The 56,663-nt window shown below is 71.6% G+C and carries 55 protein-coding genes (2 of these 55 cut by a window edge); 39 read left to right on the top strand and 16 right to left on the bottom strand.

Annotated elements, in window-relative coordinates:
- The 16 genes from rpsP to ACY34K_RS21135 form a co-directional block, all read left to right on the top strand.
- Window positions 1–45, top strand: the final stretch of a protein-coding gene (gene rpsP / locus ACY34K_RS21060) for a 30S ribosomal protein S16 (RefSeq protein ID WP_462749280.1). Its footprint begins 399 nt before the window's first position; only the last 45 of its 444 coding nucleotides appear in the window; the start codon falls outside the window, past its left edge; it ends in the stop codon at window positions 43–45.
- 2 nt (window positions 46–47) lie between these two features.
- Window positions 48–287 (top strand): RNA-binding protein, encoded by a 240-nt coding sequence (locus tag ACY34K_RS21065; protein ID WP_005311361.1) that lies wholly within the window; start codon window positions 48–50, stop codon window positions 285–287.
- 81 nt (window positions 288–368) lie between these two features.
- Window positions 369–983, top strand: coding sequence for a ribosome maturation factor RimM (rimM, locus tag ACY34K_RS21070; protein WP_462749283.1), 615 nt, complete (start codon window positions 369–371; stop codon window positions 981–983).
- Complete coding sequence (gene trmD, locus ACY34K_RS21075; protein WP_462749285.1) at window positions 983–1,804, top strand: tRNA (guanosine(37)-N1)-methyltransferase TrmD; 822 nt, start codon at window positions 983–985, stop codon at window positions 1,802–1,804. Before rimM ends, trmD begins: the two co-directional genes overlap by 1 nt.
- Window positions 1,805–1,934: 130 nt before the next feature.
- Complete coding sequence (rplS, locus tag ACY34K_RS21080) at window positions 1,935–2,285, top strand: 50S ribosomal protein L19 (RefSeq protein WP_462749288.1); 351 nt, start codon at window positions 1,935–1,937, stop codon at window positions 2,283–2,285.
- A 71-nt stretch (window positions 2,286–2,356) separates the two neighbouring features.
- Entirely contained in the window at window positions 2,357–3,127 is a 771-nt protein-coding gene (gene lepB, locus ACY34K_RS21085; RefSeq protein ID WP_462749290.1) for a signal peptidase I, read from the top strand.
- The gene (gene lepB, locus ACY34K_RS21090) at window positions 3,120–4,205 is read left to right on the top strand and encodes a signal peptidase I (protein WP_462749292.1); all 1,086 of its coding nucleotides are present in this window, start codon (window positions 3,120–3,122) and stop codon (window positions 4,203–4,205) included. Before lepB (ACY34K_RS21085) ends, lepB (ACY34K_RS21090) begins: the two co-directional genes overlap by 8 nt.
- Entirely contained in the window at window positions 4,096–5,007 is a 912-nt protein-coding gene (lepB, locus tag ACY34K_RS21095) for a signal peptidase I (RefSeq protein ID WP_462749396.1), read from the top strand. Before lepB (ACY34K_RS21090) ends, lepB (ACY34K_RS21095) begins: the two co-directional genes overlap by 110 nt.
- A 181-nt stretch (window positions 5,008–5,188) precedes the next feature.
- Window positions 5,189–5,959 (top strand): signal peptidase I, encoded by a 771-nt coding sequence (gene lepB / locus ACY34K_RS21100; protein WP_462749293.1) that lies wholly within the window; start codon window positions 5,189–5,191, stop codon window positions 5,957–5,959.
- 187 nt (window positions 5,960–6,146) lie between these two features.
- The gene (locus ACY34K_RS21105; RefSeq protein WP_462749397.1) at window positions 6,147–6,680 is read left to right on the top strand and encodes an NUDIX hydrolase; all 534 of its coding nucleotides are present in this window, start codon (window positions 6,147–6,149) and stop codon (window positions 6,678–6,680) included.
- A 55-nt stretch (window positions 6,681–6,735) separates the two neighbouring features.
- Entirely contained in the window at window positions 6,736–7,044 is a 309-nt protein-coding gene (locus tag ACY34K_RS21110) for a DUF2469 domain-containing protein (RefSeq protein ID WP_008737534.1), read from the top strand.
- A 407-nt stretch (window positions 7,045–7,451) separates the two neighbouring features.
- On the top strand, window positions 7,452–7,814 hold the full coding sequence (locus tag ACY34K_RS21115) for a YraN family protein (RefSeq protein ID WP_462749297.1): 363 nt from the start codon (window positions 7,452–7,454) through the stop codon (window positions 7,812–7,814).
- Window positions 7,814–9,427: a YifB family Mg chelatase-like AAA ATPase gene (locus tag ACY34K_RS21120; RefSeq protein WP_462749299.1), complete on the top strand. Its 1,614-nt coding sequence runs from the start codon at window positions 7,814–7,816 to the stop codon at window positions 9,425–9,427. The genes ACY34K_RS21115 and ACY34K_RS21120 overlap by 1 nt, the downstream gene beginning before the upstream one ends.
- 89 nt (window positions 9,428–9,516) lie before the next feature.
- Entirely contained in the window at window positions 9,517–10,686 is a 1,170-nt protein-coding gene (gene dprA, locus ACY34K_RS21125) for a DNA-processing protein DprA (protein ID WP_462749399.1), read from the top strand.
- A gap of 256 nt (window positions 10,687–10,942) precedes the next feature.
- A complete protein-coding gene (gene whiG, locus ACY34K_RS21130) occupies window positions 10,943–11,779 on the top strand; it encodes an RNA polymerase sigma factor WhiG (RefSeq protein ID WP_462749301.1) in 837 nt (278 codons plus the stop codon).
- 53 nt (window positions 11,780–11,832) lie between these two features.
- A complete protein-coding gene (locus ACY34K_RS21135; RefSeq protein WP_462749401.1) occupies window positions 11,833–12,402 on the top strand; it encodes a TetR/AcrR family transcriptional regulator in 570 nt (189 codons plus the stop codon).
- A 109-nt stretch (window positions 12,403–12,511) separates the two neighbouring features.
- On the opposite strand, the gene ACY34K_RS21140 is transcribed toward ACY34K_RS21135, so the two are convergent.
- A complete protein-coding gene (locus tag ACY34K_RS21140; RefSeq protein WP_462749303.1) occupies window positions 12,512–13,042 on the bottom strand; it encodes a murein hydrolase activator EnvC family protein in 531 nt (176 codons plus the stop codon).
- A gap of 211 nt (window positions 13,043–13,253) precedes the next feature.
- Between ACY34K_RS21140 and rpsB the strand changes: the two genes are divergently transcribed.
- The 9 genes from rpsB (at window position 13,254) to ACY34K_RS21185 (ending at window position 23,167) form a co-directional block, all read left to right on the top strand.
- Entirely contained in the window at window positions 13,254–14,135 is an 882-nt protein-coding gene (gene rpsB / locus ACY34K_RS21145) for a 30S ribosomal protein S2 (protein WP_462749306.1), read from the top strand.
- Window positions 14,136–14,279: 144 nt separating this feature from the next.
- Window positions 14,280–15,116: a translation elongation factor Ts gene (gene tsf, locus ACY34K_RS21150; RefSeq protein WP_462749307.1), complete on the top strand. Its 837-nt coding sequence runs from the start codon at window positions 14,280–14,282 to the stop codon at window positions 15,114–15,116.
- Between the two features lie 160 nt (window positions 15,117–15,276).
- Window positions 15,277–16,041: a UMP kinase gene (gene pyrH / locus ACY34K_RS21155; RefSeq protein ID WP_462749308.1), complete on the top strand. Its 765-nt coding sequence runs from the start codon at window positions 15,277–15,279 to the stop codon at window positions 16,039–16,041.
- Between the two features lie 134 nt (window positions 16,042–16,175).
- Window positions 16,176–16,733, top strand: coding sequence for a ribosome recycling factor (gene frr, locus ACY34K_RS21160; protein ID WP_462749309.1), 558 nt, complete (start codon window positions 16,176–16,178; stop codon window positions 16,731–16,733).
- Window positions 16,733–17,905: a phosphatidate cytidylyltransferase gene (locus ACY34K_RS21165; protein WP_462749310.1), complete on the top strand. Its 1,173-nt coding sequence runs from the start codon at window positions 16,733–16,735 to the stop codon at window positions 17,903–17,905. Before frr ends, ACY34K_RS21165 begins: the two co-directional genes overlap by 1 nt.
- Before the next feature lie 92 nt (window positions 17,906–17,997).
- Complete coding sequence (gene rlmN / locus ACY34K_RS21170; RefSeq protein ID WP_462749313.1) at window positions 17,998–19,128, top strand: dual-specificity RNA methyltransferase RlmN; 1,131 nt, start codon at window positions 17,998–18,000, stop codon at window positions 19,126–19,128.
- Between the two features lie 233 nt (window positions 19,129–19,361).
- Entirely contained in the window at window positions 19,362–20,450 is a 1,089-nt protein-coding gene (locus ACY34K_RS21175) for a thiamine ABC transporter substrate-binding protein (RefSeq protein WP_462749315.1), read from the top strand.
- 86 nt (window positions 20,451–20,536) lie between these two features.
- The gene (locus ACY34K_RS21180; RefSeq protein WP_462749403.1) at window positions 20,537–22,150 is read left to right on the top strand and encodes an ABC transporter permease; all 1,614 of its coding nucleotides are present in this window, start codon (window positions 20,537–20,539) and stop codon (window positions 22,148–22,150) included.
- On the top strand, window positions 22,151–23,167 hold the full coding sequence (locus ACY34K_RS21185; protein WP_462749317.1) for an ABC transporter ATP-binding protein: 1,017 nt from the start codon (window positions 22,151–22,153) through the stop codon (window positions 23,165–23,167).
- A gap of 13 nt (window positions 23,168–23,180) precedes the next feature.
- Here the strand turns inward: ACY34K_RS21185 and ACY34K_RS21190 are convergent, their stop codons facing one another.
- The 6 genes from ACY34K_RS21190 to ACY34K_RS21215 form a co-directional block, all read right to left on the bottom strand.
- On the bottom strand, window positions 23,181–24,551 hold the full coding sequence (locus ACY34K_RS21190) for a sensor histidine kinase (protein ID WP_462749318.1): 1,371 nt from the start codon (window positions 24,549–24,551) through the stop codon (window positions 23,181–23,183).
- A 42-nt stretch (window positions 24,552–24,593) separates the two neighbouring features.
- Window positions 24,594–25,508 carry a DMT family protein gene (locus ACY34K_RS21195; RefSeq protein ID WP_462749320.1) on the bottom strand — a complete coding sequence of 305 codons (915 nt, stop codon included), beginning with the start codon at window positions 25,506–25,508 and terminating at the stop codon, window positions 24,594–24,596.
- 246 nt (window positions 25,509–25,754) lie between these two features.
- Window positions 25,755–26,930 carry a hypothetical protein gene (locus ACY34K_RS21200; RefSeq protein ID WP_462749322.1) on the bottom strand — a complete coding sequence of 392 codons (1,176 nt, stop codon included), beginning with the start codon at window positions 26,928–26,930 and terminating at the stop codon, window positions 25,755–25,757.
- A complete protein-coding gene (locus ACY34K_RS21205; RefSeq protein WP_462749324.1) occupies window positions 26,912–27,640 on the bottom strand; it encodes an ABC transporter ATP-binding protein in 729 nt (242 codons plus the stop codon). Before ACY34K_RS21205 ends, ACY34K_RS21200 begins: the two co-directional genes overlap by 19 nt.
- A gap of 196 nt (window positions 27,641–27,836) precedes the next feature.
- Window positions 27,837–29,216, bottom strand: coding sequence for an aspartate aminotransferase family protein (locus ACY34K_RS21210; protein WP_462749325.1), 1,380 nt, complete (start codon window positions 29,214–29,216; stop codon window positions 27,837–27,839).
- Window positions 29,201–29,707 (bottom strand): Lrp/AsnC family transcriptional regulator, encoded by a 507-nt coding sequence (locus ACY34K_RS21215; protein ID WP_462749326.1) that lies wholly within the window; start codon window positions 29,705–29,707, stop codon window positions 29,201–29,203. The genes ACY34K_RS21210 and ACY34K_RS21215 overlap by 16 nt, the downstream gene beginning before the upstream one ends.
- A gap of 186 nt (window positions 29,708–29,893) precedes the next feature.
- On the opposite strand from ACY34K_RS21215, the gene ACY34K_RS21220 reads away from it, so the two are divergent.
- Together ACY34K_RS21220 and ACY34K_RS21225 are read left to right on the top strand one after the other, a co-directional pair.
- Entirely contained in the window at window positions 29,894–31,330 is a 1,437-nt protein-coding gene (locus ACY34K_RS21220; protein ID WP_462749329.1) for a gamma-aminobutyraldehyde dehydrogenase, read from the top strand.
- A 413-nt stretch (window positions 31,331–31,743) separates the two neighbouring features.
- Window positions 31,744–32,628, top strand: a complete 885-nt coding sequence (locus tag ACY34K_RS21225) for an SDR family oxidoreductase (protein WP_462749331.1) — start codon at window positions 31,744–31,746, stop codon at window positions 32,626–32,628.
- Window positions 32,629–32,664: 36 nt separating this feature from the next.
- On the opposite strand, the gene ACY34K_RS21230 is transcribed toward ACY34K_RS21225, so the two are convergent.
- The gene (locus ACY34K_RS21230; protein WP_462749333.1) at window positions 32,665–34,572 is read right to left on the bottom strand and encodes a serine/threonine protein kinase; all 1,908 of its coding nucleotides are present in this window, start codon (window positions 34,570–34,572) and stop codon (window positions 32,665–32,667) included.
- Between the two features lie 105 nt (window positions 34,573–34,677).
- On the opposite strand from ACY34K_RS21230, the gene ACY34K_RS21235 reads away from it, so the two are divergent.
- A complete protein-coding gene (locus ACY34K_RS21235; RefSeq protein ID WP_462749334.1) occupies window positions 34,678–35,208 on the top strand; it encodes a hypothetical protein in 531 nt (176 codons plus the stop codon).
- Here ACY34K_RS21235 and ACY34K_RS21240 read toward each other — a convergent pair.
- The 5 genes from ACY34K_RS21240 to ACY34K_RS21260 all read right to left on the bottom strand — a co-directional run bounded on the left by ACY34K_RS21240 (window position 35,171) and on the right by ACY34K_RS21260 (window position 40,079).
- Window positions 35,171–36,361: a serine hydrolase domain-containing protein gene (locus tag ACY34K_RS21240; protein WP_462749335.1), complete on the bottom strand. Its 1,191-nt coding sequence runs from the start codon at window positions 36,359–36,361 to the stop codon at window positions 35,171–35,173. The two genes, ACY34K_RS21235 and ACY34K_RS21240, sit on opposite strands and share 38 nt — an antisense overlap.
- Window positions 36,362–36,363: 2 nt before the next feature.
- On the bottom strand, window positions 36,364–37,128 hold the full coding sequence (locus tag ACY34K_RS21245) for a response regulator (protein WP_462749337.1): 765 nt from the start codon (window positions 37,126–37,128) through the stop codon (window positions 36,364–36,366).
- Window positions 37,125–38,243, bottom strand: coding sequence for a sensor histidine kinase (locus ACY34K_RS21250; protein WP_462749339.1), 1,119 nt, complete (start codon window positions 38,241–38,243; stop codon window positions 37,125–37,127). Before ACY34K_RS21250 ends, ACY34K_RS21245 begins: the two co-directional genes overlap by 4 nt.
- Before the next feature lie 103 nt (window positions 38,244–38,346).
- Window positions 38,347–39,054 (bottom strand): glycerophosphodiester phosphodiesterase, encoded by a 708-nt coding sequence (locus ACY34K_RS21255; protein WP_462749341.1) that lies wholly within the window; start codon window positions 39,052–39,054, stop codon window positions 38,347–38,349.
- Entirely contained in the window at window positions 39,054–40,079 is a 1,026-nt protein-coding gene (locus ACY34K_RS21260; protein ID WP_462749343.1) for an adenosine deaminase, read from the bottom strand. Before ACY34K_RS21260 ends, ACY34K_RS21255 begins: the two co-directional genes overlap by 1 nt.
- Before the next feature lie 107 nt (window positions 40,080–40,186).
- Between ACY34K_RS21260 and ACY34K_RS21265 the strand changes: the two genes are divergently transcribed.
- Complete coding sequence (locus ACY34K_RS21265; protein ID WP_462749345.1) at window positions 40,187–40,882, top strand: DUF4190 domain-containing protein; 696 nt, start codon at window positions 40,187–40,189, stop codon at window positions 40,880–40,882.
- A 63-nt stretch (window positions 40,883–40,945) separates the two neighbouring features.
- Here ACY34K_RS21265 and ACY34K_RS21270 read toward each other — a convergent pair whose 3' ends face one another.
- A complete protein-coding gene (locus ACY34K_RS21270) occupies window positions 40,946–41,494 on the bottom strand; it encodes an NADAR family protein (RefSeq protein ID WP_462749347.1) in 549 nt (182 codons plus the stop codon).
- A 174-nt stretch (window positions 41,495–41,668) separates the two neighbouring features.
- Between ACY34K_RS21270 and ACY34K_RS21275 the strand changes: the two genes are divergently transcribed.
- The 8 genes from ACY34K_RS21275 (at window position 41,669) to ACY34K_RS21310 (ending at window position 51,395) form a co-directional block, all read left to right on the top strand.
- Complete coding sequence (locus ACY34K_RS21275) at window positions 41,669–43,177, top strand: gamma-aminobutyraldehyde dehydrogenase (protein WP_462749350.1); 1,509 nt, start codon at window positions 41,669–41,671, stop codon at window positions 43,175–43,177.
- Between the two features lie 75 nt (window positions 43,178–43,252).
- Window positions 43,253–44,500 (top strand): polyamine ABC transporter substrate-binding protein, encoded by a 1,248-nt coding sequence (locus ACY34K_RS21280; RefSeq protein ID WP_462749351.1) that lies wholly within the window; start codon window positions 43,253–43,255, stop codon window positions 44,498–44,500.
- A gap of 37 nt (window positions 44,501–44,537) precedes the next feature.
- Window positions 44,538–45,686, top strand: coding sequence for an ABC transporter ATP-binding protein (locus tag ACY34K_RS21285; RefSeq protein ID WP_462749353.1), 1,149 nt, complete (start codon window positions 44,538–44,540; stop codon window positions 45,684–45,686).
- Window positions 45,683–46,597, top strand: coding sequence for an ABC transporter permease (locus tag ACY34K_RS21290; protein ID WP_462749356.1), 915 nt, complete (start codon window positions 45,683–45,685; stop codon window positions 46,595–46,597). Before ACY34K_RS21285 ends, ACY34K_RS21290 begins: the two co-directional genes overlap by 4 nt.
- Entirely contained in the window at window positions 46,597–47,391 is a 795-nt protein-coding gene (locus ACY34K_RS21295; protein WP_462749358.1) for an ABC transporter permease, read from the top strand. Before ACY34K_RS21290 ends, ACY34K_RS21295 begins: the two co-directional genes overlap by 1 nt.
- A gap of 22 nt (window positions 47,392–47,413) precedes the next feature.
- A complete protein-coding gene (locus ACY34K_RS21300) occupies window positions 47,414–48,832 on the top strand; it encodes an NAD(P)/FAD-dependent oxidoreductase (protein ID WP_462749360.1) in 1,419 nt (472 codons plus the stop codon).
- A gap of 171 nt (window positions 48,833–49,003) precedes the next feature.
- Window positions 49,004–49,504: a hypothetical protein gene (locus ACY34K_RS21305; RefSeq protein WP_462749362.1), complete on the top strand. Its 501-nt coding sequence runs from the start codon at window positions 49,004–49,006 to the stop codon at window positions 49,502–49,504.
- Window positions 49,505–49,571: 67 nt separating this feature from the next.
- Window positions 49,572–51,395, top strand: coding sequence for a chitinase (locus ACY34K_RS21310; protein ID WP_462749364.1), 1,824 nt, complete (start codon window positions 49,572–49,574; stop codon window positions 51,393–51,395).
- Here ACY34K_RS21310 and ACY34K_RS21315 read toward each other — a convergent pair.
- Together ACY34K_RS21315 and gabT are read right to left on the bottom strand one after the other, a co-directional pair.
- On the bottom strand, window positions 51,346–52,134 hold the full coding sequence (locus ACY34K_RS21315; RefSeq protein WP_462749366.1) for a phosphatase PAP2 family protein: 789 nt from the start codon (window positions 52,132–52,134) through the stop codon (window positions 51,346–51,348). The genes ACY34K_RS21310 and ACY34K_RS21315 overlap by 50 nt on opposite strands.
- Window positions 52,135–52,242: 108 nt before the next feature.
- Window positions 52,243–53,586 carry a 4-aminobutyrate--2-oxoglutarate transaminase gene (gene gabT, locus ACY34K_RS21320; RefSeq protein WP_462749369.1) on the bottom strand — a complete coding sequence of 448 codons (1,344 nt, stop codon included), beginning with the start codon at window positions 53,584–53,586 and terminating at the stop codon, window positions 52,243–52,245.
- Between the two features lie 932 nt (window positions 53,587–54,518).
- On the opposite strand from gabT, the gene ACY34K_RS21325 reads away from it, so the two are divergent.
- Window positions 54,519–56,258, top strand: coding sequence for a type IV secretory system conjugative DNA transfer family protein (locus ACY34K_RS21325; RefSeq protein WP_462749371.1), 1,740 nt, complete (start codon window positions 54,519–54,521; stop codon window positions 56,256–56,258).
- 86 nt (window positions 56,259–56,344) lie between these two features.
- Window positions 56,345–56,663: the beginning of a PucR family transcriptional regulator gene (locus ACY34K_RS21330; RefSeq protein ID WP_462749373.1), read on the top strand. The gene runs 1,241 nt beyond the window's last position; only the first 319 of its 1,560 coding nucleotides appear in the window; its start codon is at window positions 56,345–56,347; its stop codon lies off the right edge, out of view.

A 56,663-nucleotide genomic window follows, 5' to 3' on the forward strand; every position in this document is an offset into this window, starting at 1 on the left:
GCGGACGAGGCCGAGGCCGCGTCCACCGAGTCGACCGAGGCCTGAGCATGCTCGAGGAGGCTCTCGAGCACCTCGTGAAGGGCATCGTCGACAACCCCGACGATGTGCAGGTCGCCTCGCGCAACCTGCGCCGGGGACGCGTGCTCGAGGTCCGGGTCCACCCGGACGACCTCGGCAAGGTGATCGGCCGCAACGGCCGTACCGCGCGCGCCCTGCGTACCGTCGTGGGCGCCATCGGCGGCCGTGGCATCCGCGTCGACCTCGTCGACGTGGACCAGGTTCGCTGATAAAGGTTGAGCACCGGCACGGGCCGGGGAGGGCTTCTGGCCCGCCCCGGCCCGTAGTCGTCCGACAGGAGAGTTGAACAAGTGCAGCTGGTAGTCGCACGGATCGGCCGTGCCCATGGCATCAAGGGCGAGGTCACCGTCGAGGTGCGTACGGACGAGCCCGAGCAGCGGCTCGCGCCCGGCGCCGTACTGGCCACGGACCCGGCCTCCGCCGGCCCGCTGACCATCGAGACCGGCCGGGTGCACAGCGGCCGGCTCCTGCTGCGCTTCGAAGGCGTGCGGGACCGCAACGCCGCCGAGGCACTGCGCAACACCCTGCTCATCGCCGACGTCGACCCGGACGAGCGTCCGGAGGAGCCCGACGAGTACTACGACCACCAGCTGATGGATCTGGACGTCGTGCTCCAGGACGGCACCGAGGTCGGCCGGATCACCGAGATCTCCCACCTGCCCTCACAAGACCTGTTCGTGGTGGAGCGACCCGACGGCAGCGAGGTCATGATCCCGTTCGTCGAGGAGATCGTCACCAACATCGACCTCGACGAGCAGAAGGCGATCATCGCACCGCCGCCGGGGCTGATCGACGACCGTGCCGAGATCGCCTCCTCGCGCGACGCCGAGTCGCCGAAGGGCGTCGAGGCGCCGGGGGACGTCGAGTCGCCGAAGGACGTCGAATCGCCGAAGGGCGAGAGCTGATGCGGCTCGACGTCGTCACGATCTTCCCCGAGTACCTGGAACCGCTGAACGTCTCGCTCGTCGGCAAGGCACGCGCACGCGGCCGGCTGGACGTCCACGTCCACGACCTGCGCCACTGGACCTACGACCGGCACAACACGGTCGACGACACCCCGTACGGCGGCGGCCCCGGCATGGTCATGAAGACCGAGCCCTGGGGCGACGCCCTCGACGACGCCCTCGCCTCCGGGTACGAGGCCGGCGCCCACGAGCCCGTGCTCGTCGTCCCCACCCCCAGCGGGCGGCCCTTCACCCAGGAACTCGCTGTCGAGCTCTCCGAACGGCCCTGGCTGATCTTCACCCCGGCCCGTTACGAAGGCATCGACCGCCGGGTCATGGACGAGTACGCCACCCGGATGCCGGTCTACGAGGTCTCCATCGGCGACTACGTCCTGGCCGGCGGCGAGGCCGCGGTCCTCGTGATCACCGAGGCCGTGGCCCGGCTGCTGCCCGGGGTCCTCGGCAACGCCGAGTCCCACCGGGACGACTCCTTCGCCCCCGGAGCCATGGCCAACCTCCTGGAAGGCCCTGTCTACACCAAGCCGCCCGAGTGGCGCGGGCGTGGCATCCCGGACGTGCTCATCAGCGGGCACCACGGCAAGATCGCCCGGTGGCGCCGGGACGAGGCACTGCGCCGCACCGCCCGCAACCGGCCCGATCTGCTCGAACGCTGCGACCCCGCCGCGTTCGACAAGAAAGACCGCGAAACCCTCTCGATCATGGGCTGGGCGCCGGACCCCAGCGGCCGATTTTGGCGCAGGCCCACCGCCGTGGAAGAATAGGGCGCTGCTGTACGTCCGGCTTGCGCCCCTGCCACAGGGGGACACGACGCCCGCCCGACGCGGTCAGCGACTCGAACCTCATCACTATTGCCGTCGATGACCTGTGGCATCGGCGAGGAAGCAGACACACATGTCTCACGTGCTCGACGCCGTCAACGCCGCGTCCCTGCGCACCGACGTCCCGGCGTTCCGCCCCGGCGACACCGTGAACGTCCACGTTCGCGTCATCGAGGGCAACCGCTCCCGTATCCAGCAGTTCAAGGGCGTTGTCATCCGCCGTCAGGGCTCGGGCGTCTCCGAGACCTTCACGGTCCGCAAGGTCTCCTTCTCCGTCGGCGTCGAGCGCACCTTCCCGGTGCACTCCCCGATCTTCGAGAAGATCGAGCTCGTGACCCGCGGTGACGTCCGTCGCGCCAAGCTGTACTACCTGCGTGACCTGCGCGGCAAGGCCGCGAAGATCAAGGAGAAGCGCGAGAACTGAGCCTGCGCTCACCCTCGCGCCGAGGCTTTGGATCAACCGTTCACAGGGCGGCCGGATACCATCGGGCCGCGATGGACACCGAAGCACAGCACACCGAGCGCGACCGCCCCTCCGACCCGGAGGAGCGGTCGCGCTCCGTGCTTTCCGGCCGCATGTCCGGCCTCACGTGGCGGCGGACCGGGTTCATCGGCCTCGCCTGCGCCGTCCTCCTGCTGCTCCTGAGCCACTTCGTGGTGCAGCCCTTCCAGATCCCCAGCCGCTCGATGGAACCCACGCTGCAGGTGGGGGACCGGGTGCTGGTCAACAAGTTGGCGTACCGTTTCGGTTCCGAGCCCGCGCGGGGAGACGTCATCGTCTTCGACGGCACGGGATCCTTCCTCCGCGAGGCGCCGGAGGAGAACCCGGTCTCCGGACTGGTGCGCGGGGCGGGTGCGGCCCTCGGTCTCGCCGAGCCCGCCGACGCCGACTTCGTGAAACGCGTGGTCGGCGTGGGCGGCGACCGGGTGAAGTGCTGCGACAAGGGGGGAAGGGTCCAGGTGAACGGCGTACCCGTCGACGAGAGATACCTGTACTTCGGGGACTCCCCGTCCCAGGTCGGCTTCGACGTCGTCGTGCCCCACGGCACCCTCTGGGTGATGGGCGACCACCGCAGCCAGTCCCGGGACTCCCGCGACCACCTGGGCGAACCGGGCGGCGGCATGGTCCCGGTGGAGAACGTGATCGGGCGGGCCGACTGGATCGGCTGGCCGCTCGGCCGCTGGTCCACCGTGGCGCCGGCCGACGCGTTCGACGGCGTACCCGACGCTCCCGCGTCCCGGACGGCGGGCGGGGGCCATGGGTAACCGCGGCAGGCGTGCCAGCCACCGGGCGGACACGCGCCTGCCCACCGGTTCACGGCCGACCGACGGCGCCCGGCCGCTGCCCGGCCGCGCGGAACGGCGGAAACTCGCCAAGAAGGTGAAGCGCCGCAGACAGCGTTCCGCCGTGAAGGAGATACCCCTCCTCATAACCGTCGCCCTGCTCATCGCGCTCGTCCTGAAGACCTTCCTGGTGCAGGCTTTCGTGATCCCGTCGGGCTCCATGGAGCAGACGATCCAGATCGACGACCGGGTGCTGGTCGACAAGCTCACCCCCTGGTTCGGCGGCAAGCCGGAGCGCGGCGACGTCGTCGTCTTCAAGGACCCGGGCGGCTGGCTCCAGGAGGAGAACACACCGACGAGGGACGACCCCGTCGGTGTGAAGCAGATCAAGCAGGCCCTGACCTTCATCGGCCTCCTGCCGTCCGACGATGAACAGGACCTGATCAAGCGGGTCGTCGCGGTCGGCGGGGACACTGTCAAGTGCTGTGACCAGGGCGGCCGGGTCACCGTCAACGGCATACCGATCAACGAGCCCTACCTGAACCCCGGCGACGTGCCCTCGACGATCAAGTTCGACGTACGGGTGCCCGCCGGCCGGATCTTCGTGATGGGCGACCACCGCTCCAATTCGGCGGACTCGCGCTTCCACCTCGACGAGGCGTTCCAGGGAACGGTCTCGGAGGAGGAGGTCGTCGGGCGGGCCGTCGTCATCGCTTGGCCGTTCGACCACTGGCAAGGGCTGGAGCGGCGGAACACGTTCGCATCCGTGCCGGACTCGCGGGCCGGAACTGCGACCGCGCTCGGCTCGTCGCATAGTGTGTCCTCTCGGAATCTGAACGGATTGACCCGGCTCCCGAGCCCTGCGGAACTCCCGCTCGTTATGGGAGTGGTGGGCCTGCCCCTGTGGTGGGGCGGGTGGTCGCACGGAGTGAGGAGTGGATGTGGGGGATTTGGCGGTCGGCGCACGATCCGGACACGACGAGCCCGAGAAGAGGCACGAGCGGTTCGGCGAGCCATCGTCCGCCGCCGAAGAGCCTGCTTCCCCGAGCGACGAGAATGAGGGCACGGGGGGCGACCCCGGGCAGGACGGCGGCGACGACGAGGGCAGGAAACCGCGCTCCTTCTGGAAGGAACTGCCGCTCCTGATCGGCATCGCGCTCCTGCTCGCGCTGCTGATCAAGACGTTCCTGGTACAGGCGTTCTCGATTCCCTCCGACTCGATGATGAACACGCTGCAGCGCGGCGACCGGGTGCTGGTCGACAAGCTGACCCCCTGGTTCGGCTCCGAGCCGGAGCGCGGCGAGGTCGTCGTCTTCCACGACCCGGGCGGCTGGCTGGAGGGCGAGCCGACGCCCGAGCCCAATGTGGTCCAGAGGTTCCTCAGCTTCATCGGCCTCATGCCGTCCGCGGAGGAGAAGGACCTGATCAAGCGGGTCATCGCGGTCGGCGGCGACACGGTCAGCTGCAAGAAGGGCGGCAAGGTCGTCGTCAACGGCAAGCCGCTGGACGAGACCTCGTACATCGCCCCCGGCTCCACGCCCTGCGACGACGAGCCGTTCGGGCCGATCAAGGTGCCCGAGGGCCGTATCTGGGTCATGGGCGACAACCGGCAGAACTCGCTGGACTCGCGCTACCACCAGGAGCTCCCCGGCAACGGCACCGTCGCCAATGACAAGGTCGTCGGCCGTGCGGTCGTCGTCGCGTGGCCGCTGGGCCGCTGGTCCACGCTGCCCGTGCCGGACACCTTCGACCAGCCCGGGCTGAGCGCCGCCGCGGCGGCGGCCGCCGGACCCGGCGCCCTGGGGCTCGCCGGCGCCCTGCCGCTCGTGCTGTGGCGCAGGAAGCGGCTCGCGGCCCGCTGAGGCCTCGGCGGTCCCCTCCGGCCGTGCCCAGACGGCCATTGGCCGGCGGCGCGGCGGCGCGGCCGCCGTTCGTCGGCGGTGAGGCGTAAGTCGTACCGTCGAGTAGGTGACCGCGGGTAAGGTGCCGTCCCAGATCGTCGACCTCCGACGTGTCGTCTTGCCGACGGTGGGGAGCGCTGGGATGAGCGGAACAGAACGTACGGACGGCGGCCGCGGTCGCCTCGGCAGCGTGCTGTCGGGGCTGATCGTGGCCGCCGGCTGTGTGCTCCTCCTCGGCGGCTTCGTCTGGGGCGCCGTCCTGTACCAGCCCTACACCGTCCCCACCGACTCGATGACGCCCACCGTCAACGCCGGCGACCGTGTGCTGGCCCAGCGCATCGACGGCGCGGACGTCCGGCGCGGCGACGTCGTGATCTTCAAGGACTCCGTCTGGGGAGATCTGCCCATGGTCAAGCGGGTCGTCGGCGTGGGCGGCGACAAGATTGTCTGCTGTGACACCGACGGCCGGATCACCATCAACGGCAAGGCGGTCGAGGAACCGTATCTGCGCTCCAAGGGGCCCGCCTCGCCGACCGGCTTCACGGCGACCGTCCCCGAGGGGCAGCTGTTCCTGCTCGGTGACGAGCGCTCCACCTCCCTGGACTCCCGTGTCCACCTGCAGGACCCCGGGCAGGGGTCGGTGCCCCGCGGGGCCGTCAACGGGCGCGTGGATGCCGTGGCATGGCCGCTGGGCGGCATGGTCGAGCGGCCCGCGAGCTTCGCCGGTCTGCCCGGCGGAATCTCCCAGGCCGGGCCGGTGAAACTGGTGGTGGGTTCGGTGGTGGCCGGAGCCGCGCTGATCCTGATCGGCGCTGCGTACGGGCCGGTCGCCAAGCTGCTGTCCCGGCCCCGGCGACGGGCAGGCGCGGACGCGGGGGCCGCGGCGCGCGGGAAGGCCGCCGCCGATGCCTGAGGAGCCGCAGGCGGGGGAGCCGCTGTCCGAGCGGCCCGACCCCGGGCGGTCGGCGTCCGAGCGGCGCGACGCCGGGCGGTCGGCGTCCGAGGGGCCGCCGCCCGGGGAGCCGGAGGCCGGGGAGCCGGAAGCCGGGGGGTCGCAGGCCGGGCAGCCGGTGTCCGAGGGGCCGGCGTCCGGGGAGCCGGTGTCCGAGGAGACGCAGGCCGAGGAGACGCAGGCCGGGGAGGCGCCGCCCGCGGAGCTGCGGCGGGTCGCCCGGGTCGTCCTGCTCGACCCGGAGGACCGCATCCTGCTGCTGCACGGCTACGAGCCGGACGACCCCTCCGAGACGTGGTGGTTCACCCCCGGCGGCGGTGTCGAGGGCGACGAGACCCGAGAGGAGGCGGCGCTGCGCGAACTCGCCGAGGAGACCGGGCTCACCGACGTGGAGCTCGGGCCGGTCCTGTGGCGGCGTGTCTGCTCGTTCCCCTTCGCCGGGCGCCGCTGGGACCAGGACGAGTGGTACTACCTGGCGCGGACGTCCACGACGGAGGTGGCCCTGGGCGCCCTGACCGAGCTCGAGAGCCGCAGCGTCCGGGGCCTGAGGTGGTGGACTTCCGCCGAACTGTCGGCGGCGCGTGAGACGGTGTACCCGACACGACTCGCCGAGCTGCTGCGCACGCTGCTCGCCGAGGGCCCTCCGACCACTCCGGTCGTCCTGGCCCCGGAAATCGCCTAGGGGCACAGGTGGCTGGAGCACAATGGGGGCACGCACGGCTGAAGGGGAACATGCCATGAGCGCCGAGGACCTCGAGAAGTACGAGACCGAGATGGAGCTGAAGCTCTACCGGGAGTACCGCGACGTCGTCGGGCTCTTCAAATATGTGATCGAGACCGAGCGTCGCTTCTACCTCACCAATGACTACGAGATGCAGGTGCACTCGGTCCAGGGTGAGGTCTTCTTCGAGGTGTCGATGGCGGACGCGTGGGTCTGGGACATGTACCGGCCCGCGAGGTTCGTCAAGCAGGTGCGCGTGCTCACGTTCAAGGACGTGAACATCGAGGAGCTCAACAAGACCGACCTGGAGCTCCCCGGCAGCTGAGCGGCCCCACCTGACCTGGACCTCCCGGGGCCGGCCGAACAGCCCCCCGGGGCCGGGTCCGCGTGCGGCTCACGCCGCCGGCTGACCGGCCCCCGGTCCGTGCGAAGCTCGCCGACAGCCGACCGGCCCCGGGTCCGGTGCGGAGCCGGTGGGCAGCGATGGCCCAGCAGCCGACCGGCCCCGGCCCGCGAGAGCCTCCCAGGCACCCGACCGGCCCCGGCCCGCGAGAGCCTCCCGGCGGCCGACCGGCCGCCGTCCGCATGGAGCTCCGGTGGCCGACCGGCCTTGCAGGCGTTATGAGCCCCACTCGTGTGGGTGACTGCGTTGTCCACAACCGGCCGGTTGTCCACCAAGATCCAACAGGGCGGCCCCGGCACGACACAGTCGGTCCCGGAGGTGGTGCCGGGATGAACGCGACAAGCGCATTGGGACGGTACGGCGAGAAGCTGGCGGTACGCCGGCTGGACCAGGCCGGGATGGCCGTCCTCGCACGGAACTGGCGGTGCGGGCGGGCCGGGGAGATCGACATCGTCGCCCGGGACGGCGACATGGTGGTCGTCTGCGAGGTCAAGACCCGCAGAGGGGGCTCCTTCCAGCATCCGATGGCCGCCGTCACGCCCGCCAAGGCCGACCGGCTCAGACGCCTCGCCGCCTGCTGGCTGGAGCGACACGGCGGCCCACCACCCGGCGGGGTCCGCATCGACCTCGTAGGGGTGGTGCTGCCCCGGCGCGGAGCCCCCGTCGTCGAGCACGTCCGAGGGGTGGCGTGATGGGCTTCGCACGGACATGTTCGGTCGCCCTGGTCGGCGTCGAGGGCGTGGTGGTCGAGGTCCAGGCGGACCTGGAGCCGGGCGTCGCCGCCTTCACCCTCGTCGGACTCCCCGACAAGAGCCTCTCGGAGAGCAGGGACCGCGTGCGGGCGGCCGTCGTCAACTCGGCCGCCGAATGGCCGCAGAAGAAACTCACCGTCGGGCTGAGCCCCGCCTCCGTCCCGAAGGGAGGTTCGGGATTCGACCTGGCCGTCGCATGCGCCGTCCTCGGGGCGGCCGAGCGCATCGACCCCCGCGCCATCGCCGACCTGGTCCTCATCGGAGAGCTCGGACTCGACGGCCGGGTCCGGCCGGTCCGCGGCGTCCTGCCCGCCGTGCTCGCCGCGGCCGAGGCGGGCTACGAACAAGTCGTCGTGCCCGAACAGACCGCGGGCGAAGCCGCCCTCGTACCGGGCATCTCGGTCCTCGGCGTACGCACACTGCGGCAGCTCATCGCCGTCCTCACCGACGAACCAGTGCCCCACGAGGACCCCGACGACGAAGGCCGCCCCGACGCCATACTGGCCGGACTGCTCGTCCCCGGCGCCGGCGTCGGCACCGGACTGGCCGCCGACCCGACGGACAGCCCGGACCTGGCCGACGTCGCCGGACAGCGCGGCGCCCGCCTCGCCCTGGAAGTCGCGGCAGCGGGCGGCCACCACCTCCTGCTGTCGGGCCCGCCCGGCGCCGGCAAAACCATGCTGGCCGAACGGCTGCCGACGGTGCTGCCACCGCTCACCCGCCAGGAATCCCTGGAGGTCACCGCCGTCCACTCCGTCGCCGGCATCCTCCCGCCCGGCAAACCCCTGGTCCACCGGCCCCCCTACTGCGCCCCCCACCACTCGGCGACCATGCAGTCCCTCGTCGGCGGCGGCAACGGCCTGCCCAGACCCGGCGCCGTGTCCCTCGCCCACCGAGGAGTCCTCTTCCTCGACGAGGCCCCCGAATTCTCCGGAAAGGCCCTGGACGCGCTGCGCCAGCCATTGGAGTCCGGCCACGTGGTCGTCGCACGCAGCGCGGGCGTGGTCCGGCTGCCCGCCAGGTTCCTGATGGTGCTGGCCGCCAACCCCTGCCCCTGCGGACGGCACACCCTGCACGGCGCGGGCTGCGAGTGCCCCGCCTCCCTCATCCGCCGGTACCAGGCCCGGCTCTCAGGACCGCTGCTCGACCGCGTCGACCTCAGAGTGGAGGTGGAGCCCGTGGGCAGAGCCGACCTCCTGGGCCGCGGCAGCCGAGGCGAACCCACCGCCGTCGTCGCCGCCCGGGTCCTGGAAGCCAGGGCCCGCGCCGCCCACCGGCTGGACGGCACCCCCTGGACCATCAACTCCGAAGTGCCCGGACACGAACTGCGGACCCGCTGGCAGGTCGCCCCAGGCGCACTGGCCCCCGCCGAACGCGACATGGAACGCGGCATGCTCACCGCACGCGGCCTCGACCGGGTGCTCCGAGTCGCCTGGACCCTCGCCGACCTCGCCGGCCACGACCGGCCCGACACCCGCGACATCCACCTCGCCCTCGAACTCCGTACCGGCATCGCCCGGGGCGTGCCCCTCATGGCGGGGGAGACGGCGTGAAACAGCCCGACAACACCACCACGGAACACCCCGGCCACCCGAGCGACGAGCCGCATCCGCCCGCGCCCCCGGCAAACGCGGAACAACCGATCACCGGCCCCGTGACGGACGACGAGCGACGGGCCCGCGCCGCCCTGACCCGCATCGTCGAACCGGGGGACCCACACAGCGGCCGCTGGCTGCGCGAACACGGCCCCGTAGAACTCCTCCACCGGCTGACCGCCCCCTCCCTCCCCGCAGGGGCACTCACCGGCGCGACCGGACGCCGCATCGAGGGACTCCGGCTACGGGCGGCACAGGCCGACCCCGACCGGGACCTCGCGGCCGCCCACACGGCCGGCGGACGGTTCATCGTGCCGGGCGACCGCGAATGGCCCAGCCAGCTCGACGACCTCCAAGACACCCGGCCCGTCGGACTCTGGGTGCGCGGCCGGGCAGACCTCCGCCGCTGGGCCCTGCGCTCCGTCGCCGTCGTCGGCGCCCGAGCCTGCACGGCATACGGCGCGCACACCGCGGCCGGCCTCGGCTCGGGACTCGCCGAACGCGGCTGGGTCGTCGTCTCCGGCGCCGCCTACGGCATCGACGGCGCCGCCCACCGGGGCACCCTCGCCGCAGGCGGCGCCACCGTCGCCGTGCTCGCCTCCGGAGTCGACAAGGTCTACCCCCGCGGCCACGCCGAACTCATCGCCCGCATCGCGGAACAGGGCCTCCTCGTCGGAGAGTTGCCACCCGGCGCCCACCCGACACCGAGCCGGTTCATCCTCCGCAACCGGGTGATCGCCGCACTCACCCGCGGCACCGTGGTCGTGGAGGCCGAGTACCGCAGCGGCTCCCTGGTCACCGCCCGGGCCGCCCAGCAGCTCGGCCGGCTCACCATGGGCATCCCCGGGCCCGTCACCAGCGGACTCTCCGCGGGCGTGCACGAACTACTGCGCGGCGAGGCCGTCCTGGTCACCGATGCCGCCGAAGTCGCCGAACTCGTCGGTGACATCGGCGACCTGGCCCCCGCCCGGCGCGGCCCCGTGCTGCCACGCGACGTCCTCGACCCGCTCAGCGCACGGGTGCTCGAAGCCCTGCCCGCCCGCGGAACGAAAGCCACCACGCCCGCCGTCGCGCGTGACGCCGGAACCGCCGTTGACGAGGCACTCGGCAGGCTGTACGAACTCCACTCCCTCGGATTCGTCGAACGCGACGGCGACACCTGGCAGTTGACGACCACCGCCGCGCGCCGCCCGAACACCCGGCGAGGCGGTACTTGACCTCGGGCATTCGGGTGAAAAGGTGATCCCGATGACCTTCGCAGCAGTGCCGGTGGCACCCGAGGAGCCGACGCGCACGCCGTCGGCCCCATTCGAAGATGCGGCCGACGGCGCGCCCTCACAGAGCCACGATCCAGGGACCTTCGCGCACTGCAACCACCCAGTCACGCTACGCTCACCAGAATTACCCCCGACGGCTCTCTTCCTTCCGCCATCCGTCCCCCTCAGACCACAGCAGAACGGCTCAAGGCAACGCATGCCCCAGCACACCTCCGGGTCCGACCGCGCCGCCGTGCCCCCCGCTGCCCGGGGCACCGTGCGGCCGCCCGCGCCCTCGTCCCTGGACGAGCTGTGGCGGTCGTACAAGGAAACGGGCGACGAGCGGCTGCGGGAGCAGTTGATCCTGCACTACTCGCCCCTGGTGAAGTACGTCGCGGGCCGGGTCAGCGTGGGGCTGCCCTCCAACGTGGAACAGGCCGATTTCGTCTCCTCCGGAGTCTTCGGGCTCATCGACGCCATCGAGAAGTTCGACATCGGCCGGTCGATCAAATTCGAGACCTACGCGATCACACGCATCCGCGGCGCGATGATCGACGAACTCCGGGCGCTGGACTGGATCCCCCGCTCGGTGCGGCAGAAGGCCCGAGCCGTCGAACGGGCGTACGCCACCCTGGAGGCGCAGCTGCGGCGCACCCCCTCGGAAAGCGAGGTCGCCGCCGAAATGGGCATCGCCCTGGAAGACCTGCACGCGGTATTCAGCCAGTTGTCCCTCGCGAACGTCGTGGCCCTCGAGGAGCTGCTGCACGCGGGCGGAGAGGGCGGCGACCGGCTGAGCCTGATGGACACCCTGGAGGACACCGCCGCCGACGACCCGGTCGAGGTCGCCGAGGACCGCGAGCTGCGCCGGCTGCTGGCCCGCGCCATCAACACCCTCCCCGAGCGGGAGAAGACCGTGGTCACCCTCTACTACTACGAGGGGCTCACCCTCGCCGAGATCGGCAACGTCCTGGGAGTCACCGAGAGCCGCGTCAGCCAGATCCACACCAAGTCCGTGCTCCAGCTCAGGGCCAAGCTGGCCGATGTAGGACGCTGACGCGCAGGCGCCCGCCGTAAAGTGGAGCCGTGCCCAGGATTCGAGCGGCCTCGGTGGCCGAGCACCGGACCATGCAGCGCGGCGCCCTGCTGGACGCCGCGCGTTCCCTGCTGTCCGAGGGCGGGACGGAAGCACTGACCTTCCCGGCCCTCGCCGAGCGCACGGGCCTCGCCCGGTCGTCCGTGTACGAGTACTTCCGCTCCCGCGCCGCCGTGGTCGAGGAGCTGTGCGCCGTCGACTTCCCCGTCTGGGCGGCCGAGGTCGAGGCCGCCATGGAGCGGGCGGAGACACCTGAGGGCAAGGTCGAGGCCTACGTCCGCCGCCAGCTGGAGCTCGTCGGCGACCGGCGCCACCGCGCCGTCGTCGCCATCTCGGCCAGCGAGCTGGACGACGGGGCGCGCGAGAAGATCCGTGCCGCCCACGGCGGGCTCATCGCCATGATCGTCGAGGCGCTCGGCGAGCTGGGCCAGGACCAGCCCCGGCTGGCCGCCATGCTGCTCCAGGGTGTCGTGGACGCGGCTGTGCGCCGTATCGAGCTGGGCGCCGCGGAGGACCCGCCGGCCATCGCCGACATGGCGGTCGCGATGGCCCTGCACGGTCTCGCCCGCCCGGCCGGCTCCTGACCCGGCCGGTCTCCTCCCCTGGGGCCCTCCCCCTCCCCCCCGCCCCCCTCCCCACCCCCACCCCTGTCCCCCTCTTCCCCCGGTGCCTCTCCCCTCCTTCCGGCCGCCGTCACGTCCCCGTCAGCGGGAGCAGTCGTGACGGCGGGCGGCGCAGTAGCGACGGGGGGAGGAGTGACAGTGGGTTGAGGTAGGTGTCGCCGCGGCGCAGTCCCCAGTGCAGGCATGTGTGTGAGCAGTGCGAGGACGACGGGCCCGTGGTCACTTCGGCCACCACTTGGCCGGCGGTGACCTGGGTACCGGCGGGGACGAGGGGCCGGACCGGCTCGTAGGTCGTCCGCAGTGGGGGGTCGCCCGAGGCGGGGAGGGTGATCGACAGGACGCCGCGGCCGGCCACCGGGCCCGCGAAGGAGACTTGGCCGGCGGCCGCCGCCCGTACGGGTGCGCCCGGCGGGGCGGCGAGGTCCACGCCGCGGTGGCCGGGGCCGTATGCCGAGGCGGGTGGTTCCCAGCCGCGGACGATCGCGGGGCGCGGTGGGCCCACCGGCCAGGCGGCTGTGGCGAGGGCGGTGAGGGCGAGAATCAGGGCGCTGCGGTACATGGGCAGGACTGTGCCGCAGGGGGGCGTCGTCGCGCTGATCATGGTGCGGATCTGTGGACTACCGGGTGGTTGTGGACAGCGCCGTCACCCGCCACCGCCAAGGTCCCGTACACTTCTTCTGGCGACCCGGGTCACCGGGTCGACTTCGCACGCCCCGCCACCGACCTCAAAATCGTGGCAGCGCTCTTCGGTCCTTCGTGGCGCAGCGCGTCGGGGCGTCAGGACACAACCGAGAATCCAAGGAGATACGGCCATGGCCGTCGTCACGATGCGGGAGCTGCTGGAGAGCGGCGTCCACTTCGGTCACCAGACCCGTCGCTGGAACCCGAAGATGAAGCGCTTCATCTTCACCGAGCGCAACGGCATCTACATCATCGACCTGCTCCAGTCGCTGTCGTACATCGACCGCGCCTACGAGTTCGTCAAGGAGACCGTCGCGCACGGCGGCTCCATCATGTTCGTCGGCACCAAGAAGCAGGCGCAGGAGGCGATCGCCGAGCAGGCGACCCGCGTCGGTATGCCGTACGTCAACCAGCGCTGGCTGGGCGGCATGCTCACCAACTTCTCCACCGTCTACAAGCGCCTTCAGCGTCTGAAGGAGCTTGAGGCGATCGACTTCGAGGACGTGGCCGCCTCCGGCCTCACCAAGAAGGAGCTCCTGGTCCTCTCGCGCGAGAAGGCCAAGCTGGAGAAGACCCTCGGTGGTATCCGCGAGATGCAGAAGGTGCCGAGCGCCGTCTGGATCGTCGACACCAAGAAGGAGCACATCGCCGTCGGTGAGGCGCGCAAGCTCCACATCCCGGTCGTCGCGATCCTCGACACCAACTGCGACCCCGACGAGGTCGACTACAAGATCCCGGGCAACGACGACGCGATCCGTTCCGTCACGCTGCTCACCCGCGTGATCGCCGACGCCGTCGCCGAGGGCCTCATCGCCCGTTCCGGTGTCGCCGCCGGTGACTCGAAGCCGGGCGAGAAGGCCGCCGGCGAGCCGCTCGCCGAGTGGGAGCGCGACCTCCTCGAGGGTGACAAGAAGTCCGAGGAGGCCGAGAAGCCGGCCGAGGCCGCCGCGGAGGCCCCGGAGGCCGCTCCGGCAGCGGAGGCGGCTCCGGCCGCCGAGGGCGAGCAGGCCTGACCTTCACGGTCCTGACCTGGGCGTGACGGCCGTAAAGGGCCGGGCGTCGCAGGGATCGGTTGTCGACGGCGGGGGCCACGAGCTCCCGCCGTCCACCCGTAGATCTTTGTAGATCTTCCAGACTTCGAGAGAGATTCACAGATCATGGCGAACTACACCGCCGCTGACGTCAAGAAGCTCCGCGAGCTCACCGGCGCCGGCATGATGGACTGCAAGAAGGCGCTCGACGAGGCCGAGGGCAACGTCGACAAGGCCGTCGAGGCGCTCCGCATCAAGGGCCAGAAGGGCGTCGCCAAGCGCGAGGGCCGCTCTGCCGAGAACGGCGCCGTCGTCTCCCTGATCGCCGACGACAACACCTCCGGTGTCCTGGTCGAGCTGAAGTGCGAGACGGACTTCGTCGCCAAGGGTGAGAAGTTCCAGGCCGTCGCGAACGCGCTCGCCGCGCACGTCGCCGCCACCTCCCCGGCCGACATCGAGGCGCTGCTCGCCTCCGAGATCGAGGCCGGCAAGACCGTCCAGGCGTACGTCGACGAGGCCAACGCCAACCTCGGCGAGAAGATCGTCCTGGACCGCTTCGCGCAGTTCTCCGGCGGTTACGTCACGGCTTACATGCACCGCACCATGCCCGACCTGCCCCCGCAGATCGGTGTTCTCGTCGAGCTCGACAAGGAGAACGCCGAGATCGCCAAGGGTGTCGCGCAGCACATCGCCGCCTTCGCGCCGAAGTACCTCTCCCGTGAGGACGTTCCGGCCGAGGTCGTCGAGTCCGAGCGCCGCGTCGCCGAGGAGACCACCCGCGCCGAGGGCAAGCCCGAGGCCGCGCTGCCCAAGATCGTCGAGGGTCGCGTCAACGGCTTCTTCAAGGAGGCCACCCTCCTCGGTCAGCCGTACGCGCTCGAGAACAAGAAGACCGTCCAGCAGATCCTGGACGAGGCCGGTGTCACCCTGAAGCGCTTCACCCGCATCAAGGTCGGCATCTGAGCCGGTACGCGCTCGACAAGGGAGCCCGCTAGGGTTGCCAAGTGGACGTCGGCCGCGTGAGCGCCGGACGGCCGCAGATCTGACGAGGAGGCCATTGCCGCGAGTGGACCACAACACCCACCGGCAATGGCCTTCTTCGTATGTGCACGAGGAGATCTCCATGAACCAGGGCGCCGCACAGGGCGACGACAACACCGGCAACAAGGCCGGCCGCTTCATGCTGAAGCTGTCCGGCGAAGCGTTCTCCGGCGGCACCGGCCTCGGCGTCGACCCCGACGTCGTACACGCCATCGCTCGCGAGATCGCCGCCGTCGTGCGCGACGGCGCGGAGATCGCTGTCGTGATCGGCGGCGGCAACTTCTTCCGCGGCGCCGAGCTGCAGGTGCGCGGCATGGACCGGGCCCGCTCCGACTACATGGGCATGCTCGGCACGGTCATGAACTGCCTCGCCCTCCAGGACTTCCTGGAGAAGGAAGGCATCGACTCCCGCGTCCAGACCGCCATCACCATGGGCCAGGTCGCGGAACCCTACATCCCGCTGCGCGCCGTGCGGCACCTGGAGAAGGGCCGTGTCGTCATCTTCGGCGCCGGTATGGGCATGCCCTACTTCTCCACCGACACCACCGCGGCCCAGCGAGCCCTGGAGATCGACGCCGAAGCGCTCCTCATGGGCAAGAACGGGGTGGACGGCGTCTACGACTCCGACCCCAAGACCAACCCGGACGCGGTGAAGTTCGACGCGCTGGAGTACGGCGAGGTGCTCTCCCGCGACCTCAAGGTCGCCGACGCCACCGCCATCACCCTCTGCCGCGACAACAACCTGCCGATCCTCGTCTTCGAACTGCTCGCCGCGGGCAATATCGCGCGCGCGGTGAAGGGTGAGAAGATCGGCACTCTCGTGAGCGACCAGGGCACCCGCACCTGATCCCGGTCCCCGGGGTGCCCCAGCGAGGGATGGACAAAGCCCTGCCGGTCGGACACCGTGCAGGAGACAGACGCGACGCAGGTTCCGCGGCCCTTTGTACGCCGGGCCTACTCATAGACACGCAGGAGCAAGTGGTGATCGAAGAGACCCTCCTCGAGGCAGAGGAGAAGATGGAGAAGGCCGTCCTGGTCGCCAAGGAGGACTTCGCCGCGATCCGCACCGGACGTGCGCACCCGGCCATGTTCAACAAGATCGTGGCGGACTACTACGGTGCCGTCACCCCGATCAACCAGCTGGCGTCGTTCTCGGTGCCGGAGCCGCGCATGGCCGTGGTGACCCCGTTCGACAAGAGCGCGTTGCGCAACATCGAGCAGGCGATCCGCGACTCCGACCTCGGCGTCAACCCGAGCAACGACGGCAACATCATCCGTGTGGTGTTCCCCGAGCTCACCGAGGAGCGCCGCCGGGAGTACATCAAGGTCGCCAAGACCAAGGGCGAGGACGCCAAGATCTCGATCCGTTCCGTGCGCCGCAAGGCCAAGGAGGCCATCGACAAGTTCGTCAAGGACGGCGAGGTCGGCGAGGACGAGGGCCGTCGTGCGGAGAAGGAGCTCGACGACACCACCGCGAAGTACGTCGCGCAGGTGGACGAGCTGCTCAAGCACAAGGAAGCCGAGCTTCTCGAGGTCTGATGAACGACTCTTCCTGGGGGGCCCCGCCGAGAGGCGGTTACTGGGGTCCGCCCGACCAGGGGTTCGATCCGGGGTTCGCTCCGGCCGCCCCGGCGGGTCCCGCCTACGATGGGCATGACGCACTGTATCCACCAGAGACGCAGCCCATGCCCATCGTGCCCGACGTTCCCGCCGGCGGACACGCCGGTGGAGGCCAGGACGACCGCGACCGGGGGACCGCTCCGCTGAGCGGTCCCCCGTTCCATGACGAGATGCCGCAGGAGCCCATGCCCAGCCCGCCGCCTGCGGCAGCCCAGCCGCCGGAGTCCCCGGAGCCGCAGCACTCCTCTTCGCAGCAGAGTCAGCCGAAGGAGAAGAAGCGGGCCGGCCGGGACCTGCGGGCCGCGATAGGGGTCGGCATCGGCCTCGGCGCGGTGATCGTCGCTTCCCTGTTCGTCTGGAAGCCGGTCTTCGTCGGTGTGATCGCCGTCGCCGTCATGGTCGGGCTGTGGGAGCTGACGTCCCGCCTGGAGGAGCGCAAGTCCATCAAGGCCCCGCTCGTGCCGCTCGCGGTCGGCGGCGCGGCGATGGTCGTCGCCGGCTATGTGCGGGGCGCGGAGGGCGCCTGGGTGGCGATGGCGCTCACGGCCCTGGCCGTGCTCGTGTGGCGCATGATCGAGCCGCCGGAGGGCTACCTCAAGGACGTGACGGCCGGTGTCTTCGCCGCCTTCTACGTTCCGTTCCTGGCGACGTTCGTGGCGATGATGCTGACCGCGGAGGACGGTCCGCAGCGGGTGCTGACGTTCCTCCTGCTCACGGTCGTCAGCGACACCGGCGCGTACGCGGTCGGCTGGCGCTTCGGCAAGCACAAGCTGGCGCCGCGCATCAGCCCCGGCAAGACCCGGGAGGGCCTGCTCGGCGCGGTGGCGTTCGCGATGGCGGCGGGCGCGCTGTGCATGCAGTTCCTGATCGACGGCGGCACCTGGTGGCAGGGCCTGCTGCTGGGCCTCGCGGTCGCGGCCAGCGCCACGCTGGGCGACCTCGGGGAGTCGATGATCAAGCGGGATCTGGGCATCAAGGACATGGGCACGCTGCTCCCGGGCCACGGGGGCATCATGGACCGCCTCGACTCGCTGCTGCCGACGGCCCCGGTGGTGTGGCTGCTGCTGGTCGTCTTCGTCGGAAGCGGCTGAGTCACCCCCCGGACCTGCGGTTCTTCCGCGAAGGGCTCGTCGTCCCCAGGGCGGCGAGCCCTTCGCCGTATCTCTGCGACACTGGTAGGACCATGCCCAAGCCCGGAGAACTCACTTTCGTCGCCCCGCGCGGAGCCAAGCAGCCGCCGCGGCACCTCGCCGACCTGTCGCCCGCCGAGCGCAAGGAGGCCGTCGCCGCGATCGGCGAGAAGCCGTTCCGCGCCAAGCAGCTGTCCCAGCACTACTTCGCGCGGTACGCCCACGACCCCGCCCAGTGGACCGACATCCCCGCCGCCTCCCGCGAGAAGCTCGCCGGGGAGCTGCTGCCCGATCTGATGTCCGTCGTGCGGCACGTCTCGTGCGACGACGACACCACCCGCAAGACGCTGTGGCGGCTGCACGACGGCACGCTCGTCGAGTCGGTGCTGATGCGGTACCCGGACCGGGTGACGATGTGCATCTCGTCGCAGGCCGGCTGTGGGATGAACTGCCCGTTCTGTGCCACGGGCCAGGCCGGGCTCGACCGCAATCTGTCGACCGCGGAGATCGTGCACCAGATCGTCGACGGGATGCGGGCGCTGCGGGACGGCGAGGTCCCCGGGGGGCCCGCGCGGCTGTCCAACATCGTCTTCATGGGCATGGGTGAGCCGCTCGCCAACTACAAGCGGGTCGTCGGTGCGATCCGGCGGCTCACCGACCCGGAGCCGGACGGCCTGGGACTGTCGCAGCGCGGGATCACCGTGTCGACGGTCGGCCTGGTGCCGGCGATGCTGCGGTTCGCCGACGAGGGCTTCAAGTGCCGGCTCGCCGTCTCGCTGCACGCCCCGGACGACGAGCTGCGTGACACGCTCGTGCCGGTGAACACCCGCTGGAAGGTGCGGGAGGTGCTGGACGCCGCCTGGGAGTACGCCGAGAAGTCGGGCCGGCGCATCTCGATCGAGTACGCGCTCATCCGCGACATCAACGACCAGGCGTGGCGTGGGGACCTGCTCGGCCGGCTGCTCAAGGCTGGGGGTCCCCCCGGCGGAGCCAGGGGGAGGGTGCACGTCAACCTGATCCCGCTGAACCCGACGCCGGGCTCCAAGTGGACCGCCTCCCGGCCCGAGGACGAGAAGGCGTTCGTCGAGGCCATCGCCGCCCACGGCGTACCGGTCACGGTGCGTGACACCCGTGGGCAGGAGATCGACGGCGCCTGTGGACAGCTCGCCGCCGCCGAGCGGTGAGCTTGTAGTCTGGGCTCGAACACACATCTGCACATTCCGACAGGGGAGCGCCACAGCGCTGAGAGTGCGGCACACGCTTTTCGAACAAGCACAGCGGCTGCAGACCCTCTGAACCTCGCCCAGGTCATTCTGGGTAGGAAGTTCGGTCGTTACTCGAGCTGTTGCGCCCTGCCCGCCGGGTCCCCGGCGGGCAGGGCCGCGTCTCTTCCTGGTCACACCCAGGAGGAATCTCAGTGAGCACCACCAAGAAGATCACGGTCGGGGCGCTGGCCGCGGCTCTGGGCGTCACGACGCTCACCGCCTGCGGCTCCGACGACCCGGCGTCGTCCGGCGGCACCACGTCCAAGACCGTGACGCTCGTCAGTCACGACTCCTTCAACGCCTCCCCGGCGGTCCTGAAGGAGTTCACCAAGGAGACCGGCTACACCGTCAAGGTGCTCAAGAGCGGCGACGCGGGCGAGGCCGTCAACAAGGCGATCCTCACCAAGGGCGCCCCGCAGGGCGATGTCTTCTTCGGCGTCGACAACACCCTCCTGTCCCGCGCGCTCGACAACGGTCTGTTCGACCCGTACGAGGCGAAGGGCCTGGACCAGGTCCCGGCCGCGGTCCAGCTCGACAAGGACAAGCACCGCGTCACGCCCGTCGACACCGGCGACATCTGCGTCAACTACGACAAGAAGTACTTCGCGGACAAGAAGCTGGCGCCGCCGCAGACCTTCGACGATCTCGCCGAGCCCGCGTACAAGAACCTCCTCGTCGTGGAGAACCCGGAGCGGTCCTCGCCCGGTCTCGGCTTCCTGCTCGGCACCGCGGCCCAGTACGGCGACGAGGGCTGGCAGGACTACTGGAAGAAGCTGAAGGCCAACGGCGTCAAGGTCGTCGACAGCTGGGAGCTCGCCTACAACCAGGAGTTCTCCGGCTCGGCCGGCGGCAAGAAGGCCAAGGGTGACCGGCCGCTCGTCGTGTCGTACGCCTCCAGCCCGCCCGTCGAGGTGCTCTACGCCCAGCCGCAGCCGAAGGAGGCGCCCACCGGCGTCTCGACCGGCACCTGCTTCCAGCAGACCGAGTTCGCCGGCCTGCTGACCGGCGCCAAGAATCCGGAGGGCGGCAAGGCGCTGATCGACTTCCTGATCGGCAAGAAGTTCCAGGAGGACATGCCGCTGCAGATGTTCGTGAACCCGGTGATCAAGGACGCGAAGCTGCCGGAGCTGTTCACCAAGCACGGCGCGCAGGCCGACAAGCCGCGTACGGTCGCCCCCGAGAAGATCGCCGAGAAGCGTGACCAGTGGATCCAGACGTGGTCCTCGCTCGTCCTGAAGTAGAGGCCGACCCGGAGGACGGCGGAAAGGTGCCTTCACCGGTCCGGGCCAGGCCCGGCCTGAAGGGTGCTGCCGTGCGCCTCGGGCTGATGGCGCTGCCCGTCGCCTTCTTCGCCGTCTTCTTCGCCTACCCCGTCGTCTCGATCGTCGGCCGCGGCCTGAAGACGGACGGCGACTGGCGGCTCGGGCGGCTCGGCGAGGTGCTGAGCCGCCCGGACATCCTCGACGTCCTCTGGTTCACCACCTGGCAGGCGCTCGCCTCCACCCTGCTCACCCTGCTGATCGCGCTGCCCGGCGCGTATGTCTTCGCCCGTCTCGACTTCCCCGGCAAGCAGGTGCTGCGCGCGGTGGTGACCGTGCCGTTCGTGCTGCCGACCGTCGTCGTCGGCACCGCGTTCCTCGCCGTCGTCGGCCGCGGCGGGCTGCTCGACGAACTGTGGGGCGTACGGCTCGACACCACCGTGTGGGCGATCCTCCTCGCGCATGTCTTCTTCAACTACGCCGTCGTCGTCCGCACCGTCGGCGGGCTGTGGGGGCAGCTCGACCCGCGCCAGGAGGAAGCCGCGCGGGTCCTCGGCGCCTCCCGGTTCGGGGCCTGGCGCCGGGTGACGCTGCCCGCGCTCGCACCCGCCGTCGCCGCGGCCGCCCTGATGGTCTTCCTCTTCACCTACACCTCCTTCGGCGTCGTGCAGATCCTCGGCGGACCCGCCTACTCGACCCTGGAGGCGGAGATCTACCGGCAGACGGCGCAGCTGCTGGACCTCTCCACCGCCGCCGTGCTGACACTGCTGCAGTTCGTCGCGGTGGGCGCGATCCTCGCCGTGCACGCCCGGACGGTCCGCCGGCGGGAGTCCGTGCTGAAACTCGTGGACGCCGCGCGGACCGCCCGGCGTCCGCACGGCGCCGGCCAGTGGGCGCTGCTCGGCGGGGTCCTGGCGAGCATCGTCCTGCTGATCCTGCTGCCGGTCGGCGTCCTGGTCGCGCGCTCCCTCGGCGGCCCCGACGGCTTCGGCCTCGCCTTCTACCGGGCGCTCCAGGACGCCGACGCGAGCGGCGGCACGTTCCTCGTCCCGCCGCTGGAGGCGATCTGGAACTCGCTCCAGTACGCCCTCGCCGCGACGGCCATCGCGCTGGTGATCGGCGGGCTCGCCGCCGCCGCGCTGACCAGGCGGGCCGGCCGGCTGGTGCGGGGCTTCGACGCACTGCTGATGCTGCCGCTCGGGGTGTCCGCCGTGACCGTCGGCTTCGGCTTCCTGATCGCCCTCGACGAGCCGCCGCTGGACCTGCGGTCCTCGTGGATCCTGGTGCCGCTCGCGCAGGCCCTCGTCGGTGTCCCGTTCGTCGTGCGCACCATGCTGCCCGTGCTGCGGGCCGTGGACGCGCGGCTGCGGGAGGCCGCCGCCGTGCTGGGGGCGTCGCCGCTGCGCGCCTGGCGCGAGGTGGACCTGCCGATGGTCAGGCGGGCCCTGCTGGTCGCGGGCGGGTTCGCCTTCGCCGTGTCGCTCGGCGAGTTCGGTGCGACCGTGTTCATCGCCCGGCCCGACTCCCCGACGCTGCCGGTCGCCGTGGCGCGGCTCGTCGGCAGGCCGGGTGAGCTCAACTACGGCCAGGCCATGGCCCTCTCCACCATCCTGATGGTGGTGTGCGCGGTGGCGCTGCTGCTGCTCGAACGTGTCCGTACCGATCGCTCGGGGGAGTTCTAGATGCTGGCACTGGAAGGCGTGACCGTACGCTTCGGGGCCCGCGCCGCCCTCGACGCGGTGGACCTGACGGTCCACGACCACGAGATCGTGTGCGTGCTCGGTCCGAGCGGCAGCGGCAAGTCGACGCTGCTGCGGGTGGTGGCCGGGCTGCAGCCCCTGGACGGCGGGCGGGTGCTGCTGGAGGGCTCCGATCTGGCCGGTGTGCCCGTGCACCGGCGGGGCGTGGGGCTGATGTTCCAGGACCACCAGCTGTTCCCGCAGCGGGACGTCGGCGGCAACGTCGCCTTCGGGCTGCGCATGCGCGGCGTGTCCAGGGGAGAACGGGCGGCGCGGGTCTCGGAGTTGCTGGAGCTCGTCGGGCTGCCCGACGCCGGACGGCGGTCGGTCGCCGCCCTCTCCGGCGGTGAGCAGCAGCGCGTCGCGCTCGCGCGGGCCCTGGCCCCCCGCCCCCGGCTGCTGATGCTCGACGAACCGCTCGGCCAGCTCGACCGGGGCCTGCGCGAGCGGCTCGTCGTCGAACTGCGCCGGCTCTTCGGCCGGCTGGGCACGACGGTGCTCGCCGTCACGCACGACCAGGGCGAGGCGTTCGCGCTCGCGGACCGGGTCGTGGTGATGCGGGACGGCCGGATCGCGCAGGCCGGTACGCCGCTGGAGGTCTGGCAGCGGCCCCGGTCCGCGTTCGTCGCCCGCTTCCTCGGCTTCGACAACATCGTGGACGCGACGATCCGCGGTGAGCTCGCCGACACCGCCTGGGGCAAGGTGCCGGTGCCACCGGGCAGCCGGCAGGGCCCGGCCCGGCTGCTGGTACGGCCCGCCGGGGTGCGGACGGGCGACCCGGCCACGGGGCTGCGCTGCGTGGTCGAGGGCCGGACCTTCCGGGGCACCCACGTCGCCGTGCGGCTGAGGCCCGCCGACGGGCCCCTCCTGGAGGCGGAGTGCTCCCTGCGCGACGCACCCGATGAGGGGGCCGAGACCGGGGTGACCTTCGACGCCGGGGACGTCGTGGTCCTGGACTGACACCGCGGCCGGGTCAGTCCCCGGCCGGTTCGTCCCGCACGGCGGCCGACAGGTCCAGGACCGCGCACGCGCCGCCCTCCGGGGGATTGGTGAACGCCAGGCGGGCGCCCAGCACCCGGGCCTGACCGGCGGCGATGGTCAGACCGAGGCCCAGCCCGCGGCCGACCGCGCTCGTGTGGAAGCGCTGCGGGCCGTGCGCCAGCAGATGGTCCGGGAAGCCCCCGCCGTGGTCGCGCACGCGCACCACCCCGCGCTCCACCTGGACCACGACCGGCGCGGAACCGTGCCGCAGGGCGTTGCTCACCAGGTTGGTCAGAATGCGCTCCACGCGCCGGGAGTCGGTCTCCACGAACGCGTCGGCAACGATGTCGACCCGTACGCCGGCGCCCGCCTCCTGGCCGGCGCCCGCCTCCTGGCCGGCGCCCGCCTCCTGGCCGGCGCCCGCCTCCTGGCCGGCGCCCGCCTCCTGGCCGGCGCCCGGATCGTCGCGGGCGGTGGCGCCGTCGTGGGCGGTCGTGCCGGCCGGGTCGCCGCCCCCGGGCCGTGCCTCCGCCGGGGCATCGACGGCGCGGACCGCGCGCCGGGCGAGGCCGCTCAGCTCCACCAGCCGTACCTCGGCCTCCTCGCCGCCGTTGTCCAGCCGGGCGACCTCCAGGACGTCCTCCATCAGGTCCCGCATGCGGGCGACCCGTTCCTTGACCATCGACTCGGCCCTCCCGTCGGGGAGCAGTCCGGCCGCGGCGACCAGTCCGGCGACCGGAGTGCGCAGCTCGTGCGCGATGTTCGCCGTCACCTCACGCTCGGCGCGCAGCCGCTCGGCCAGCGCCTCCGCCATGGTGTTCACGGCCCGGGTCAGCGTGGAGATCTCGTCCCGGCCGCTCTGGGGGAGCCGCGCGTCCAGGTCGCCGTCGGTGATCTGCTCGGCACGCCGGGCGGAGAGCCGCAGCCGGCGGCCGAGGCGGGTGGCGAGCAGCAGTCCGATGAGCGTGGCGACCGCGGTGCCGACGACCCCCGCCCGCAGCATGCCGCTCTGCAGTTCGTCCGACAGCGGATCCTCGCGCTGCTTGAGCGCGAGGACGTGGCCGTTGTGGTAGGTCGCGGCCCAGATCTGCCTGCGGTCCCCGTTCTGCTGCACGAAGGTGGCGCGGCGGCCGTTGAGGACCATGTCGCGCAGCTCCGCGGGCAGGTTGGGCGGATCGACCTTCATGCCGAACCTGGGAGGGCCGCCGCTCGACTCGTACATGTGCTCGGCGAGGAGCAGTCGCTCCATCGCCTGGTCCCGGGCCCGGTCCTCCAGCAGCCGCGGCACCTGAATGCCCGTCACCAGCGCGGCGAGCGCCGCGGTGGCGGTGATCGTGGCACCTATCTTGAGCCGTAGCCCCATGTCTCATCTCCCCTGCCCGGGAGTCTACGAGGCGCCCGTCCGTCAGCCGACGGGTGTCAGTTCCCTCGGCTCCGGCTCGGCGACCGGGGCGGCCTCCCCCTCCGGGGCGCCGAACCACGCGACCGCGACAGCGCCCGCCACGGCCAGGACGAAGCCGGCGATCGCCAGCCAGCCGAGGCCCGGCCGGGACGCGTCCCCCAGCCAGAGCACGCCGATCATGCCGGGCAGGACCGTCTCGCCGACGACCAGTGCCGCCGTGGCCCCGTTCACCGAACCGATCTGCAGGGCGACCGTGTGCAGGTACATGCCGCCGACACCGGCGACCAGGATGGCGTAGAGCGCCGGATCCGCGAGCAGCGTGCCGAGGTCGAACGGGTCGACACCGTCCAGGACGCGCACCCCGACGCCGAGCGCGCCGAAGCCCAGGCCGGACAGCAGACCGGCGAGGATCGCGGCCCGCGCGCCCAGCAGCCGGACGACCACGGTGCCGCCCACCATCAGCAGCAGCGAGATCGCCAGCAGCCACCAGTGGGTGGAGACCGGAGTGTCGCCGCTGCCCTCGGGTCCGGCCGCGGTCGCCAGCAGGACGAGCGCCGAGCAGACGACCGCGATGGAGGTCCACTCGGCCCGGTTCAGCCGGATGCCGAGGAGCTTGACGCTCAGTACGGCGGTGATCACCAGGTTCGCGCTGATCACGGTCTGGGAGAGGAACAACGGCAGCATCCGGGCGGCCAGCGCGCCGAGCCCGAAACCGACGAAGTCGAGGATGGTGCCGACGATGAACTCCCAGGTCATCGCGGCCTTGGCGGTGGACTGCAGGCTGGGGCCGCCGTGCTGGGTGGTGAGCCCGGCGGCGGCCTCGCGGCGGGCGGACTTGCGGGAGCCGACGGCTTGCAGGACCGAGCCCGTGCCGTAGCAGATCGAGGCCGCGACGGCCGTCAAGAGTCCTATGAGCACGTCGGGCTCCTTCGAACGGTTGCTTTTCCGTCTGCCAGACGTGAGTTCGGGCCCGCGAGTTGCTTCTGTCGTGGTTCGTTACGTCTTAAACAAGTCCGCCGGTCAAGGCCGCGGTCGTGGCCGTGCCGGGCTGAGGGCGCCATGCGGCCACGCGACGGGCCGCCCTCACGCGGCGGCCGCCGGCTCGTCTCGCCGCCGTCTCGCCGCCGCGGCGACGCCGGGCCCGAGCGCCCCGCGGCGTTCGGCTCAGCCCTGCAGGGGCAGAGCGGCCAACTGCGCCACCGTCCAGGTGAGCGGGGCGAATGCGGCCAGCAGGGTGAACGCCCGCAGCGCGGCCGCCGTCCGCAGCAGTCCCGCCGACGTACCGAGGCGCAGCAGCGCCTCCTTGATGTCCAGCCGGGCCTGCCGGGTCTCCAGGGCCGAGGTGATCAGGGTCGCGGTGGTGCAGGCCACCACCACGCCGGCGGCGAGCCCGGTCAGCGGGCCGAGCGGCTGGGTGCCGTCCCGCTCGTACAGCGCGGTCGCCGCGATGGTCGCGGACGCCACCACACACGCCACGCCCAGCGGCCGGCCGACGCGCCGGGCCTCCTCCATGAGGCCGCGCCCCGCGAGCAGCCGGGTCGCACCGGGCCGGAAGGCCTGGAGCAGGCGCCCGCACAGATGGGTGAGGCCGGGCCCGGCCACGGCCAGGCCGAGTGCGGTGAGCACCCATCCGGCCGCCACCAGCGGCGTGCTGCCGCCGAGACCGCCGGGCAGGCCGAGCGCCGGTCCGGAGGCCGGGCCGCGTGCCGCGTACGTCTCCACCGCGAGACCGATCGCCATCAGCGCCACGCCCCACGGCAGCCCGGCCGGGGGCGCCTGCGGCGCTTCGTCGGCCTCCGGTGTCCGTGGCCCGTCCGTGGGCAGGGGCTTGCGGCGCGGGCGGAGGGCGAGCGCCGCGGAGACGGACGCCACGAGCGGGACGACGGCCATCAGGGTCAGCGCGGCGGCGAGGGGGAGGGGCCGCCCGGCGGCCGTCAGCGCGGCGGCGTCCCCGTCGAACGGCATGCCGGTGATGTCCCCCCGCAGGTGCAGGAAGACCAGCAGCGCGATCAGGGAGCCGAGCGTGCAGGTGACGGCGGTCGACGCGGCGGCCAGCGCGGCCAGTCGCGCCGGGCCCATCCCGATGGCCGACAGACCGGGCCGTGGCCGGGTGGCGGGGTCGGTGCGGGCCACGGCGACGGCGAAGTGCGCGGTGGCCGCGGTCGGCAGCAGGCACCACAGGAGGCGCTGCACGGCCTGTGGTGACGCGCCCGGGTTCGCCACGGCGTACGCCAGCGTGCACAGCAGCAGGAAGCCGGTGGCGGCGGCAGCCGCCGCCACGAGCAGTCGGCGCGCCAGGACCAGGGGGTGGGCGCCGCGGGCTAGACGGAGAGCGAGCACGCGTCGCGGCCCTCCGCTCCGTTGAGGTGGACGGCGTTGACCCGTCGGCCGTCGAGGAGGGCGACCGTCCGGTCGGCCAGCCCGGCGACCTCGGCGTCGTGGGTGGCGAGGACGACGGTGATGCGGTGGGAGCGCGCGGCGGCGGTCAGGGTGCGCAGGACCTGTGCCGCGTCCGCGCGGTGCAGTGCCGCGGTCGGTTCGTCGGCGAAGAGGACCGCCGGTGTGGTCACCAGGGCGCGGGCGACCGCGATCCGCTGGCGCTCCGCCTGGCACAGCGCGCGGGGCCGCTTGCGGGCGCTGCCGCCGACGTCCAGCCGCTCCAGCCATTCCAGGGCCGTCGCCTTGGCGGAGCGGTGCGACGAGCCGTTGAGCAGCAGGGGCAGGGCGGCGTTCTCCCAGGCGGTGAGCTCGGGGACGAGGTCGGGCTCGGGGCCGATCCAGCCGAACCGGTCGCGGCGCAGCCGTTCGCGCTGGAGCGGCGACATGGTGTGGACGGGGGCGCTGTTGAACCAGACCTCGCCCTCCCGGGCGACGAGCTGGCCGGACAGACAGCGCAGCAGGGTGGTCTTGCCGCAGCCGCGCGGGCCGTGCACGGCGAGGATCTCTCCCTCGCGCACGCCGAGGGAGACACCTTGCAGCGCGAGCGAGCCGTTGTGGGAGTGGTGCAGGGCGCGAGCCCAGAGCACGTCGTTGTCCGGCGGGGCCACCATGGCGTACACCTCGGTATCAGGTCTGTTGTGTCGTCCCCCGTACGTTCCTCCGTACGGGGGAACGAAGGCAGAGCCGATCGGTCACTGGCACGGTAGGTATACCGGACCGGGGTGGACGCACAGCACGCGGCCCGGGTCCGCCCATCTCACTCGGATGGGGCAGGACCCGGGCCGCGTTCAGCCTACGATCGGACGATCAGAGCTTGGTCCAGGCCTCGGTGAGGGTGGCCCGGAGGATCTGCTCGATCTCGTCGAACGTGGACTGGTTCGAGATCAGCGGCGGAGCCAGCTGGACGACCGGGTCGCCGCGGTCGTCGGCACGGCAGTACAGGCCGTTGTCGAACAGCGCCTTGGAGAGGAAGCCGTACAGGACGCGCTCGGTCTCCTCGTCGTTGAAGGACTCCTTGGTGTTCTTGTCCTTCACCAGCTCGATGCCGTAGAAGAAGCCGTTGCCGCGGACGTCGCCGACGATCGGCAGGTCGTGCAGCTTCTGCAGGGTCGACAGGAAGTTGCCCTCGTTGTCGAGCACGTGCTGGTTGAGCTTCTCCTCCTCGAACAGGTCGAGGTTGGCGAGACCGACGGCCGCGGAGACCGGGTGGCCACCGAAGGTGTAGCCGTGCAGGAAGGTGTTGTCGCCCTTGTAGAACGGCTCGGCCAGCCGGTCCGAGACGATGCAGGCGCCGATCGGGGAGTAGCCCGAGGTCATGCCCTTGGCGCAGGTGATCATGTCCGGCACGTAACCGAACTTGTCACAGGCGAACGTGGTGCCCAGGCGGCCGAAGGCGCAGATGACCTCGTCCGAGACGAGCAGCACGTCGTACTGGTCGCAGATCTCGCGGACCCGCTGGAAGTATCCGGGCGGCGGCGGGAAGCAGCCGCCGGCGTTCTGCACCGGCTCCAGGAAGACCGCGGCCACCGTGTCCGGGCCCTCGAAGAGGATCTGCTGCTCGATCTGGTCGGCGGCCCAGCGGCCGAAGGCCTCGGGGTCGTCGCCGAAGAGCGGGGCGCGGTAGATGTTGGTGTTCGGCACCTTGTGCGCGCCGGGGACCAGCGGCTCGAAGGGGGCCTTCAGACCGGGCAGACCGGTGATCGACAGGGCGCCCTGCGGGGTGCCGTGGTAGGCCACCGCGCGGGAGATGACCTTGTACTTGGTCGGCTTGCCCTTGAGCTTGAAGTACTGCTTGGCGAGCTTCCAGGCGGTCTCGACCGCCTCACCGCCGCCGGTGGTGAAGAAGACCTTGTTGAGGTCGCCCGGGGCGTGGTGGGCGAGGCGCTCGGCCAGCTCCACGGCCTTCGGGTGGGCGTAGGACCACACCGGGAAGAAGGCGAGCTCCTCCGCCTGCTTGGCGGCGACCTCGGCGAGCTTCTTGCGGCCGTGGCCCGCCTGGACCACGAACAGACCGGCGAGGCCGTCGAGGTAGCGCTTGCCCTTGTCGTCGTAGATGTAGGTGCCCTCACCACGCACGATGGTGGGGACGGGTGCGTTCTCGTACGACGACATGCGGGTGAAGTGCATCCACAGGTGGTCGTAGGCGGTCTTGGAGAGGTCCTTGCTCACGGCTATCGGGTTCCCCACATATAGGTCTGCTTCTTGAGCTTGAGGTAGACGAAGCTCTCGGTGGAGCGCACGCCGGGGAGGGTGCGGATGCGCTTGTTGATCACATCCAGCAGGTGGTCGTCGTCCTCGCAGACGATCTCCACCATCAGGTCGAAGGAGCCAGCGGTCATCACCACGTACTCGCACTCGGCCATGGCCGTCACCGCGTCCGCCACCTGCTCCACGTCGCCCTCGACGTTGATCCCGACCATCGCCTGACGGCGGAAGCCCACGGTGAGCGGGTCGGTGACGGCGACGATCTGCATCACGCCTTGGTCGAGGAGCTTCTGGACGCGCTGCCGGACGGCCGCTTCGGAGAGGCCCACGGCCTTTCCGATGGCGGCGTACGGACGGCGTCCGTCCTCCTGGAGCTGTTCGATGATCGCCAGGGAGACGGCGTCGATCGTCGGCGACGATCCGTTTCCGCTCCTGGACTCTGCGCTTCGACTGGCCACACATTCACTCTGCACCGAGACCCGTCGGTCTGGCAACCCCAGATCGATGAAATTCGTTGTTGAAGGGATCTGATCTCACTGAATCCGAAGTTCTGGAGCGTCGGGCCTGTCGAAAGCGTCGCAGCAGCGACTAGGGTGTGAGTGTCCAGTACGTGGACACCCTGGTTACCGAACCCACGAGACCGACAGGAGGGGTGGCAAGTGACCACCGAGCTGCGTCGTCTGCGCAACTACATCAACGGGGAGTTCCGGGACGCCGCCGACGGACGGACCATCGACGTGGTCAACCCGGCCACCGGCGACGTGTACGCCACTTCTCCGCTCTCCGGGCAGGCGGACGTGGACGCCGCCATGCAGGCGGCCGCGGCCGCCTTCCCCGCCTGGCGCGACACCACGCCCGCGGAGCGCCAGAAGGTCCTGCTCAAGATCGCGGACGCCTTCGAGGCCCGCGCCGAGGACCTCATCGCGGCCGAGTCGGAGAACACCGGCAAGCCGCTGGAGCTGACCCGCACCGAAGAGATCCCGCCGATGGTGGACCAGATCCGCTTCTTCGCCGGTGCGGCCCGCATGCTCGAAGGCCGCTCGGCCGGCGAGTACATGGAGGGCATGACCTCGATCGTCCGCCGCGAGCCGGTGGGCGTCTGCGCCCAGGTCGCGCCGTGGAACTACCCGATGATGATGGCCGTGTGGAAGTTCGCCCCGGCCCTGGCCGCGGGCAACACCGTGGTCCTCAAGCCCTCGGACACCACCCCGGCCTCCACCGTGCTGATCGCCGAGATCATCGGTGAGATCGTCCCCAAGGGCGTCTTCAACGTCATCTGCGGCGACCGCGAGACCGGCAGGGCCATGGTCGAGCACCCCGTCCCCGCGATGGCCTCCATCACCGGCTCCGTACGCGCCGGCATGCAGGTCGCCGAGTCCGCCGCCAAGGACGTCAAGCGCGTCCACCTGGAGCTCGGCGGCAAGGCGCCGGTCGTCGTCTTCGAGGACACCGACATCGACAAGGCCGTCGAGGACATCTCCGTGGCGGGCTTCTTCAACGCCGGCCAGGACTGCACGGCCGCCACCCGCGTCCTCGTCCACGAGTCCATCCACGACGAGTTCGTCTCGGCCCTGGCCAAGGCCGCCGCCGAGACCAAGACGGGGCAGCCGGACGACGAGGACGTGCTGTACGGCCCGCTGAACAACGCCAACCAGCTGAAGCAGGTCACCGGCTTCATCGACCGCCTCCCGGCGCACGCCAAGGTCGAGGCGGGCGGCCACCGTGTCGGCGACAAGGGCTTCTTCTACGCCCCGACCGTCGTCTCCGGCCTCAAGCAGGACGACGAGATCGTCCAGAACGAGGTCTTCGGCCCGGTCATCACGGTCCAGTCGTTCCGCGACGAGGAGCAGGCGCTGGAGTACGCCAACGGCGTCGAGTACGCGCTCGCCTCCTCCGTCTGGACGAAGGACCACGCCCGCGCCATGCGGATGTCCAAGGCCCTCGACTTCGGCTGCGTCTGGATCAACACCCACATCCCGCTGGTCGCCGAGATGCCGCACGGCGGCTTCAAGAAGTCCGGCTACGGCAAGGACCTGTCGGCGTACGGCTTCGACGACTACACACGCATCAAGCACGTGATGACGTCGCTGGGCTGACACACCGCCGGACGGTGAGCGCGGGCGGGCCGGGGTTCCTCTCCCCGGCCCGCCCGCCGCCGTTCGCGGGCACCGTGCCGCCGGGCCCCGCCCGCCGCGCCGGCGACGCGAGAAGCCCCGCGGCGGGAGACGCCCCGCGATGGGAGAACGCCCGCAGCGGGAGACGGCCCGCGGCGGGAGACGCCCCGCGATGGGAGAACGCCCGCAGTGGGAGACGGCCCGCGGCGGGAGACGCCCCGCGATGGGAGACGCCCGCAGTGGGAGACGGCCCGCGGCGGGAGACGCCCCGCGATGGGAGACGCCCCGCGATGGGAGACCGCCCGCGACGCGAGAGACCCCGCGTGTCCCGCGATGGGGTGACGGCCCGCGTGTTCGGCGCCCGGGACGCCCGCGCCCCAGCAGGGTGTTCTGCCATGGAGAAGACCGTCGTGGTGACCGGGGCCAACAGCGGGATCGGGCTGGAGACGGCGGTGCTGCTCGCCCGGCGGGGCTTCGACGTCGTCGGAACCGTCCGCAGCACCGAGAAGGCCGAGGAGCTGCACGAGACCGCCCGGCGGCGTGGGACCTCCCTGCGCACCGCCCAGCTCGACGTCCGGGACGCCGGTGCCTGCGCGCGGGCCCTCGACGAGATCAGGGCGGCGACCGGCCGGCCCGTGTGGGGACTGGTCAACAACGCCGGGATCGCCCCGGCCGGATCGATCGCCGACCTCCCCGAGGAGCGGATCCTGGAGGTCCTGGAGGTCAACCTGCTGGGCCCCGCCCGTCTCTCCCGGCTCGTCGTGCCACAGATGCGCGCCCTGCGCGGCGGCCGGATCGTCAACGTCTCCTCGGTCGCCGGGCGGCTGTCCACGCCCTTCCTGGGCTGGTACTGCGCCAGCAAACACGCCCTCAAGGTCGTGAGCCACTCCCTGCGCATGGAGGAGCGGCGCCACGGCATCGCCGTCGTCCTCATCGAGCCCGGCATCATCGACACCCCCATCTGGCCCCGCATGATGGAGCCCCTGGAGGAACAGGGGACGTCGCCCTTCGCCGATCTGTACGCCCAGCAGGCCGCCCCCATCGTGCACGCCGCGTCCCGCCGCCCCGGCCCCGCCCGCGTCGCCCACGCCGTCCACCACGCGCTCACCGCCCGCCACCCGCACGCCCGCTACGCGGTCGGACACGAGGCCCGCTGGCTCCCGCTGCTGGAGAGCCTCACCCCGATGACGGTGCGCGACTACGCCAAGGAGGCGGCGGTCGGCCTGCGTGCCGCCCCGCCCCTGCTGGCCAGGGCGCTGCGGTACTGGCGCTCCCGGTAGCCGGCGGCCCGCGGCCACCGCGCTCCGGCCCCCGCGTCAGGGGGAGATGCGGTTCAGCTCCTCCCGGCTGACGCCCTCGGGACGGTCCACCCGGTCGACGTAGAGCTTCCCCTCACCGGCCGGGGTGATCACCATCGTGCCCTTGGCCGGGCAGGTGCTGTCACCGGGGTCGAGCGGGCCGAGGACCAGCCGGTCGTTGTGCGCACCGACCAGCGTGGACTTCCACCGGCAGTCCTTGTACGGACCCGCGCCCGTGGCGGTGGCGACCTCCGAGCCGGTCGCACCCTGCTTGATCGTCAGTCTCAGCTGGTACAGAGCCGGCTTCGCCGGCAACTCCCAGGTGCCGAGGAACTTCGGGTGGACCGCGACCCGGCTCGTCTCGGCCGGCTTCAGCGTCGCCGTACGGCCCAGCATCTGCCACTTCAGCGTGCCGTCCGGCATCGCCTCCAGGGTCTGCTGCGGCGGCGGTTCGCAGTCCTTCGTGCCGCTCGGCACGGACTTCTTCTTGTTGCCCTCGCCCAGGACGATCTTCTGCCCGGACACCGACTGGAGCGGGCTGCGGCCCTGGCACATCGCGTGCGGGAAGGTGTAGGTGACCGTGGCGACCAGGCCGTCCTTCTCGCCCTGGACGATGTCGAAGCGCCCCTGCAGGTCGGAGTCGGGGCCCAGCCGCATCACGCCCTCCCAGGCGCCGAGGTGCGCGTCCGGCACGGCGCCGACGGGCTCGGCGGGGGTGCGCGGATCGTCCTCGCCGACCAACAGCCCGATCAGGAAGAGCACGACGATGCCCATCACCGGCAGCCCGACCACGATCCCCACGATGAGCGCCGCTATACGCCCCCCGCTCATCCCGCTCCGGACCGGCGCGGGCGCCGGCAGCGGCATGGACGGCGGCATCGTGACGGCCACGGGGGCCGACGCGTACGGATACGCCTGCGACCCGGGCGGTGGTGTCTGGAACGCCGTGGGCGCGTACGGCGACGGCGCCTGGGTCCGCGGTCCTGGCTGCTGCACCACCGGGTGGGCGGGCGCGGCGGCCGGGGCCTCGGCGTCCAGCAGCTGTGCCGCCCGCCGGCCGAGCTGCGCGAGGAGCGCGCCGGGCAGCCAGGCCCCGGCCGGCTCGGCGTCCCGGGTGGCGTCGATCAGCTCGGCGACCGAGGGCCGGCCGGCCGGATCCTTGATCAGGCACGCCCGGACCAGGCCCGCGACCTTCTGCGGCACCCCTTCCAGATCGGGCTCCTCCTGCACGATCCGGTACAGCACGCTGTGGATGCCGCTGTCGGCGCCGCCGAACGGCGTCCGTCCCGTCGCCGCGTACGCGAGCACCGCCCCGAGGCAGAACACGTCCGAGGCGGCGGTGATGTTCTCGCCGCGCACCTGCTCCGGCGACATGAAGCCGGGCGAGCCCACGACGGCGCCCGTGCGCGTCCGGACATCGCCGCCGGCGCCGTGCGCGTCCAGCGCCCGGGCGATACCGAAGTCGATCACTCGCGGGCCGTCGACGGTCAACAGGATGTTGGAGGGCTTCAGATCCCTGTGCACCAGGCCCACCGAGTGGATGGCCTCCAGCGCCTGGGAAAGCCCGCTCGCCAGCGCCCGTACGGACGTGTCGGGCAGCGGCCCGTGGTCCTTGTCGACAACCTCCGACAGTGAGGGGCCGGGAATGTAACCGGTCGCCACCCATGGCATCGCGGCTCCCGTGTCGGCGTCCAGCACCGGCGCCGTCCACCGTCCGCCGACCTTCCGTGCGGCGGCCACCTCCTGAGCGAACCGGCGCCGGAACTCACCGTCCTGTGCGAGCTGACGGAGGATCAGCTTCACGGCGACGGTACGGCCGCCCTCGCTGCGCGCGAGATAGACGCGGCCCATCCCGCCTTCCCCGAGCCGGCCGAGGAGACGGTAGGGGCCTATCCAGGCGGGGTCTTCAGCGCTGATCGGTTGCACCCTCGGATCTTCGCACAAGGGCGTGCCGGCGCCCGCGCCGAGGGCCGGACCGCACCTCCCACACCCGCCGTAAAGAGGGCGTAAACCCCCGCGTACGCTGCGGACATGAGTGAAATCGGTGCCCTACGGCGGCGTATACGCGTGTGGCTGGTCCTCTTCATCGTGTGTCTGGTCCTGAGCGGGGCGACCGCCTTCCCGCTCGTCACCGAACTGCGCCTCATGGAGGACGCCCTGACGTCCTGGGCCGCACCGGTCGCCGACACCTTCCCCGGCCTGCTGGAGTGGATCGAGCGCGTCCGGGCCGGAACGGACACCGCCGACGCGCGGTACCCGTTCCTGCTGTACGGGACGGACTGGCTGGCCTTCGCGCACCTCGTGATCGCCGTGGCCTTCTACGGCCCGTACCGCGACCCCGTGCGCAACATCTGGGTCATCGAGTTCGGCATGATCGCCTGCGCCGGCATCATCCCGCTCGCGCTGATCTGCGGCCCGATCCGGGGCATCCCCTTCTGGTGGACCGTCATCGACATGTCCTTCGGTGTCTTCGGGGTGCTCCCGCTGCTCGTGGTGCACCGCAAGATCAAGCGGCTGGAGGCGCTCACGGCGCCGGTCGGGGTGCGAACGCCGCTCGTATGATCCGCTCGGCCACCGGGTTCATCCCCTTGCCCTTCGCGTCGGTGGAGTTCACCGAATAGACGAGGGTGCGGGACAGATTCTCGGTGGCCGCGATCAGCGCGTTGTAGCCCCACCGGCCGCCGGTCTTGAGCCACAGCACCTGGCCCTCCGCCTCGAACCGCTGCAGCCCGGCGCTCATGGTCGCCCCCGGCACCCCCTTCGGCAGCGTGAACATCTCCTTCAGCAGCGGGCCGCGCACCACCTGCCCCCGGAACAAGGCGGTCAGGAACCGCTCCAGATCGGCCGTCGTCGAGACGATGTCGCCCGCGGCCCAGCCGTCCGTGACGCCCCACACGGTCACGTCGCGCAGTTCAGTGGTGCCGTCCGGCAGCGGGAACACCTGGTACCCGTGGTTGTGCGGGCCGCGGATCCGCGGCGAGGTGCCGGGGAAGTACGTGTCGCTCAGGCCGAGCGGGCGCAGAATCCGCCGCGTGACCCGGTCCGCGTACGCCTCGCCCGTGACACGCTCGATGAGCAGACCCGCCACCGTGTAGCCGATGTTGCTGTACCGCTGGACCTCCCCGGGCGGGGCGACCCGCGCCTTGGCGGTCGCCGAGGCGACGATCGCCCGCGGATCGTGGACGTCGAAGCGGTGGGCGTACCACTCCTCCACGTTCCGGCCGGGGACGTCGCCGTCCGGCAGCCCGTGCGTGTGGTCCAGCAGCTGCCGCACCGTCACCCCGCCGTACGCCGCCGGGATCAGGTCCGGCAGGTACCGCCGCACCGGCGCGTCGAGGCGCACCTTCCCCTCGCCCGCCAGCTGGAGCACCGTCGCCGCCGTGAACACCTTGGTCACGGAGCCGGCCCGGAAGCGGGCGTCCGGGTCCGCCGGCCGGCCGGTCTCCAGGTCGTGGACCCCCGCGCTGCCGCGCCAGCCGCCGTGGGTACCGCCGACACGGACCAGCGCCGCGGTCGCGTCGGCGCTCGGCAGCCCCGCGAGCGCGGCCCGCAGCGCGGGGACGTTCGGGCCCTGGTCCGTCGCGGTGCCGGGCGCCGTCGCGGCGCCCGGAGGCACGGTCCGCGCGGGGCCGGCGCCCGCGGGGACGGCGAGTGGGCCCGCCGAGACGCCGAGGACGAGGGCCGCGGCGATCAGCGCACGAGTACGTGCGTGCATGGTCAACTCCGTTGATGAGAACCGTTCTTGCCGGCTCTCATCCTGCTGAGCCCGCGGGGCGGCCCGGATCCCCGGAGCGGGGGGTTTCCCGCCGCTCCGGCTCCCTCGCGCGGGGGATCCCCCGCCGTCACCAGCCCCGTCTCGTAGGCGCAGATGACCGCCTGGATGCGGTCGCGCAGCCCCAGCTTCGACAGCACGTTGCCCACGTGGGTCTTGACCGTGTGCTCGCTGACCACCAGCTCGGCCGCGATCTCCGCGTTGGACAGTCCCCGGGCCAGCAGGAGCAGCGTCTCGCGCTCCCGGGCGGTCAGCACACCCAGCCGGGCGTCGTCGACCCGCCGGACCCCGCGGGCCGTGTACTCCTCGACCAGGCGGCGCGCCACGGACGGGGCGAGCAGCGAGTCGCCCCGCGCGACCACCCGCACCGCGTGCACCAGATCGTCCCGCCGCACGTCCTTCAGCAGAAAGCCGCTCGCGCCCGCGTGCAGCGCCTCGTAGACGTACTCGTCGGAGTCGAACGTCGTCAGCATCACCGACCGGCAGCCCGACCCCGACCCGATCGCACGGCACGCCTCGATGCCGTCCAGGCCCGGCATCCGGATGTCGAGCAGCGCCACATGGGCACCGTGCTGCCGCACCGCCTCCACCGCCCGCGCGCCGTCGCCCGCCTCCGCGACGACCTCGATGTCCGGCTGGGCGTCCAGGATCATCGCGAAGCCGCTGCGCACCAGCTCCTGGTCGTCCGCCACCACCACACGGATCGTCATCGCGCCGCCCGGGGGAGCGGAACGGTCACGCGGACCCGGAAACCGTGGCCGCCGGGCAGCGGCCCGCACACCGCCGTCCCGCCGTGGGCGGCGGCCCGCTCCCGCACCCCGATCAGGCCATGGCCTCCCGCGCCCCCGGCGGCCGCCCCACCGGACCGGCCCCGCCCGTCGTCCGTCACCGTGATCTCCAACCCCGTCCCTCCGTACCTCAGCGTCACGTCCGCCGAAGCCGCCCGTGCGTGCTTGACGGTGTTCGTCAGCGCCTCCTGCACCACCCGGTACACGGTCGCGCCCAGGTCCTGCGGCAGGGGGCGGGCGGTGCCCGTCACCTCGTACGAGACGTCGAGGCCACCTCCCCGGACCCGCTCCAGCAGGGCCGGCAGCTGCGCCACTCCCGGCTGCGGGGCGCGCGGGGCGTCCGCGGGGGCGTCCCGCAGCACGCCCAGCATCCGCCGCAGCTGGTCCATCGCGTCACGGCCCGCCTCCGAGATCGCCTCGAACGCCGCCTCGGCCCGCTCCGGAGCCGTACGGACGGCGACCGGTCCCGCCTCCGCCTGCACGACCATCAGGCTCACCGCGTGGGAGAGGACATCGTGCATCTCCCGTGCGATACGGGCCCGTTCGCGGGCGGCGGCCATCGCCGCCACGTACCGCTGCCGGGTGTCGGTGAGCCGGCCGAGCACATACGCGGCCCCGAACACGAACAGCGAGAACAACAACTCCCTGGCCGACCGGGTGTTGAGCCACACCGACACCGCGACCGCCGCCGGCAGCACCACCAGCACCCCCACCCGCCGGCGCGGCGGGCAGAGCGCGGCGATCGTGTAGACGATCACCAGCCCCGTGTACGGCAGAGGCTGGCCCGGGCCGTCGATCGCGAGCTGGTACAGGGCGCCGGCCGCCACGATCGCGAGCAGCACCCCGAGAGGTGCCCGCCGCCGCCACACCAGCGGCAGCACCGTCAGCGTGGTGAGGCCGTACGCCGTCCACGTCGCCTCCGGCAGCCGGGGATCGCGCGGGACGACGAACGGCATGGTCACCGCCGCCTGCACCAGCAGCGTGAGCGCGATGTCCGTCAGCCAGGGCCGGGAGCGCCGTCCCGCGAACAACGGCATCACGGCCTGCGTCCGACCGCGCCGACGTGCGCGGCAGCGCCTCGCACCGGGCCGGTGAGCGGTGCCGGGGCGCCGGGCGAGTGCTCGGCGCGGATCCCGTCCCTCATTCGCGGATCCCCTCCCCGGGCCGCCGGCCCAGCAGCGCACCGAGCGCGTCCACACGATTGGTCGTGATCGAGTCCACACCGTGGGCGATCAGCCTGCGCATGGTCCTGCGGGTGTCCGCCGTCCACGCCGAGACCAGCAGCCCGTCCCGGTGCACCCGGTCGGTCAGCGACCGGCTGACCAGCCCGAAGCGGTAGTTGAGCCAGCGCGGGCCGAGCGCGTCGAGCAGCACCCGGCGCGGCGGGGCGAGCGTCGTCCAGGTCAGCGCCAGTTCGGCGCCGGGGTCGGCGGCCCGCACGAGCAGCATCGCGGCCGCGCTGGAGCAGTAGTAGACGCGGTCCCGCGCGCCGCATTCGCGGACGGTGCCGGTGATTTCGCGCACCGAGGACTCCGTGGCGCCCGGCAGGTCGATCATCACCCGGCGCTCCCCGGTCGCGAACAGCGCCTCGCGGAGCGTCGGCACCCCTTCCTCGCCGGTGAGGCCGCGCAGCTCGTCGAGGGTGAGGCCGCCGAGCGGCCGCGGGACGCCCCACAGCCGCTTCAGCGTGTCGTCGTGGAGGAGGACGGGGACACCGTCGCGGGTGATCCGCACATCGATCTCTACCGCGTCCGCGCCGCGCAGGAACGCGGAGCGGATCGAGGCGATCGTGTTCTCCCGGACGCGGTACGGATCGCCCCGGTGCCCCACGACGGTGAGGGGACGCATCAGCGCGTGAGCCACTCGGCCGTGTAGCCGTCGATCTCGGCGGCGATCCGGGCCTTGCCCGCCGGGTCCAGGAAGGACGCCTCCACGGCGTTCTTGGCGAGGTCGGCGACGCCCCGCTCGTCGAGGCCGAGGAGCCGGGCAGCGACCTCGTACTCGTGATTGAGGTCGGTGCCGAACATCGGCGGGTCGTCGGAGTTGATGGTCACCAGCACACCGGCGCCGACCATCTCCTTGAGGGGGTGCCGGTCGAGGTCGGTGACGGCCCGGGTGGCGATGTTGGACGTGGGGCACACCTCCAGCGCGATGCGGTGCTCGGCGAGGTGCTCCAGCAGCCGGGGGTCCTGGGTGGCGCTGGTGCCGTGCCCGATGCGCTCGGCCCGCAGCTCGGTCAGGGCGTCCCAGACGGTCTGCGGCCCGGTCGTCTCGCCGGCGTGCGGCACGGAGCGCAGACCGGCCGCGATCGCCCGGTCGAAGTACGGCTTGAACTGGGGGCGCGGCACACCGATCTCCGGGCCGCCCAGCCCGAACGACACCAGCCCCTCCGGCCGCAGGTCCACCGCGAGCCGTGTGGTCTCCTCGGCGGCCTCCAGGCCGGCCTCGCCGGGGATGTCGAAGCACCAGCGCAGGATGACGCCGAGCTCGGTCTCCGCCGCGAGGCGGGCGTCCTCGATGGCGGCCATGAAGGCCTTTTCGTCGATGCCGCGCCGGGTCGAGCTGAACGGCGTGATCGTCAGCTCGGCGTACCGGATGTTCTGCCGGGCCATGTCGCGGGCGACCTCGTAGGTCAGCAGCCGGACGTCCTCCGGGGTGCGGATCAGGTCGACGACCGAGAGATAGACCTCGATGAAGTGTGCGAAGTCGGTGAAGGTGAAGTAGTCGACGAGCGCCTCGGGGTCGGTGGGCACCTTGGAGTCCGGGTGGCGGGCCGCGAGTTCGGAGACGATGCGCGGCGAGGCCGAGCCGACATGGTGGACATGCAGCTCAGCCTTGGGCAGCCCCGCGATGAAGGGGTGCAGATCGGTCATCGGGGTCCTCCGTACGGGTGAGCGTCCTGGTCAGGGATCATCGTAGGCGGGGGCGGACGAGCGTGAAGCGCAGGCCGTTAGCATGGCGGAACACGTTAGGGGGACCCATGTCAGACAACCGCGAGCCGAACGATCCCTGGGCTCCGCCGGGGGGCAGGACTCCCCAGGACCGGGTGGAGCTCGGCAAGCCGGCCGCGGGCGGGCCGCCCGCACAGCAGCCTCCGGCGCAGCCGGCGGTGCACGAGCAGCCGACGATGACCTCGATGCCGACGCCCGGTTTCGGCACGCCGACCGCCGGCGAGGTCCCGCCGCCCCCGATAGCCCCGGGTGGCCCGGCCCAGGCCACCCCGGGCCCCTACGGCTACCCGGCGCCCTCGTCGGCCGCCACGACGTCCGCCGGGTCGTACGGCTATCCGGCCGCCGGCTACCCCGGCTACCCCGGGTACAGCTCCTACGGCCAGAGCGGCTGGAGCCAGAGCCCGGCCAACGGCATGGGCATCACGGCGATGGTGCTGGGCATCGTCGCGACGGTCTTCTTCTGTGCCTACGGGCTCGGCATCGTCCTGGGCATCCTCGCCCTGATCTTCGGTGTGCTCGGCCGCAAGAAGGTGCAGCGCGGCGAGGCCAACAACCAGGGCATGGCCGTCGCGGGGATCGTGCTGGGCGCGGTCGGCATCGTGCTCAGCTCCGTCTTCCTGGGGATCATGATCTGGGCGATCATCCAGTCCGAGAAGCAGAAGGACTCCTACGACTACGACTCGTACGACTCCTCCTCCACCTCGCTGGTCGTCTCCACCCGCTGAGCCGGGCGGCCCGGCCGGCCGCCGGCGCCCCCGGCCCGGCCGGCCGCCGGTCCCGGCCGGCGGTCAGCCCCGCCGCAGCCGGTCCCGGGCCTCCATCAGCGCGAAGCCCAGCAGGTTCAGACCCCGCCAGCGCGCGGGGTCGTGGGCCCGCTCGTCGTCCGCGGCCAGCCCGATGCCCCAGATCCGGTCCACCGGGCTCGCCTCGACCAGCACGCGGTCCCCGGTGGTCAGCAGATAGTCGCGCAGCTCGGGGTTCTGACCGAACTTGTGCTCACTGCCCTCGACCACGACGGCGAAGCGCTCACGCTTCCACGTCGTCTCGTCGAAGCCGCGCACCAGCCGGCCCGCCTTCTTCGCCAGGGTCGGGTTCGCCGCCTCGACGGCCTTCCGCTCGGCCTCCGCGTCGCCGAAGAGGCGTGCCTTGCCGGCCATCATCCAGTGCTCCGCCGTGGCGTACTCCACGCCGTCCACCGTGAAGGGCGAGGGCCACCACTGGCTCAGGCAGCTCGGCCCGATCGTCCCGTCCTTCCTCGGGGTGTGCCCCCAGAAGTGCAGGAACTTGATGCGCTCGCCGCCGCAGTGCCGCTCGATCAGGGTGTCGATCTCCGTCATGCACGCGAGTGTCGCAGCCGCCACCGACACTCCGTCCCGGATATTCGGCGGCACGCGACACTTGGTCGACCGATTCCGTTGCGTAACCAAAAGGCAACAACGGAATCCCTTGTTGGGTGGGAATCCCTCTGTCAGGATCGGCACTCAATTCGAGCTGGGACAACGGAGAGCGTCATGGGCAACCGCTTCCAGGTACAGGACCGCTTCGCGGCCGGCGCGCAGTACATCGGCGGCCGGCCACGCCCCGGGACCTCCGGGCGCGGCCACACCGTCGTGAACCCCGCGACGGGCGAGGACGTCCTCACCTACGAACTCGCGGGGACCGCCGACGTGGACGCGGCCGTGGCCGCCGCCCGCGACGCCTTCCCCGGCTGGGCCGGCGCCACCCCGGGCGAACGCTCCGACGCCCTGCACCGCTTCGCGGGCGTACTGGCCGAGCAGGCCGAGGACTTCGCCCTCGCCGAGTCCCTCCAGTGCGGCAAGCCCATCAAGCTGACGCGCGAGTTCGACGTCCCGGGCACCGTCGACAACACCGCGTTCTTCGCCGGGGCCGCCCGCCACCTCGAAGGACGGTCGGCGGGCGAGTACAGCGGCGACCACACCTCGTACGTCCGCCGCGAACCCATCGGCGTCGTCGGCTCCATCGCCCCCTGGAACTACCCCCTGCAGATGGCCGCCTGGAAGATCCTCCCGGCCGTCGCCGCCGGCAACACCATCGTCCTCAAGCCCGCCGAGCTCACTCCGCTCACCTCCCTGATGTTCGCCCGGGCGGCCACCGAGGCGGGCATCCCCGACGGCGTCATCAACATCGTCACGGGCGCCGGACGGGACGCGGGCGAGCACCTCGTGGCCCACCCGGACGTGGCCATGACGTCCTTCACCGGCTCCACCGCCGTCGGCAGGCGCGTCGCCGAGATCGCCACCGCCACGGTCAAGCGCCTCCACCTGGAACTCGGCGGCAAAGCGCCGTTCGTGGTGTTCGACGACGCCGACCTGGAGGCCGCCGTCCACGGCGCGGTCGCCGGCTCCCTCATCAACACCGGCCAGGACTGCACCGCCGCCACCCGCGCGTACGTCCAGCGGCCGCTCTACGACGCCTTCGTCGCCGGGGTCGCCGACCTGATGGGCACCGTGCGGCTCGGTGACCCGCTCCAGGAGGACACCGACCTCGGCCCGCTCATCAGCCACGCCCAGCGCGACCGCGTCGCCGGCTTCGTCGACCGCGCACGGGCCTACGCCACCGTGGTCACCGGTGGAGAGGCACCCGCCGGCGACGGCGCGTACTACCGGCCCACCCTCATCACCGGCGCCGCCCAGGACAGTGAGATCGTCCAGTCCGAGATCTTCGGCCCGGTGCTCGTGGTGCTGCCCTTCGACAGCGACGAGGAGGGCATCCGGCTGGCCAACGACACCCCCTACGGCCTGGCCGCCTCCGCCTGGACCCGGGACGTCTACCGCGCGGGACGCGCCACCCGGGAGATCAAGGGGGGCTGCGTCTGGGTCAACGACCACATCCCGATCATCAGCGAGATGCCCCACGGCGGGTACAAGGCGTCGGGCTTCGGAAAGGACATGTCAACCTACTCCTTCGAGGAGTACACGCAGGTCAAGCATGTGATGTACGACAACACCGCGGTCGCCAGGAAGGACTGGCACCGCACGATCTTCGGGGACCGACCGTAACGACATGCGGCTACCGCCGCGTGGTGCCACGGCCGCCCGACCAGCGGCCCCCACCCATCCCGAAAGGCACAGCGCATGGAGCAGTACGAACCCGGCAGCCTCTCCGCGGCACAGGTCGCCGCGATGCGGCGCAGTCTGACGAACGGCAGGGCAGCCCTGACCCGCCGTTCCATGCTGCGCGCCACGGGTGTCGGCGCGCTGACGCTCGGCGGTCTCGCCGGGCTGAGCGCCTGTGGCATCCCGCCGGCCAAGCGGGAGGGCGACGGTCCCGCCTCCACCGACTTCTCGGCCAAGGAGAAGAGGCTCAGCTTCTCCAACTGGACCGAGTACATGGACGTCAGTGAGGACGAGAAGAGCCGCCCCACTCTGGAGGCGTTCACCAAGCGCACCGGGATCAAGGTCAAGTACACCGAGGACATCAACGACAACGTCGAGTTCTTCGGCAAGATCAAACCGCAGCTGGCCGCCGGCCAGGACACCGGCCGCGACCTGATCTGCGTCACCGACTGGCTCGCCGCCCGCATCATCCGCCTCGGCTGGGCGCAGCCGCTCGACCCGGCGAACCTGCCCCACGCGTACGCGAACCTCTCGGCGCAGTTCCGCCGCCCCGACTGGGACCCCGGCCGGTCCCACTCGTACCCCTGGACCGGCATCTCCACGGTCATCGCCTACAACAGCAAGGCGACCGGCGGCCGCAAGGTCGACTCGGTCAGCCAGCTCCTCGACGACCCCAGGCTCAAGGGCCGGGTCGGCTTCCTCACCGAGATGCGCGACTCGGTCGGCATGACCCTGATCGACATGGGCAAGGACCCGGGCAGCTTCACCGACGCGGACTTCGACGCGGCGATCGGCCGCCTCCAGAAGGGCGTCGACACCCGCCAGATCCGCCGCTTCACCGGCAACGACTACACCTCCGACCTGGACAAGGGCGACCTCGCCGCCTGCCTGGCCTGGGCCGGTGACGTCATCCAGCTCCAGGCCGACAACCCCGACATCAAGTTCGCGATCCCCAACGCCGGATACATCACCTCCAGCGACAACCTCCTGGTCCCCGCGGGCGCCCGGCACAAGACCAACGCCGAGAAGCTGATCGACTACTACTACGAGCTCCCGGTCGCCGCCCAGCTCGCCGCGTACATCAACTACGTCTGCCCGGTCGACGGCGTGCGCGACGAACTCGCGAAGATCGACCCGGAACTCGCGTCGAACACGCTCATCCTCCCGGACAAGGCGATGGCCGCGAAGTCACGCGCCTTCCGCTCGCTGAGCAGCGCCGAGGAGACGGCGTACGAGGAGAAGTTCGCCAAGCTCATCGGTGCCTGACGCCGCCGTCCACCCCACGACCCCGGGACCGCAACCCATGACTGACACGAACACCGGCGGCGACGTCCGTCTCACCGGCATCAGCAAGACCTACGGCTCCTTCACCGCCGTCCACCCGCTCGACCTGACCGTCCCCCAGGGCTCCTTCTTCGCCCTCCTCGGCGCCTCCGGCTGCGGCAAGACCACCACCCTGCGTATGATCGCCGGCCTGGAGGACCCCACCACCGGCACCGTCTTCCTCGGCGACAAGGACGTCACCGACCTGCCGCCCCACAAGCGGCCGGTCAACACCGTCTTCCAGTCCTACGCCCTCTTCCCGCACCTGAACATCTACGAGAACGTCGCCTTCGGCCTCCGCCGACGCGGCATCAAGTCGGTGAAGAAGCAGGTCGGCGAGATGCTCGACCTCGTCCAGCTGGGCGACAAGGCCGGGCACAAGCCGCACCAGCTCTCCGGCGGCCAGCAGCAGCGCGTCGCCGTGGCCCGCGCCCTCATCAACCACCCACAGGTGCTGCTCCTCGACGAGCCGCTCGGCGCCCTCGACCTCAAGCTGCGCCGCCAGATGCAGCTGGAACTCAAGCGCATCCAGACCGAGGTCGGCATCACCTTCATCCACGTCACCCACGACCAGGAGGAGGCCATGACCATGGCCGACACGGTCGCGGTGATGAACGGCGGCCGGGTCGAACAGCTGGGCGCCCCCGCCGACCTCTACGAGAACCCTCGTACCACCTTCGTCGCCAACTTCCTCGGCACCTCCAACCTCATCGAGGCCGAGGTCGCCGACACCGGCGCGGACATCGTCGTGACGGCCGGCGGCGGCAAGCTGCGGCTGCCCGCCGAGCGGTGCGGCGCCGACACCCCGGCCGGCGGCAAGCTGCTGGTCGGCGTCCGCCCGGAGAAGATCTCGCTCACGCACGCCGACGACGCGGGCAGCGTCCCCGAGGGCCGCAACCGGGTCACCGGCCGCATCGTCGACGCCTCCTTCATCGGTGTCTCCACCCAGTACGTCGTGGACAGCCCCGCCGGTGACGGCCTGCAGGTCTACGAGCAGAACGTCGAAGACCGCGCGCGACTCCTTCCCGGCGCCGAGGTCGTCCTGCACTGGAACCCGGCGCACACCTTCGGCCTCGGCGCCGACCAGGCCATCGACGCGGGCGTCGAGAAGGTGGAGGACGTCACGTGACCGCCACCCTCACCAAGGAGGAGCCGGTGGTGGTGCGCAAGGCGGCCACCCGCAAGCGGCTCGTGCCGTACTGGCTGCTCCTGCCCGGCATCCTGTGGCTGCTGGTGTTCTTCGCGCTGCCGATGGTCTACCAGGCCTCGACCTCCGTGCAGACCGGCTCCCTGGAGCGGGGCTTCGAGGTCACCTGGCACTTCCGCACCTACTGGGACGCCTTCACCGAGTACTGGCCGCAGTTCGTCCGGTCCCTGCTGTACGCCGGCACCGCCACCCTGCTGTGCCTGCTGCTCGGCTACCCGCTCGCCTACCTCATCGCCTTCAAGGCCGGCCGCTGGCGCAACCTCCTCCTCGTCCTGGTCATCGCGCCGTTCTTCACCAGCTTCCTCATCCGCACGCTGGCGTGGAAGACGATCCTCGCGGACGGCGGCGCCGTCGTCGGCGCCCTGGACGCGCTGCACGTCCTGGACGTCACCAGCTGGCTCGGCTGGACCGAGGGCGACCGCGTCCTCGCCACCCCGATGGCGGTGGTGTGCGGACTGACGTACAACTTCCTGCCGTTCATGATCCTGCCGCTGTACACCTCGCTGGAGCGGATCGACGGCCGGCTCCACGAGGCCGCCAAGGACCTGTACGCCTCCCCGGCCACCACCTTCCGCAAGGTGACCTTCCCGCTCTCCATGCCGGGCGTCGTCTCCGGCACGCTGCTCACCTTCATCCCGGCGAGCGGTGACTACGTCAACGCCGAACTGCTCGGCTCCACCGACACCAAGATGGTCGGCAACGTCATCCAGTCGCAGTTCCTCCGGGTGCTCGACTACCCGACGGCGGCGGCGCTGTCCTTCATCCTCATGGCCGTCGTGCTGGTCATGGTCACCGTCTACATCCGCCGGGCCGGAACGGAGGACCTGGTCTGATGCGCTGGCTACGCAAGAACCTCGTCGTCGTCGCGGGACTCCTGACGCTCGCGTACCTGATCCTGCCGAACGTCGTCGTGATGGTGTTCTCCTTCAACAACCCGACGGGACGGTTCAACTACTCCTGGCAGGAGTTCTCCACCGAGGCGTGGCAGGACCCGTGCGGTGTCGCCGACCTGTGCGGCTCGCTCGCCCTGTCCCTCCAGATCGCCGCCTGGGCGACACTCGGCGCGACAGCCCTCGGCACACTGATCGCCTTCGCGCTGGTCCGCTACCGCTTCCGGGCGCGCGGCGCGATCAACTCGCTGATCTTCCTGCCGATGGCGATGCCCGAGGTCGTCATGGCCGCCTCCCTGCTCACGCTCTTCCTCAACATGGGCGCGGAGCTGGGCTTCTGGACGGTCCTGATCGCCCACATCATGTTCTGCCTGAGCTTTGTCGTCACGGCGGTCAAGGCACGCGTGATGTCCATGGACCCGCGCCTGGAGGAGGCCGCCCGCGACCTCTACGCCGGGCCGGTGCAGACCTTCCTGCGCGTCACCCTGCCGATCGCCGCCCCCGGCATCGCCGCCGGAGCGCTGCTCGCCTTCGCGCTGTCGTTCGACGACTTCATCATCACCAATTTCAACGCGGGTTCGACCGTGACCTTCCCCATGTTCGTGTGGGGATCGGCGCAGCGTGGCACGCCCGTACAGATCAACGTCATCGGTACGGCCATGTTCGTCATCGCCGTGCTGGTGGTCGTCGCCGGTCAGGTCGCTGCCAACCGGCGCAAGCGCACAACGATCCAATGAGTCACTGAGGGAGTTGGAAACCATGGCCCCAGCCGCCATGCGTAGTGCCGCACGATCACTCTCGGACGCCCAGCCCGTCCCCTTCTGGCTGGAAGACCCCGGCAAGCCCGGCGCACTGCCCGCCCTCACCGGCACCGAGCACTGCGACCTGCTTGTCGTCGGCGGCGGCTACAGCGGCCTGTGGACCGCGCTCCTCGCCAAGGAGCGCGACCCCGGCCGGGACGTCGTCCTGATCGAGGGGCGGGAGGCGGGCTGGGCCGCCTCCGGCCGCAACGGCGGCTTCTGCGCCGCCTCCCTCACCCACGGCTTCGGCAACGGGCTGGCCCGCTGGCCCGACGAGCTGGCCACCCTGGAGGAGCTGGGCGAGCGGAACCTCGACGCGATCGAGGCCGCCGTCGCCGCGTACGGCATCGACTGCGACTTCGAGCGCAGCGGCGAGATCGACGTGGCCACCGAGCCCCACCAGATGGCCGAACTGACCGAGGTGTACGAGGAGGCCGCCCGGCGCGGTCTCGCCGATCACCTGGAGGTCCTCGACCGGGACGCCGTGCGCGCCCAGGTGGACTCTCCCACCTTCCTCGGCGGCCTGTGGGACCGGAGCGGCGTCGCCATGCTGCACCCCGCCAAGCTGGCCTGGGGCCTGAAACAGGCCTGCCTCGACCTCGGCGTGCGCATCTACGAGAACACCCGCGGCGAGGACCTGACCCGCGCGGGCGGCGGCATGTCCGTCCGCACCCCCTACGGACGGGTCCTCGCCCGGCAGGTCGCGCTGGGGACGAACGTCTTCCCCTCCCTGGTCAAGCGGGTCCGCCACTACACCGTCCCGGTCTACGACTACGCGCTGATGACCGAGCCGCTCACGGCCGAACAGCTGGCGTCCATCGGCTGGAAGAACCGCCAGGGCCTCGGCGACAGCGCCAACCAGTTCCACTACTTCCGGCTCAGCGCCGACAACCGCATCCTGTGGGGCGGCTACGACGCGATATACCCCTTCGGCGGCCGTGTCAGCACCGACCTGGACCAGCGCCCGGAGACCTATCTGACGCTGGCCGAACACTTCTTCCGCTGCTTCCCGCAACTGGAAGGCGTGCGTTTCAGCCACGCCTGGGGCGGGGCCATCGACACCTGCTCGCGCTTCTCGGCCTTCTTCGGCACCGCCCACGGCGGCCGGGTCGCCTACGCGGCCGGCTTCACCGGACTCGGCGTCGGTGCCACCCGCTTCGGCGCGGACGTCATGCTGGACCTGCTGTCGGGCGAGCGTACCGAGCGGACCGCGCTGAGGATGGTGCGCTCCAAGCCGCTGCCGTTCCCGCCGGAGCCGATCGCCTGGGCCGGCATCGGTCTGACCAAGTGGTCGCTGGCCCGGGCCGACGCCAACGGGGGACGGCGCAATCTGTGGCTGAAGGCGATGGACCGCCTCGGCCTCGGATTCGACAGTTGAGCATATTTCCGCCGGTCATGGCGTAAGTAAGCCCGCCGTGCGCTCCCTCGGCCCACTTCACCACCAAGAGGCGTCCGAAACCGCGTAATGATCCGCATCCACCCCGCTCTCCCCGTGTGAACGCACTGTGCACCAGGGCAGTCACAGACACGGACATGGAGGCAGTGAGCGATGGCAGGTTCGGGGGCTTCGGGGACTTCGGGCGCCAAGGGCGCCGTGGAGTGGCTGGTTTCGGTGGCGCCGGATCCGGACGCCTGCCGCTGGGAGTGGGAGCGCAACCCCCACGGGGTCGCTCTCCTCCCGGCCGGCCGGCGCTGGGACGTACTGATCGTCCCCGGGGTGCTCGGCCACCCGGTCCTCGACATCCTCGCCAGGCTCGTCGACCGTCCCGGCCCGGTCCTCGCGGACGCCGGCGCCTCGCGGCGGAGCCGCGCGTCGATGCCGCGCATGGGCTTCTTCGTCCCGCCGGGGACGGCCACCCACTGGGTCGGTACCGGCGTACGGGCCGCGGGCCGCGACACCTGGATCGTCGTCCCGTACCCCGGCCGGTCCGCCGGCGGCTTCCGCTGGCTCGTCCTGCCGGACGGCTCGGGCACGCTCAACGACCCCACGCTGCTGGAACTCGCGATGCACGAGGCCGCGGCACAGCTCGCCGGGCGGCAGAGGTATTGACAACTCCAATTGGTCTGGACCATGTTGTGCGCGCCGCACCTCGACACCCCCACGTCCGGAGGCAGTTGTGGACCGCACTCCCTTCCGCAGACCCCGCGCCCCCCTCGCCGGCCTGATGGCGGCCGTGCTCGCCGCGGGCGGCCTCGCCGCCTCCGGGCAGACCGCGGCCCACGCCGCCGACACGGAACTGACCCGCAACGGCGGCTTCGAGTCCGGCCTCGACGGATGGAGTTGCACCGGGGGCAGCGGAGCCGTGGTCTCCGCACCCGTGCACGGTGGCACCCACGCCCTCCGGGCCACCCCCGCGGGCCACGACAACGCCCGCTGCTCCCAGTCCGTCACCGTCAGGCCCGACTCCACGTACACGCTGAGCGGCTGGGTCCGCGGCGGTCATGTGTACCTCGGCGCGTCCGGCACCGGCACCACCGACGTGTCCACCTGGACCCCGTCGGCGACCGACTGGCAGAAACTGACCACGACGTTCCGCACCGGCCCGGCCACCACCTCCGTGACCGTGTACACCCACGGCTGGTACGGAACGCCCGCCTTCCACGCCGACGACCTGTCCCTGTCGGGCCCGGGCGGGGACCCGGTCCAGCCGCCCGCCGCCCCGACCGGGCTGACCGCAGGCATCCCCACGTCCTCCAGCGTCCCCCTCAGCTGGACGCCCGTCCCCGGCGCCACCGGCTACCACGTCTACCGGGGCGGCATCCGGACCCTCACGGTGACCGGGACCGCGGCGACCGTCACGGGCCTCGCGCCCGCCACCGCCCACAGCTTCCAGGTCGCCGCCGTGAACGCCGCGGGCGAGTCCCCCAAGTCCGCCGCCGTCACCGCGACGACCGCCCCGGGCGGCACGGACCCGGACCGGGGCCTTCCCGCCCACGCACTCGTCGGGTACCTCCACGCGAGCTTCGCCAACGGCTCCGGCCACACCCGCATGGCCGACGTCCCCGAGTCCTGGGACGTCATCAACCTGGCTTTCGGCGAACCGACCTCCGTCACCTCCGGCGACATCCGCTTCCGCCTCTGTCCGGTCGCCGAATGCCCGAACGCCGAGTCCGCGACCGACTTCAAGGCCGCGATCAAGGCCAAGCAGGCCGCCGGAAAGAAGGTCCTGATCTCCGTCGGCGGCCAGAACGGCCAGGTCCGGCTCGCCACCACGGCCGCCCGCGACGCCTTCGTCTCCTCCGTCTCGAAGATCATCGACGAATACGGGCTCGACGGACTGGACATCGACTTCGAGGGCCACTCACTGTCGCTGAACACCGGCGACACCGACTTCCGCGACCCCACGACGCCGGTCGTCGTCCACCTGATCTCGGCGCTGAAGACCCTCAAGGCCACGTACGGCCCCGGCTTCGTCCTCACCATGGCCCCCGAGACCTTCTTCGTCCAGCTGGGACACCAGTACTACGGGCCGGGCCCGTGGGGCGGCCAGGACCCGCGCGCCGGCGCCTACCTCCCGGTCATCCACGCCCTGCGCGACGACCTGACCCTGCTGCACGTCCAGGACTACAACTCGGGACCGATCATGGGCCTGGACAACCAGTACCACTCGATGGGCACCGCCGACTTCCACATCGCCATGACCGACATGCTGCTCACCGGCTTCCCGGTCGCGGGCGACACCGAGCGGTTCTTCCCCGCACTGCGGCCCGAACAGGTCGCCATCGGCCTGCCCGCCTCCACCCACGCCGGCAACGGCCACACCGCCCCGGCGGACGTCATCAAGGCGCTGAACTGCCTGACGAGGAACGCCGACTGCGGCTCCTACCGGACCCACGGCACCTGGCCGGCCCTGCGCGGCCTGATGACCTGGTCCATCAACTGGGACCGGTTCAGTCAGTGGGAGTTCTCGAAGAACTTCGACGCCTACCGCTGGAGCTGACCGCACGCGGCGCCGCACCCCACAGCGCCAGGAACAGACAGGCACTGCCCACCACGTCCAGCGGCCAGTGGTAGCCGCGCAGCACCAGTCCGGCGCCCGTCGCCACCGTCAGCGCGGCGGCGACGGGCAGCAGGCGACGGTGCAGCAGCAGCGCCGCGCCGCAGTAGGCGACCATGGCCGTCGCCGTGTGGCCCGACGGGTAGTAGCCGGTTTCCGTGGTCAGTGGCCCGACCCGGTCCACCAGCAGTTTCAGAGGTACGACCAGCGCGGGGACCAGAGCCATGGCGACGGCCGCGTACAGCGCGGGGCCGCGGCGGCCACGCCACACCGCATACGCGATCGCGGCCGCCAGCACCGGAAGGGCGACCGTCATATTGCCCAGGTCGGCGAGGAACTCGGTGAGCGGCCGGGGCCCGCGGCCCGCCAGCGCGCGGCCCGCACGCTCGTCCAGCCGGGCCAGCGGCCCGTCGGCGGCGACCTGCCAGGTGACGACCGCGAAGAGGAGGAGGCCCCAGAAGAGAGTCGGCCGCCCCGGAACAGGGGGGGTGGTTCCGGGGCGGCCGTCAGGATCGGTGTGCCGCGCGCCCCGGGGGGTATGGGGCGGGCGGCTGTCCGATCGGTGAGGAGTTCCGGAGCCGGGGGCTCCGTCGGTGTGCGCGAGGGCACGACCAGGACGAGGCTGGGGAGGCTCCGTCCTGGAGCCGCCCGCAGTCCCCTGCGGGCGGGGTGTTTCTCTCATCTGCAGAAACCGTACGGCAGGACCGGGGGGACCGACAGGCGGATCTCCATCCCGCCATCGGCCCCCCACAGCTTCTTCACACCCCGTCACGCAAGGTCACGCCTGGGCTCAGAGCCGGGCGAACGCGCTCTCGATGATGTCGAGGCCCTCGTTCAGCAGGTCCTCGCCGATCACCAGCGGCGGCAGGAAGCGCAGCACGTTGCCGTAGGTGCCACAGGTCAGGACCAGCACGCCCTCCGCGTGGCAGGCCTTCGCCAGCGCGGCGGCGGCCTCCGGGTTCGGCTCCTTCGTCGCCGGGTCCTTCACCAGCTCGATCGCGATCATGGCGCCGCGGCCGCGGATGTCGCCGATGATCGCGCCGTTCGGGGCGTTCTTCTGCATCTCGGCGAGGCGGCCCTTCATGACCTCCTCGATGCGCTTCGCCCTGCCGTTGAGGTCGAGCTCCTTCATGGTCTCGATGGCACCGAGCGCACCGGCGCAGGCCACCGGGTTACCGCCGTAGGTGCCGCCCAGGCCGCCGCCGTGCACGGAGTCCATGATCTCGGCGCGGCCGGTGACCGCGGCCAGCGGCAGGCCGCCCGCGATGCCCTTGGCGGTCGTGATGAGGTCCGGGACGACACCCTCGTCCTCACAGGCGAACCACTGGCCGGTGCGGCAGAAGCCGGACTGGATCTCGTCCGCGACGAAGACGATGCCGTTGTCCTTCGCGAACCGCGAGATCGCCGGGAGGAAGCCCTTGGCCGGCTCGATGAAGCCACCCTCGCCGAGCACCGGCTCGATGATGATCGCGGCGACGTTCTCGGCGCCGATCTGCTTGCTGATCTGGTCGATCGCCTGGGCGGCGGCCTCGGGGCCGCAGTTGTCCGGGCCGGTCGGCCAGCGGTAGCCGTAGGCCACCGGCACGCGGTACACCTCGGGGGCGAACGGACCGAAGCCGTGCTTGTACGGCATGTTCTTGGCGGTCAGCGCCATCGTCAGGTTCGTACGGCCGTGGTAGCCGTGGTCGAAGACGACGACGGCCTGGCGCTTGGTGTACGAACGGGCGATCTTGACCGCGTTCTCGACGGCCTCGGCGCCACTGTTGAACAGCGCGGACTTCTTGGCGTGGTCGCCCGGCGTCAGCTCCGCGAGCGCCTCGCAGACCTCGACGTAACCCTCGTACGGCGTGACCATGAAACAGGTGTGCGTGAAGTCCTGCAGCTGGGCGGCGGCCCGGCGCACGACGGCCTCGGCGGACGCACCCACCGACGTCACGGCGATACCGGAACCGAAGTCGATCAGGCGGTTGCCGTCGACGTCCTCGATGATGCCGCCACCTGCGCGGGCCGTGAAGACCGGCAGTACGGAGCCCACACCGCCCGCGACCGTGGCGGTACGGCGGGCCTGAAGCTCCTGGGACTTCGGGCCGGGAATGGCGGTGACGACGCGGCGCTCCTGCGGGATTTCGGTCATGCGGGGCTCCTGGGGTGGGGTCTTTCGGACGCTGCTTCTCTTTCTTCCGCAGGCTAGGGCCGGGGCAGGGGGGTGGGCATGCGCCGATCGGGAGTGTTGCGGGGGGTGTCCTTGTCCGTGGCGGACATAGGAGCGGTGCGGTGTGGTTCCCTCGCGCGGGGTGCGGCTCCTCCGCGTGGGGTGGGGGCGGGGCCCCTCCGGGCTCGACTCCTCGGGGCCGGCGGCCTTCGGTCTCTACACAAGGGAGCGGTTTCCCGGCCGCCAGCCCCTGCGGGGACTACCCTGCACGGCCCCACCCCAACGCAGTCTGCCGGGTGCAGGCCAGACGTTCTCCTAACGCGACTGTGCGGGCACTAGATTGACGGGTGCACAGACAGTCGGCCCGGCTGGTCAAGGGACAGGAGTTCATGGACACCGACGGTTCGTACGACGCACGCGGCACCCATGCCGGGCCGCCCCCGCCGCCCCCGTCGCGGCCGCCGCGCGTGCCGCCGCAGCCGGTGCACGCCCCCGGTCGAGTCGGCGTGGTCGAGTGGCTGCGCACGCCCCGCCCAGCTGCCGGGCCCGGAGTGTGGCGGTTCGGCCATTGCGAGCGCCCCGAGGAGGATCTGGACCGAGTTCCCGGCCGCCAGCTGCTTACTGGTGCTGTGATCGCGTACCTCTGCGGCTGGCTGCTTTGGTCATTGCTGTGGAACGGCTACCTAGAGGGGTGGTGGATCTTTGTCAAGGATTGGTGGCTGCTGCCGATGCTGCTACTGGTGCCCGAGCCCTGGCGGGCGCCCATCAACCCCAACTTCGACCTATTCGTCACTGCGACCTACGTATGGGACGCCGTTGTCCTTGGCTTGATCGCCTTCTGCTTCGGACGGGTCGGAAGCTGGCGTGAAGTTTGGCAGCGCTTCGGCGTGCCGCTTTGGCCGCTATTCATCCTCATGCAGGGGGTGTGGCAACAGATGCCTCGTAACCAAGCCGTCTGGCTCACCTGGGGCTCCAACATTTACTACGTACTGCTCGCCGCCGCTGTCCTCGCTGTCGTGGGCAGGGTCGGGACTTGGCCTGTCGTAACACGGCGCTTGAGGGGCGATGATTCGGCCCAGGCGTTGCCGCTCCCGGAGGCTGACCCGGCCAACTGGCCTGAGCTGAGTGAGGCCGGGCTCGCGGAGGCTGCCGCGACGCTCGCCGAGGCCACGAAGACGGGGCAGCTCGGCGACGTCGACTACGCCCGCATCCGGCGTGCCTGGCAGGGCGTGCGCACCCATCCGAACCGGCTCGCCGCCTTCACCGAGGCGGTGCGCAGCCAGGGGGCCGCCGCCTGCGCCCACCCCTCGGGCGTGCGCGACCTGCCCGTCCGCACCGCCGTGCACGACCTCGCCACCGCCCAGGTACGGATCGGCACCGTGGCCGATCACACGCGCAACCCGTACGGGCGCCGTACCACCGGGATGGCGCTCGGGCCGGACGTGCTGGGCACGTCGCTGGTGGCGGTGGGGCCGGCCGGGTCCGGGAAGACGGTCCGCCTCGTCCGGCCCGTCGTGGAGTCGCTCTGCCTCCAGGCCCTCGCCAACCGGGCCGCGGTGATCGCGGTGACCTCGCAGGGGGCCGCCCTCGCGCCCGACGACTCCTTCGACGTGGTCGTGGCCGTCGGCCGCGCGGACTCCAGCCACGACCTCGACCTGTACGGCGGCGCGGACGACCCCGACGAAGCGGCCGCGGTCCTCGCCGAGGCCCTCGTCGGCGACCTCGTCCCCGACAGCCGGCGGGCCGCCACCGCGCTGGCCCAGCTCATCGGCCCCTACCGCGCGGCACACGGCCACTTCCCGGCCGTGCCCGAACTGCGGGAGCTGCTCGGCGGCTCGCCCAAGGCGCTCGCCGGGCTGCGCGCGGCCGTCGCCGATGACGCCGCCCTGCTGCGCGAGCTCGACGCCCGGGAGCGGCAGGCCGAGCGGGGCGACGACGTCGGTGTGCTGCTCGCCGAACGGATCGCGTTCCTGGACCGGCCGGCCTTCGCCCGGTTCTTCCGCCCCGGGAGCGGCGGGCACGCCTTCTCGCTGCGGGCCATCGAGCACCCGCTGCGGGTCCGGGTCGACCTGCCCGAGCGCGGGCACGCCGAGGCGTCGCGGATCGTGGCGCGGCTACTGCTCGCCCAGTTCACCGAGGCCGCGATCGGGCGCGCGGACCGGTCGCTCTTCGCCTGCCTGGTCCTGGACGACGCGACGTACACCGTGACCGCCGACTCCGTGCGCGCGATCCAGCGGCTCCGGTCCGCTCACGCGGGTGTCGTACTGGCGCTGCGCACCCTGGAGGACGTCCCCGAGGCGCTGCGGGGACCGCTGCTCGGCGCGGTCGGCTGCCGGATGGCGTTCGCGGGGCTCGCGCCCTGGGACGGCGGGCGGTTCGCCGAGACCTGGGGCACCGAGTGGGTGCAGACGCGGGACGTCACCAACCGGCAGATCGTCTCCGACGAGCCGCTCACCAAGGCCCTGCACTTCATGCGCCGCCTGGTGACGGGGAAGGCGGCCACGGCGGAGGCGGTGACCGTGCGGGAGGTGGAGCGCCAGCGCTGGTCCGCGTCGGACCTGGCGCACGCGGTGCCGGCGGGCCATGCCGTACTGTCCCTGACGGGCGTACGGGGGGAACACACCCCTCCGCTTCTGGTCGATCTGCGGACGTGAGGCGGCGCTGTCGTACGTCCTGGCAGAATTGAGGGGCGCCGTTCGTACGGGACGGCGAAATCCCCTGCCGAAGGTCCGCCGGTCCCATGCCGCCCACACTCGCCTCGCTCGTACAGCACTCGGCGCTCAAACTCACCGTCCGCGCCGGGGAGGACCGCCTCGACACCCCCGTTCGCTGGGCCCATGTGAGTGAGCTCGCCGACCCCGTCCCCTACATGGAGGGCGGCGAGCTGCTGCTGTTCACCGGGATGACGCTGGACGTCGCCGACCCCGAGGCGATGCGCCGCTATGTGCGGCGGCTGGCCGGTGCGGGCGTCGTCGGACTCGGCTTCGCGGTGGGCGTCAACTACGAGGAGACCCCGCAGGCGCTGGTGGACGCGGCGGGGGAGGAGGGGCTGCCGCTGC

The sequence above is a fragment of the Streptomyces sp. STAM6 genome (assembly GCF_054963715.1).

Coding starts and splice junctions, on each gene's coding strand:
- ACY34K_RS21065 (WP_005311361.1), top strand. CDS start 48: ATGCTCGAGGAGGCTCTCGAGCACCTCGTGAAGGGCATCGTCGACAAC.
- trmD (WP_462749285.1), top strand. CDS start 983: ATGCGGCTCGACGTCGTCACGATCTTCCCCGAGTACCTGGAACCGCTG.
- rplS (WP_462749288.1), top strand. CDS start 1,935: ATGTCTCACGTGCTCGACGCCGTCAACGCCGCGTCCCTGCGCACCGAC.
- lepB (WP_462749290.1), top strand. CDS start 2,357: ATGGACACCGAAGCACAGCACACCGAGCGCGACCGCCCCTCCGACCCG.
- lepB (WP_462749292.1), top strand. CDS start 3,120: ATGGGTAACCGCGGCAGGCGTGCCAGCCACCGGGCGGACACGCGCCTG.
- lepB (WP_462749293.1), top strand. CDS start 5,189: ATGAGCGGAACAGAACGTACGGACGGCGGCCGCGGTCGCCTCGGCAGC.
- ACY34K_RS21110 (WP_008737534.1), top strand. CDS start 6,736: ATGAGCGCCGAGGACCTCGAGAAGTACGAGACCGAGATGGAGCTGAAG.
- ACY34K_RS21115 (WP_462749297.1), top strand. CDS start 7,452: ATGAACGCGACAAGCGCATTGGGACGGTACGGCGAGAAGCTGGCGGTA.
- ACY34K_RS21120 (WP_462749299.1), top strand. CDS start 7,814: ATGGGCTTCGCACGGACATGTTCGGTCGCCCTGGTCGGCGTCGAGGGC.
- whiG (WP_462749301.1), top strand. CDS start 10,943: ATGCCCCAGCACACCTCCGGGTCCGACCGCGCCGCCGTGCCCCCCGCT.
- ACY34K_RS21140 (WP_462749303.1), bottom strand. CDS start 13,042: ATGATCAGCGCGACGACGCCCCCCTGCGGCACAGTCCTGCCCATGTAC.
- rpsB (WP_462749306.1), top strand. CDS start 13,254: ATGGCCGTCGTCACGATGCGGGAGCTGCTGGAGAGCGGCGTCCACTTC.
- tsf (WP_462749307.1), top strand. CDS start 14,280: ATGGCGAACTACACCGCCGCTGACGTCAAGAAGCTCCGCGAGCTCACC.
- pyrH (WP_462749308.1), top strand. CDS start 15,277: ATGAACCAGGGCGCCGCACAGGGCGACGACAACACCGGCAACAAGGCC.
- ACY34K_RS21165 (WP_462749310.1), top strand. CDS start 16,733: ATGAACGACTCTTCCTGGGGGGCCCCGCCGAGAGGCGGTTACTGGGGT.
- rlmN (WP_462749313.1), top strand. CDS start 17,998: ATGCCCAAGCCCGGAGAACTCACTTTCGTCGCCCCGCGCGGAGCCAAG.
- ACY34K_RS21180 (WP_462749403.1), top strand. CDS start 20,537: ATGGCGCTGCCCGTCGCCTTCTTCGCCGTCTTCTTCGCCTACCCCGTC.
- ACY34K_RS21185 (WP_462749317.1), top strand. CDS start 22,151: ATGCTGGCACTGGAAGGCGTGACCGTACGCTTCGGGGCCCGCGCCGCC.
- ACY34K_RS21190 (WP_462749318.1), bottom strand. CDS start 24,551: ATGGGGCTACGGCTCAAGATAGGTGCCACGATCACCGCCACCGCGGCG.
- ACY34K_RS21205 (WP_462749324.1), bottom strand. CDS start 27,640: ATGGTGGCCCCGCCGGACAACGACGTGCTCTGGGCTCGCGCCCTGCAC.
- ACY34K_RS21225 (WP_462749331.1), top strand. CDS start 31,744: ATGGAGAAGACCGTCGTGGTGACCGGGGCCAACAGCGGGATCGGGCTG.
- ACY34K_RS21235 (WP_462749334.1), top strand. CDS start 34,678: ATGAGTGAAATCGGTGCCCTACGGCGGCGTATACGCGTGTGGCTGGTC.
- ACY34K_RS21240 (WP_462749335.1), bottom strand. CDS start 36,361: ATGCACGCACGTACTCGTGCGCTGATCGCCGCGGCCCTCGTCCTCGGC.
- ACY34K_RS21245 (WP_462749337.1), bottom strand. CDS start 37,128: ATGACGATCCGTGTGGTGGTGGCGGACGACCAGGAGCTGGTGCGCAGC.
- ACY34K_RS21250 (WP_462749339.1), bottom strand. CDS start 38,243: ATGCCGTTGTTCGCGGGACGGCGCTCCCGGCCCTGGCTGACGGACATC.
- ACY34K_RS21255 (WP_462749341.1), bottom strand. CDS start 39,054: ATGCGTCCCCTCACCGTCGTGGGGCACCGGGGCGATCCGTACCGCGTC.
- ACY34K_RS21260 (WP_462749343.1), bottom strand. CDS start 40,079: ATGACCGATCTGCACCCCTTCATCGCGGGGCTGCCCAAGGCTGAGCTG.
- ACY34K_RS21265 (WP_462749345.1), top strand. CDS start 40,187: ATGTCAGACAACCGCGAGCCGAACGATCCCTGGGCTCCGCCGGGGGGC.
- ACY34K_RS21270 (WP_462749347.1), bottom strand. CDS start 41,494: ATGACGGAGATCGACACCCTGATCGAGCGGCACTGCGGCGGCGAGCGC.
- ACY34K_RS21275 (WP_462749350.1), top strand. CDS start 41,669: ATGGGCAACCGCTTCCAGGTACAGGACCGCTTCGCGGCCGGCGCGCAG.
- ACY34K_RS21280 (WP_462749351.1), top strand. CDS start 43,253: ATGGAGCAGTACGAACCCGGCAGCCTCTCCGCGGCACAGGTCGCCGCG.
- ACY34K_RS21285 (WP_462749353.1), top strand. CDS start 44,538: ATGACTGACACGAACACCGGCGGCGACGTCCGTCTCACCGGCATCAGC.
- ACY34K_RS21295 (WP_462749358.1), top strand. CDS start 46,597: ATGCGCTGGCTACGCAAGAACCTCGTCGTCGTCGCGGGACTCCTGACG.
- ACY34K_RS21300 (WP_462749360.1), top strand. CDS start 47,414: ATGGCCCCAGCCGCCATGCGTAGTGCCGCACGATCACTCTCGGACGCC.
- ACY34K_RS21305 (WP_462749362.1), top strand. CDS start 49,004: ATGGCAGGTTCGGGGGCTTCGGGGACTTCGGGCGCCAAGGGCGCCGTG.
- ACY34K_RS21315 (WP_462749366.1), bottom strand. CDS start 52,134: ATGAGAGAAACACCCCGCCCGCAGGGGACTGCGGGCGGCTCCAGGACG.
- gabT (WP_462749369.1), bottom strand. CDS start 53,586: ATGACCGAAATCCCGCAGGAGCGCCGCGTCGTCACCGCCATTCCCGGC.
- ACY34K_RS21325 (WP_462749371.1), top strand. CDS start 54,519: ATGCAGGGGGTGTGGCAACAGATGCCTCGTAACCAAGCCGTCTGGCTC.